We start from the raw sequence: 57,671 nt of genomic DNA, 5'->3' as shown, positions 1-57,671 counted from the left end.
TTCAATTGCACAAAAAACCGCAATTGTATCCGACAGTAACTACCAGATGGGATATATTTACCTTAAAGGAGCATTTAAGCCAAAAGTACTTGCCGAAAACGACTTAAATTTTAATCTGTTAACTTATTTGACTAATTATTTGAATAAAAAAAATGTTGAAAATAAGGAATTAGAAAATTTTGATTTTAAAGAGCTGGAGTATTTTTCTCAGCGATATAAATACAAAAAAATGGTTGCTTATGCTGAAGATTTCTGTATTAAAAATAACCTGGATCAGATTATAATTATCAGAACAAAAAATGCCTACACCTTAGCAGATCCTATGCGAATGTTTTTTGGTTTCGATCATGATTTTGGCATTGCAACATTGAGTATGTATGATAAACGACCGATGTTGTTTTATAATTTTTCACTGATCAGGTATTTAAAAGGAAGCAATGATTTTAAAGTACTCCTTGAGCCCGGCTATAAAAATCATAAATTCGATGAGGTAGTTTTTGATAAAGAAAATTACAAACTAATAAATGATAAAGTTTTAACGTATTTCCAGCCAGTTTTTGAAACGGTATTAAATAAGGCACTTGATAAATAAATTTATAAAACGCTTAAGCCCTATTTCTGATTCTGAACCACGCATAAGCGTTAACCTATTTTAGTAATAATATTTAAATATTCCGCTACGGTTCGTGTCGTCTTGGTTCATGTCTCCACGAATCAAAACTTAATAAATCATCAAAACAAATGAACAAAACCCCGAAAGCATTCCTCATTTCCGATCTTTTCTGTATTGCCTTGCTTTTGGGATTTCTTTTTTCATTACCCTCAAAACTTTTCAAAACACCAACCTCCTACGTTATCGAGGCCAGTAATGGAAATTTATTAAGTGCTGCAATTGCCAGCGATGGACAATGGCGCTTCCCGGTGGCCGATAGCGTTCCCGTAAAATTTAAAGATTGTATTATAGCATTTGAGGATAAGCGGTTTTATAATCACTTCGGCGTTGATATTCTGGCCATGAGCCGGGCCATGCGCCAGAACTGGCGGGCTAAAAGTGTGGTAAGTGGTGGAAGTACCTTAACCATGCAGGTCATCCGGCTCTCGCGGAAGCAAGACCGCACCGTTTGGCAAAAGCTACTCGAAGTAATTTTAGCCTTGCGCTTAGAGCTAAAGCATTCAAAAGAAGAAATTTTAGGTTTATATGCTACCAATGCGCCTTTCGGCAGCAATGTTATTGGTTTAGAAGCAGCCAGCTGGCGCTATTATGGCCGCGATGCCAAAACACTTTCATGGGGCGAAATGGCAACGCTCGCGGTTCTTCCCAATAGTCCGTCTTTGGTTCATCCGGGTAAAAATTCGACCAGACTGATTAAAAAGAGAAACGATTTGTTGGATAAACTCGCTCAGCTTAAATACATCGATCAGGCTACTGCTAATTTATCAAAACTAGAACCGGTTCCAGGCAAACCTATGCCCCTGCCGCAAAATGCGCCGCACTTATTAAACCGTTTTAAAGCAGAAAGAGCAAGTCTTAAAATCAATTCTACGAGGATAACTTCTACATTAGATGAAAACATTCAGTTAAAAGTAAATACGATTTTAAAACGTTATAACAATCGCTACAGGGCCAACGACATTAATAATATTTCGGCTTTGGTGCTTAATGCCAGAACCGGCCAGGTAGTAAGTTACGTGGGCAATATTTATCAACCTGAAAATGCCGATCTGCAAAGTCATGTGGATATGATTAAAGCACCACGCAGTCCTGGCAGCACCTTAAAACCCTTGCTTTACGCCAGTATGATGAATGATGGTTTCATTTTACCACATACCTTAATTCCGGATATTCCTACACAAATAGCGGGTTATTCGCCACAAAATTACGATTTAGGCTATGATGGTGCCATCGCTGCAGATAAAGCGCTGAGCCGTTCGCTAAACATCCCGGCAGTAAAAATGCTGCAGCAATATAAATACGAACGTTTTTACGATAAGCTTAAAAAATTAGGAATCGGCACATTAAACCAACCGGCTGATCATTATGGCCTCTCGCTGATTTTAGGCGGTAGCGAGGTAACCATGTGGGATCTGGCCAATACCTACATGGGCATGGTGCGTACATTAAACCATTTCAATACCTATAAAGGGCTTTACAATCCTGACGATTACAAACCTGCAACTTATTTTAATACCAACAGTAAAGATGAAAAAGATTACCAGCGCAATTCATTTTTAGATCACGGTTCGATCTGGGCCACTTTTAATGCCATGGAAGAAGTTATGAGGCCCGGCGATGAAGGTTTATGGGAACAGTTTTCATCATCACAGAGAGTCGCCTGGAAAACAGGCACCAGTTTTGGCTTCCGCGATGCCTGGGCAGTGGGTTTAACCCCTGATTATGTTGTATGCGTTTGGGTGGGCAATGCCGATGGTGAAGGAAGGCCTGGCCTTGTGGGTATCGAAGCAGCAGCCCCGGTTTTATTCGATATTTTTAGGCTATTGCCCAATGGAAAATGGTTCGAAACACCAGCTACTAAACTCAAAAAGCTGAAAATATGTAAGCAGAGCGGCTACAAAGCCGGAGAATACTGCACAAGTGTAGTAGAAGAATTTATGCCTGTCTCTGGAGAGAAAACTGCCGTTTGCCCCTACCACAAATTGGTACATCTGGATCAAACAGGAGCTTACCGCGTAACCGACCAATGCGAAAGTGTAACCAATATGCAGCACAAAAGCTGGTTTATCTTGCCACCGGCAATGGAATATTATTATAAAATAAAAAATAGCGATTATAAAAACCTTCCTCCTTTTAAAGAGGGTTGTAATCCTTCAGGTGGGAATAGTGTAATGGAAGTAATTTATCCTAAAAATAACGCCATAGTGTACATTCCGTTAGAGTTAGATGGCACGAGGGGTAAAATTGTAATTAACGCGGCACACCGGAATTCGGGTTCAAAAATATACTGGCATATTGATAATGAATATGTTGCCACCACCACTAATTTTCATCAATTGGCCATTAGTCCGCCGCCAGGTAAGCATACTTTAACACTTGTTGATGAGAATGGCGAACGCCTGGTGCAGGTTTTTACGGTTTTGGATAAAGAGAAGAAAGGTGGAAAGTAGGGGGTAATGTTGAAGGTTCAGGTAATGTTGTATATTTTTATTTCCTCTCCTGCCTGGAGTTTTATAAACCTGATAAAGTGGAAATCCTTTTTAATTTGCACAACCATACATAACTATAGTGCTGAGGCATGAAGCACCTGTAACCGATATACTCCCTCCGTATTCAATGCACTGACAATACCCGATTAAAAAGATTGGAACGATAGCAGGACTACAGCAACCAATTAGCACAGAACCTTGCTTTTCAAGAAAAAAAAACTATACTTCAGTCCTTGTTACCACCAGCTTGCGTTCTATGGTACCATAAACGATCAGATATTGTGCAATCATATAGCTAGCCATAATCAGCGCACCGCCTTGCTGAATGGGTTGTGCAAATTTATTCACAGCTAAAACACTGTCAGACAGCAGGAAAAAAAGCGCCCCATAAAGTATTAGTTTAAAACTGAAAATATTCACCTTTCCGTAACGGTTAACCGCCATAAGCACCATTACACAGATTATAATGGCATACATTAAAACAGGAAACTGCATTACGCCAAGATGCGGCTGCAAATAGAAAAACAAACCTGAACAGAAAATAGCAAAGGTCCCTACTGCCCACAGAAAATATGGCGTTTTATGACCTGGATTGGATTTATGATCGAGCGTAAAAGCCCTGATGTAAAAAATATGGCAAACTAAAAAGGCAACCAAACCGAAAATAAAAAAACTTGTCCTCCCATTTTGCAACATGAGTAACAAATCTCCTGCCCATGCAAAAATTAAACCCGTAAAAATCCTTTTATGGAAACGGCCTTTTAAGTTTGTACCAGCGTAGAGCCATACCAAAAGTACCATCACAATTAACGGTTTAGAAAAGGTACGCAAGCCGGCATTATTGGTATATTCAGCGTAAAGTTGAATTACAAATACCAGAAAAAAAATAAATGAAAATAGCTTAGTCTTCATCAGGATTAGGATTTGCCTTTTGCAAATTAAAGAACCAAATTACGGATATTAACTGGATCGCCACAAATATAACCTGATATCCGATAGCGAATTTAAAAACCAGCACCAATAAAATGCCAAACATTAACCTGAAATATTCGAACCTAATTTGCCATGCTTTCTGCTCTAATAACGCCCCACAGGTAATTAAAATAAATATCGTAAAAAAAGATCCTGATACTACAGCCATGGTTTCCATTTTATGGTAGGAAAACAATATGGCCGAGCCTGCAGCCAAAGCCACTAAAAATTGTACGAGTACGTAGCCGGTTAATTTAGATTGATATGCCGGATTGTATTTTTGATAAGTGAGGGGATTGATTTCTGGTGCAGACTGAAACCCGCCCAGATGTGAAGGGAACCAGCCCGGAGGTTTTATAAAAACTTTAATCTTATCGCTGATTTTTGGCGATTGTTTAGCCGTTTTAACCAGATCATCCCAGTAATGAAGGTTTGCCCAAACGGGGTTCCAGCTGGCCAAAGGTTTGGTGATGCCATAATAAACTTCTTCTTCCTCCTTTTGAAAAGTACCGAAAATACGGTCCCAGATGATTAAGGTGCCTGCATGATTCTTATCGATGTATTTAGGATTAGAGCCATGATGCACCCGGTGATGCGATGGCGTATTTAAAATATATTCCAGAAAACCCATATTTTTAATTGCCCGGGTATGGATCCAGAACTGATACAGCGTATTAAAGGAACTCAGCGTTAAAAACATAACCGGATCGAAACCAACAAAGGCCAGCGGCAGGTAAAACACCCAGCTAAACCAGCCCTGAAACCAGCTTTGGCGCAAAGCAACGGTGAGGTTGTATTCTTCTGACTGATGGTGCACAATGTGCGCTGCCCATAAAGCATTTACCTGGTGACTCATCCGGTGAAACCAATAATAGAAAAAATCGACACCGATAAACAAAAGGATCCAGATCCAGATGGTTTTTGGCAATTCGAACAGGCGCCAATGCTCAAAAATGTATTTATACCCAAAAAACAGGGCTGTCTTCATAAAAATGCCGGTAAGCTGCTGCCCTATCCCCTGGCTTAAGTTGGCAATACTATCGTTTAGCCGGTAGTAGTTTAGCTTCTTATAAAAATTATAGGCCAGTTCGATCCCGATAAGGATAAAAAATACTGGCACAGATAACGCAATGTAATCCACTTTCATACAGGCTAAAATATTTGGCTGGTGATCTTAATCTTACAATTTAGAAAATATCCACGTGAAGAAAAAATCCTGTTCATGTAAAATTTATGCTTGTTTGAAATTTGCTATTGATTTCTGTCAAATTCAGCTTAACTTTGACTTGCTAAAAACGGTATTGGCACTTTGGCCATTTTCGTTTATTCATCCCGTCAATATGAAAAAATTATCTCTCCTTCTGTTATTATCGGCCGGTGCATTTTATGCCAAAAGTCAAACTTTAGTATTGGCTAAAGATGCCGCTCAGTACGTAGGTAAAAATGTGACCATCTGCGATTCGGTTTACAGCACAAAGGGATTGGAAAAGTTAACTTTGATTAATTTAGGTGGTGCTTATCCAAAAGAACTCATTACCGTGGTTATCAATAAAGAAGACGAAGGTAAATTTCCTTCAGAACCTTCAAGCATGTTTATGGGTAATAAAATCTGCGTAACCGGCATTGTAACCGAATTTAAAGGCAAAAAACAGATTGTTGTTACCGATCCAAAGCAGATTGTTGTAAAATAACCTTCCAACATATTTTATTATAGTTGAGTGATTTGTAACCTCTATATAAAGTAACACTGCAAACTATTAACTTCGAATTGTATTAATTGTTTAACCTGGTTAACTGGTGCAGCTTAATAGCTTTGATCGTTATACATAGCAAAAAACAACCTAAGCACCTCCTCATTTAAAGGAGGTGGCTTCGGCTGGAGCGTTAACACTAAATTATTATTTATGGAATAAATGTAGAGTGGTGTGCTTCTTCAGTCGGCAGGAAATTAATCCTGCCAACCTCGTAAGCATAGATATCCTTATTATCTGGTTCGAAGATTCAAAATCATTTTAACATATCATAACGGTTTATACATATAGGCTTATTTCCTTGATGAATCGTTTTATTTCCTTGATGAATTTTTCTCACTACTGTAGTTTTGTTGCACCAAAAATCAAATATTTTATATCGTACCAGATTTTAGAAATATGGTTGATTTCCTAAAAACCATCAAAATTTTATTTCTATTGACATAAAATCCATAGTTTTGATTTTTGATCAGCCTATGTCCATCCTTTTGAAACGAAATACTTTAATTTTTATCCTGCTGGTACTGATTGTAGCATTTACAGGATTAAGCATTTTTATAGCCCAACATCCGATATTCGATGCTGATATTAAAATTTCGCTGTTTATTCAGCAATTCCATGCCGATTGGTTAGATAAAGTAATGCTGGCCATCAGCTTTTTTGGCGAACTGCCCTATTCGTTACTTTCGGTTGTAGTGGTAGCCGCCATTTTCTATTGGAAAAAATACAAGCGTGAAGGAATCTTCATTTCGACCGTTTTATTATCCGGACTGATAATTTTAGGCATAAAAAATGTAATTAACCGCCCAAGGCCAACAGCATTTTACGTTCGTTTGGTAGAAGTAAACCGTTTTCAAAGCTACCCAAGCGGGCACGTATTATCTTATACGCTATTTTTTGGCTTTCTGATTATCCTCATGTATAATCTGGAGAACATCCCGAAACGCACTAAAAATACCGTTACTTATCTGTCTGCCTTTCTGATTGTTACCATTGCCCCTTCAAGAATCTATTTAGGAGCACACTGGTTTACCGATACCGTTGGCGGATTTTTACTGGGACTGATCTGCCTTTTCCCCTTATGTTACTTCTACTTTAAAAAGGAACGGGTTAATCCTTAAGTTTTTCCTTTTTTCTGATTCTGCTTAAAGTTTCAATGCGGATGCCGAGATAACTGGCTAAAAACTTTAACGGAACCCTGAACTTTATGTTCGGGTGGCCATCTTTAAATTGCCTGTAACGTGCTTCTGCAGAAGGTATTCTGGATAAAATAGAACGCTCCTGCGACAGGTGATAATGAATGGCCAGAAGTTTCCGAGCCAACACATTAGTTTCGGGGAACTGCGCATACATCTCATCGATAAAGCGGTATGGAAGAATAAGCAGGTCTGAATCTTCCAGGGCCTGAAACTGCTCCTGGTAAGTAGGTTTAAGCGTACCAGGGTTTCTGATGCTTCCAATTAAATGATTTTCATCAATCAACCATGAAGTAATGTCTTTGCCTTCATCCACAATAAAGCCGCGGACTAAACCTTTGATAATAAAATATAAACAATCTCCATGTAATTCGCTAAAACAAGGTAAAATATTGTTTTTACGTACAGAAACCATAAATGTTTCGGCCCTTGCCTGCTCGATTATTTTTTCGCACAGCGGTTCCAGATCATTTAAATATTTAATAAGCGGTTCACTTTCATGCCTGGCAGCATCCATAACATTATCCCGGTTTTTAAAACAATGCAAGCTATTACTTGTATGCCGGATTTCCAAATACGCAAACGGGTGCAGGCGTTAAAAATTATATTTATGCAGATTTATTTACCAACATGTTCCGATTTATAGATACAGGAATAATCTAAATGTTAAATTTTGGATTGATGTCCCTATTTTAACTTAATCATCAAAAAATCTGATAATTTTGCCGCCATGATAATTCCTAAACCTAAAGCCTTTCTCTTCGATTTAAACGGTACCATGATTAACGACATGGCTTTTCATAATGAGGCATGGCATAGTATCCTTACGCAGGATTTAGGTGCTAGCATCAGCTTCGATGCGGTAAAAAAACAGATGTACGGTAAAAACCAGGACCTTTTAGAACGTGTTTTTGGTGTTGGCCATTTTTCTCAGGAGCAGATTGATCAGATCTCCATTGAAAAAGAACACCGGTACCAGGCCGCGTATAAAAAACATTTAACGCTGATTGCCGGATTAAAGGAGTTTATGGAAAAGGCAAAACAATCAGGTATTCAAATGGCCATCGGTTCGGCTGCAATTCCTTTTAATATCAATTTTGTACTCGATAATTTAAATATCCGTTCCTACTTTAAAACAATAGTGAGTGCCGAAGATGTGGTAAACAGCAAGCCTGATCCAGAAACTTTTACCAAAGGTGCTCAGATTTTAGGCATTGATGCCAGCGAATGTATTGTTTTTGAAGATGCACCAAAAGGTGTTGAAGCGGCACAAAATGCGGGGATGAAATGTATAGCGCTTACTACCATGCATACCAAAGAGGAGTTTTCGGCTTATAATAACATCATTGCTTTTATAGAAGATTATACCGATCCGGTTTTACAGGATCTTTTCTAAACAAATACGGCCTGTGTTTCCACAGACCGTATATCATGTTATCATTATTGAGATGTAGGGATTACCAAAAATTATTTGGTAAATTTATAGATTGAACTTGATTTATAAACCTGGCCAGGCTTCAATACTGTCGATGGAAATGCAGGCTGGTTAGGAGAATCGGGGAAATGCTGGGTTTCCATTGCTATTGCCGTTCTGAAATCATCTTTTGCACCCGATTTAAAGGTATTTTTACTTTGCATAAAATTACCACTATAAAACTGTAAACCAGGTTCTTGCGTATAAATATCCATTACAATTCCTGATTTATCTCCTTTAACAGTAGCTGCATGAAACATACCCATCGCTTTGGTTTTACTGAGCACGTAATTATGATCGTAACCTTTCCCGAAAGTTAATTGTTCGTTTTTGTCGTTTATGCGTGCACCTATCGTTGTTGCTTTGTTAAAATCGAAAGGTGTTCCTGCAACTTTTTCAATTTTCCCTGTTGGGATCAGGGTCGAATCTACTGGAGTATATCCATCAGCATAAATTTGCACTTCATGGTTTAAAATCGTTCCGCTTCCATCGCCATTTAAATTAAAAAACGCATGGTTGGTTAAATTTACCACCGTTGTCTTATCTGTTTTGGCTTCATAATCCATTTTTAATTCATTATCATCGGTTAAAGTATAAGTAACCTTAACATCTAAATTGCCCGGAAAATTTTCATCGCCATCTTTTGATAAATAACGTAATACTAAAGTATTAGCTGCTGGTTGGGTAGCATCCCAAACCACGTATTGATAACCTTTTTTCCCTCCATGGAGCGTATTTTGACCATTATTGGTAAATAATGAATAGGTTTTACCTTCAAGTGTAAATTTTCCTTTGGCAATTCGGTTGCCGTAGCGGCCAATGGTTGCACCAAAATACGGCTCTGTCGATTTTTCATAGTCGCTTACACTTTTAAAACCCACCACAACATCAACCAGTTTACCATCTTTATCGGGTACCAATAAACTCACCAAACGCCCGCCGTAATTGGTAAAAATAGCTTCCGCATTGTTCTTATTTTTCAAAGTGTATAAAGCGGTTTGTTTGCCGTCAATTTCTTTTTTAAAAGAATCGGGAAATAATTTTACAATCGCTGCAGAGTCGCTTTTTAAACTATCTGTTGAGGAAGATTTGTTGGTTTCAGATTGGCAGGATGCAAATCCGATTGCAGCCAGAACGCCGAGGCCCGCTAATGATTTTAATTTCATAAAATGGAATACTTGGTTTAGATTTTATTTATTTTTTAAATATAAGTATATCACTTAACAATACAAATAAAACGATTTAGATGATTGTAAAGCCATATAGTAAAGAATTATTTACTTTAAGCAGCACCAATGAGATGATTTGTAGAAATGATGATGACAAAATGTAGAAATACTATAAAAGAGATGAAACCGCCTTTACAAAGCATCTTCGTACCGTCATTGCTGAGAAGTCTTTTTCAATTGGATGGCCCCGGCTTTCCGGAAGTATAATATTTAATAGCTAAAATCTAAGTCAGCATTCCTTAAAATCCATTGAAACTGATTATTATTGCGTTCTAATCATAAAATATGAATCAGCCTATATCTGCAGAACGCTACGATAAAATGTTATACCGCCGTTGTGGCAAGAGCGGCATTAAATTACCAGCCATTTCATTGGGTTTATGGCATAATTTCGGACATGTTAATGTTTTTGAGAACAGCAAGAACTTAATTTACACCGTTTTTAATAATGGCATTACCCACTTCGATTTAGCCAACAACTATGGTCCGCCTCCGGGTTCGGCAGAAGAAGTTTTTGGTAAAATCCTTCACGAAGATTTTAAAGGCTACCGCGATGAAATGATTATTTCGAGCAAAGCCGGATATACCATGTGGGATGGCCCATACGGAGACTGGGGATCGAAAAAATATCTGGTATCGAGTCTAGATCAAAGTTTAAAACGCATGAAACTGGATTATGTTGATATTTTTTATCATCACCGCCCCGATCCGGAAACCCCACTCGAAGAAACCATGGGTGCTTTAAGTTTAATGGTGCAGCAAGGAAAGGCTTTGTATGCAGGTATCTCAAACTATCAGGCGAAAGAAGCTGAAAAGGCCATTAAAATTTTAAAAGACAATGGTACACCTTGTTTAATACACCAGCCAAAATATTCGATGTTTGAGCGTTGGGTTGAAGGTGGCTTACTTGATGTTTTAGAAAACAATGGTGTAGGCTGTATTCCATTTTCACCTTTAGCGCAAGGATTGCTTACCGATAAATATTTGCACGGTATTCCGGCTGACTCGAGGGTGGCCACCAGCGGCATTTTCTTAAAAGAAAGCAACATAACCCCTGAAAAAATTGAAGTAATTGGTAAATTAAATGAAGTAGCAAAAGCCCGCGGACAAAAACTGGCACACATGGCTTTATCATGGATTTTAAAAGACAATAGAATTACAACAGTATTAATAGGTGCCAGTAAACCAGAACAGATTACAGATTCAATTAAAGCTTTAGATAATATAACATTTAGTGAAGAAGAGATTAAATTAATTGATGAAATTTTAGGTTAAAATTCCAAAATAGTCGTCATCCAGACTAGAGCATCGCAAAATGGAGAAATCTTTGAACTTATCAAAGATTTCTTCGACGCGATAGAAATGACGATCCTGTTCGTTTGTACTTTTCAAAACCAAATCAGATTAAAACCGTTTAAGAAATGAATCCTTTTCGTTTCTTAAACTATGGCAAGAGCCAACAATTCTATTTACAGCGCATTAGCGGCCAATTTATTAATTGCAGTAACCAAATTTATTGCAGGGGCTTTTACCAACAGCTCGTCAATGATTGCCGAAGGCATCCACTCTACAGTTGATACCAGTAACCAACTTTTATTACTTTATGGATTAAAAAGAAGTGTAAAACCACCAGACAAATCGCGGCCTTTTGGCTATGGTAAAGAGCTGTATTTCTGGTCATTTATTGTATCGATCATGATTTTTGGTTTAGGTGGTGTGGTCTCTATTTCACAAGGCATTGCACACATCCGTCACCCTGAAATTTTGGGAAACCCCACATGGAATTATGTGGTACTGGGTTTATCATTCCTATTCGAAGGCGCCTCTTTAATCATCGCGATGAAAGAGTTTAATAAAACACGCAAAGGTTTGCCCTGGTGGAAAGCGATTATTAAAAGTAAAGATCCATCAGGCTTTTTAGTGCTTTTTGAAGATGGAGCAGCTGTTTTAGGATTGCTGATCGTATTTATATTTATGGTACTGAGCCATAACTTAAATCTGCCGTTTTTAGACGGACTGGCTTCTGTTCTGGTAGGTACACTGTTAATTTTTGTATCTTTTATACTGGCGAGGGAAAGTCGTAGTTTATTAATGGGTGAAGGTTTAACTTCCGAAACCCAGCAAAAAATTAAGGAACTGGCAGAAAATGATCAGGATGTGATTACAGTAACGAGTATTTTATCTCAATATCAATCGCCAAAGGAAGTATTGCTGGTACTGATCCTGACATTTAAAGCAGAATTAAATACCACCGATTTAACCAATGCCATTGACAGGCTTAGGGACAAAATAAAATCAGAATATAATGTAATTAAGTTTGTAATTATCCAGCCACAATCAGCTGATGTTGCGGAGAACGATTTTAGCAGGGATATTTATCTGGAGTAAACTTGTTTTTAAGCATAGAGATAGGCGCAAAGAGCAGAGAGTTTATTTTTTATTGTCCTCCTGAAAAATTCAGGAGGACTTGATCTTCTAAATTACCTGCAATACAATTTTCCCTCTTGTGTGCCCTTGCTCACTTTCGGTTTGAGCCTGTTTTGCACTGGTAAAAGGTAAAACTTTTTCGATAACAGGCTTAACCTTACCCGAATCGATAAGCGTAGCAATTTCAGTCAATTGCCCTGGAATTGATTGAGCGGTAAAACCAATAATGTGAACGTTTTTCGCTTTTGCTTCTGTTATAAACTCTGGCATTAATGTGGTAATTATCCTTCCTCCTGCTTTTAGTACGTTTAGTGATTTTAGCTGGGTTTCTCCGCCTATCGTATCTAAAACCAGGTCAACATCGCTTAAAACTTTCTCAAAGTCTTCCATTTTATAATCGATTACTTCATCCACGCCCAAGCGTTTCAAAAAATCGGCATTGGCGTTTGATGCGGTACCAATTACATGTGCGCCCTTCCATTTCGCAAATTGTACGGCATAGGTTCCTACTCCACCTGCTGCTGCATGGATCAATACCTTTTGTCCGGCTTTTAACAAACCATGATCGAATAATCCTTGCCAGGCCGTTAAACCTGCCAAAGGTACGGCCGCTGCTTCAGTATGCCCAATGCTGGCAGGTTTAATACTAATGATGTTTGCTTTTACCACAATGTACTCGGCATAAGCGCCATTTTTTGTCGGATCTGGCCTGCCATACACTTCATCTCCCTTCCTAAAGGCACTTACTTTTTCACCTAAATCTTCAATTGTACCAGAAACATCCCACCCGAGGGTTAAAGGTAATTTTGCCGGGAATTTCTCTTTCCTTTGTCCTTCTCTGATTTTCCAGTCAACCGGATTTACGCTGGTGGCATGCACTTTAATTAATACTTCATCGGGTGCTGGCTGAGGTACAGGAATTTCATCTATAGATAATACTTCCGATCCGCCAAACTCATGGATTCTAACTGCTTTCATATAGGTTATTATTATTTGATGTAGACGGTTTTAATATTCACAAATTCGTGGATACCGAACATGCCTAATTCGCGGCCATAGCCAGATTGATTGATACCTCCAAAAGGCAATGCGGGATCTGATTTAACACCCTCGTTTACAAAACAAGAGCCTGCTGCGAGTTTATTTCGGGCAATATCTTCTGCCAGTGCTGCATTTTCGGTAAAAACGGCTGCACCTAATCCAAAATTGGTATCGTTAGCCATGCGGATGGCATCTTTGGTATCTTTTGCGATTATAATGGCAGCAACAGGACCGAATATTTCCTCATCGTATGCCAGTATGCCTTTTTTAACGTCAGTTAGTATAGTGGGCTGATAATAGGCATGTGCACCTTCCATGTCCGGAATTTCGCCACCCAGAATACATTTGGCGCCCTGTCCGATACTTTTCAAAACCTGCTGATGCAATTCGTCACGGAGCTCTGCCCTGGCCATCGGGCCCAGGTCTGTATCATCCTGCAATGGATCGCCAGTTTTTTTATTTTCCATTTCGGCTTTAAAAAGTCTGGTAAACTGCTCTTCTACCGATTTTACCACGATAAAACGTTTTGCAGCAATACAACTTTGTCCGTTATTGATTAACCTGGCTTCAGCGCATATTTTTGCGGCTTTCTCTAAATCGGCATCTTCCAGAACCACATAAGGATCGCTTCCACCAAGTTCCAAAACCGTTTTTTTAATCAAATTACCTGCCTGTCCGGCTACTTTTTTACCTGCCTCAGTACTACCGGTGAGGGTTACGGCTTTGATGTAAGGATTTTCGATTACTTTCGAAATGGCGTTACTGCTGCAAATCAGCGTTTTAAAAACATTAGACGGAAAACCAGCATCTTCAATTATTTTTTCGATTTCGATGGCGCAGCCTGTAACACCAGATGAATGTTTTAACACACCGCAATTACCCGCCATTAATGCAGGAGCCAGAAAGCGAAATACCTGCCAGAAAGGAAAATTCCACGGCATGATAGCCAATACTACACCGATTGGCTGAAAACTCACATAGCTCTTAGACGCACTTGTTTTTATGGTTTGATCTGCTAAAAATTCTGCGCCGTTTTTAGCATAATATTCGCAAACTGAGGCGCATTTAAGAACTTCGGCAACTCCGGCTTTTAAGGGTTTACCCATTTCTAAAGCCATCAGTTCAGCCAGTTGATCTTTACGTTCGGTTAAAAGTTTCGAAACTTCTGTTAAGAGCCTGGCACGGCTATCAAAATCCGTCTCTTTGTAATTTAACCATGCCTGATGTACCAGATCAATTTTCTGATTGATCAGGTCTTCCGAATCTTCCTGATAGTTTTTTATGATTGCCCCGTTTACAGGGTTTATAGATAAAATGCTCATTTATCAATAACAATTGAGCATTTAAGATTGTGTTTATTATTTGAATATTAATCAGGCTGGAGATACCAGGGGGATATCAAAATGGAAGGTTGATCCTTTGGAGTACTCACTTTCTACCCAAATTTTGCCGTTATGGCGGTTAATAATTTCTGCGCTGAGGTATAAACCGATACCAAAGCCTGAAATGCTTTTGGTCTGTTGATTTTCTACCCGGTAAAAACGATCGAAAAGCCTTGCTAAATCCTGCTTCTGAATCCCGATCCCATTATCGGTTACACGTACATTTACCCGGTTTTCTATAACTTCTGATTCGACCTGAATGGTGCTGCCCTGCGCCGAGTATTTCATTGCATTGCTGATTAGATTTGCAATAACAGAACTCATTTTTTCCTTATCCGCATGAACCATTTTAGACTCACCTTCAATAAAATTGATCTCATAGGAAGAATCGATCAAACGGGCGTCTTCCACAACATCACAAATGAGTTTATCAAGGTCAAAATCAGATTTGATGAGTTGAATTTTTCCTGATTCAAGACGTGATACGTTTAAAAACGAACCAATCATGGTGGTCATCTTGCGAATCTGCTTTTGAACCTTATCAAGCGTGGTGATTAAAAAGCCATCTGATAACGGCTTATTCTGCATCAGTTGAACGTAAGCGCTAATGGAAGTGAGTGGTGTTTTTAACTCATGACTCACCATACTGATAAAATCGTGTTTCTGCTGGTCTTCTTTAATACTGATCATTAACTGCTCTTCTTCCAGTGCTTCGCGCTGCAGCTCATTTTCTTTAATAATTTTTCGGGCGAGAACCATATCGCTGACATCGCTTGCTGTATGTAAAATGCAGTATGGCAAACCTGATTCGTCTTTTATCGCCTTGTATTCGTAACTATAATAAGCAGTATGTAACTGACCGTCTTTCATGGTTTCGGCCGCAATGGCATCTCCCTGATCGGTGATTCCTGTTAACAGCACATTTTTGAGCATATTGATAAAAGGCTGTCCTTTTAGTTCCGGCACAGCTTCTTCCAAAGGTTTTCCGATAACAGAGCGGTCTTTGCCCCAAAAGGCAATCATGGCGTCGTTGGCCATTTCAATTACAATATCTTCAGAGGTATAAATGGCTGTTGCATCTTTTGATAAAGCAAGAACATTTAACAATTGATCGCTACTTAAAGCTCTGGAAGAATGACGGCCCATGGATATTTGAAGATTAAAATGCTTATCGTGATTTACCTTTTGTAATATTTTAGGTATATAAGATACAAGTGGCTGCCCTAAATGTTTGGGTGGTGGTTAAATGTTATCAGTATTTTTCATTTTTTCGCGTATTTTTTGCTTCAGAATTCCGGCGGCCTGGGTGTAACCTCCTTCTGCCCCATCAACAAAATGAATATGATCGTCATCCAAATCCCTTACGTAACAAGACATAATCGATTCGCCGCTTACATAAAGTGCATATAGAATTTCATCTTTGCCCTCCAGTACGTTTAATGCTTTTTGCAAGGTTAAACGCTGTTTTTCTGTTCCGGTAATTACGGTATTGATGCGGCCGTCCATCACCAGGGTATCAGACATGGCTACGAGCTGTTTAAGGTAATTTTTTCCGCTCTCCGTCCGGAAATAGATATATCCATAAATGTTGATGAACCATGATTTAATGAGTTCAACAAATTTAATTTTACCTAAGCGGTGTTTCATTTCTTTGCCCAGGCTGTTAAAACTCGTCCTGAAAATCAGTTTAGAAACCGAAATCGGCTGACGCTTTTCGGGTGTGCCATAAATCTGATCGAGGTGACGAATCACTTTACTAAATACCTCTGCCTGCTGCCTGTAATCGCGGGCAATTACAATCAGGGTTACAATTTCTTCGCTATTCTCTGGCGGTTCAATTTTATCCCAGCGGCATTGCATTCCACTTAAATCTATTTCATCGTTGGCGGTATCATGACCTGATAACAGATAATCATCGCCTTTGATCATTTTCTCAGCATAAGCTAAGCCATCACCTAAAATAATGGGGATTGAAAATGTTTCAGAACTGCTAAACCTGCTGATCTGCAGGCTATGGTTGCGGGCGTAAATCTCCTCAACCGGTATAATGCCTACCCTCAAATCGAGACTGAAATTTTCGAGGGTATTATCTTTGTATTTTAACAGGGATTTCATTACCTCATCTACAATACCCGGAGGAATGATAAAGGTTGCCCCGTCTCCTCCAAAGAAAAATGGCACCGTAATATTGGCCTTAAATGCGATATTAAGCACGGCTACAATACTGCCGGTTGCAATAAGGTTTACATTTTCATGTAAACCAGCATTAACGGCGGCTGTAGAACTTTTAATATCAGTGATGATTACATGCCAATCTGCAGGTATTCCTTTAAATAAATGATTTTTAACCAATAACTGATGTAAAGGAATTTTATTTACGGGCAGGTTAGCATAGAAATGATCGTTGTTATCTGGCATAATGATATTGAGAATGGAACATCCTAATATACGTATTCGAAGATAAACTGTATTTCAAATTGTTAAACCGGTAATCCTGAGTTTTTATCTACATGGTTGGTGCCTGTCCGTATATCGTCCATTGCTGCTCCCTGGTTTTTATTTTTTTGGCCAGGATAATGGCAGAATTGGTAGTTCCTTTTTTATCTTCTGGTGTAATGTAAAGATCGGTTCCTTTAAGTTTAATGAGGTAAATGTCTTTTCCAACAGATTCAAATTCGTATTGCTGGTTGGCACCGCCCAGGGTTAAAGGTTGTTCTTCTAAAACTCCCTCAGCAGGTTTAGGTTGAAAAGTTTTCCCAGTAAAGAGGTTCTTTAACTGATAGGTGTTTCCCTCAACAGCAATAAAATTCCAGGTCATGCATTTCCAGTTCTGCGGATTGTAAGCTACCAAAGGTGTTCCATTTTTACCACTGGCATCTTTAACCCGCAACAACATGCCTGTAAGCACATTTTTAATGGCGTAATTTCCTTTTATGGCCTGAGCCAAAACAACCTGATTAATTAACAATGCACAGCCAAGCGTTAAAAGATATTTTCTCATCACACTAATATAGCCAATTTGTTAACCTCAGAAAAGAATTAAAGAATAATCAGTATAGTGCCCGATTTGAGTAATTTAAAGTAATAATGGTATTCGCCGTGACGGTTTACTTTTTCAATTTCACAAACCTTACCTGATTTACCATATTCATCAGCCAATAAATCGCCGATTTTAATGCTATCTAAAACATTCACATTAATAGATGCCCTTTTAATGATTGTAGCGTTTTTTTCCATGAGATTGCGGTTTAACTGATTTACGCAATCTGAAACATTTTGGTTTTGTAGTATCATAAATTACTTATAAATAAGTATCAAAGATACACAATTGTAGTTTTAATTAGCAATACATCAATTCGTAAACACGTTTCATGTATAAAGCTTCGTCAATCTTTGCAAAAAACTCGTTCCATTCTTCTCTGGTAAATACCAAACTGATATCAGGAAAGGGTGTAGATAAAATAACCACCTGTCTTCCATCTGGCCTGTTTTCCAGATAATCGTCAAAATCGAGTTTTTTGGTGGCCACATAAAAAGCATCAAATTGCTCAAAAGAAAAGTTCATTAGCACGCCTGAACGCCAAATATTTAAAACTTTGCAATTATTGCACTGAGCAATAGTGATGTTTGCATTTTGAGCAAGAACTGTTGTTTTACACATGAGACTGAATTTTATAATCAACGATAGTTTTAGCAAATATCATATTATTTAGAATAATTCCAAATAATAAAATTAATTATATAAACCCATAAAAAAAATGCCCCCATTTTAATGGAGGTATTTGGTATTATTCTGCGTCGTAAATCACCACTTTATCAAAATAAACCCTGAATTCATCTAAAAATGCTTTATGCAACGGATGAACCTGGTAAACATCATGTGCAGCCAGGTCTTGAAAGAATAAAATCAGGCTAAAAGTATAAGTGGTATCTACCACAGCACGCTCAATCGGTGCCGGTACGCCAATATGAAAAGTTTTAACAACTTCAATGTTTTCTAATGTTTGTAAGCTATTGCGAAAAGCAACTTTTTGCTCTTCGGTGGTATCGGCTTTAAGCCAGAATAAAACGTGGTGTGCTATCATTTTTTAATTTTTTTCAAATATAATGAAAGCGCGAAAAGATCATTCATCTTTATCCAAAAACACTTTTTGCTTTATTTATGGCTTTTTTTAAGTCTATACCCTTGCCCAGCACCCCTTTAAATAAATCACCTTCCACTTTTAAGCGTTCAATGGCATTAAAAATATTAAAGTCTTTCATTTTTAACCCTGGTTTTACTTCATCCCAATGCAAAGGCATGGAAACAGTAGCTCCTGGTTTCGGTCTCAAAGAGTAAGGACCGGCGATGGTTGCCCCGGGCCTGTTCTGTAAAAAATCGAGGTACATTTTTCCTTTTCTGGCGGCTATCATCCGTTCTAAAGAAGTGTAATCAGGAATTTGTTTATGTACCAGATTTACAATTATTTTAGCAAACATCTGGCTCTGATCGTAATCGTATTTGGCATTTAAGGGAATGTAAATGTGCATACCCGTTGAGCCCGACGTTTTACAATAACTGGGCACATCAATGGCATCCAACACTTTTTTGGTTTCAAGCGCAGCTTCAACCACCTGATCGAAAGAATGTTTATCGGGATCAAGGTCGATTACGCAATAATCGGGATTGTCTGGATGTTGCACACGGCTAAACCAGGGATTTATTTCGATACAACCCAGGCTGGCCATCCACAATAAGGAAGCTTCATCAGTACCCACCAAATATTCCTTTTTTTCTCCATCGCCGTTTTCATAAGGGAAAGTCTCAGCCCAGTCCGGTGCCTTTCCTTTTACGTCTTTCTGGTAAAAACTTGGTCCGTGGATGCCTCCCGGAAAACGGTTAAGCGATTGCGGACGGTCTTTAAGATAAGGCAAAATATATTCGGCAACCTGGTAATAATAATTAAACATATCCCTTTTGGTTACCTTATCTTCAGGCCAGTACACTTTACTGAGGTTGGTAAATTTCAGTTCATGGCCTTTTATTTTTCTTACCTGCGTTTCATCTTTTGGATTTAATAAGGTTTTAGGTTGTTTTCCCTTTGGTGGTTTTATGGCATCGGTATGCTCTTCTTTTTCTTTAACCTCATCAATAATCTTTTCTGTAGAGGTTTCTTCTTCGCGGACTACTTCTTTGGCTTTTTTATCCTCCCGCATGCCCTGAAAAGACGGATGGCGAAAAACACCATCTTCAGTAACTTCGGTAAAAGCTACTTCGCATACCAGCTCGGGTTTTAACCAGGTGGCTTTTGCCTTTGGCGGATTTGGCCTGAAACGCGAAGGTTTATTGACATCAGGAATGCTTTCGAACGGGCTTTTATCAACAATAATCGGCTTAAACTGTTCCATCATTGTTTTTTGAAGCTTATCAGAAAAACCGGTTCCAACTTTACCCACATATTGCAGTTTTTCTTTTTCATATACACCCAGCAAGAGCGAACTGAAAGATTTTGAGGTGTCTTCATTTTTGGTAAAACCCGCAATTACCACCTCCTGGCGTTTGTGCACTTTAATTTTTAACCACTCTTTCGATCTCCGGTCGGTAGCATAGGTACTATCGGTTTTCTTGGCGATGATTCCTTCCAAACCCATTCTCTGCGCCGCATCAAAAAAATCGACACCACTGGCTTTGAAAACTTTTCCTAAACGCACACGATCATCGTTAGTAGGCAACACATCATTTAAAATGGCCTGGCGTTCATCAAGGGGAAGTTCCATCAGGTTTTTACCTTCATACCAAAGGATATCGAATACATAAAAAACAAGTTCCCCATCTGCCTCACTTCTCCAGTTTTGTAAGGATCCAAAATTAGAAATCCCTTTATCATTCAACACTAAAATTTCTCCATCCAAAACGGCATTAATTTTCCATTCATTAAGCAAGTCGTAAATGGGATAAAATTTTTCGTTAAATGATTTATTGTTCCTCGAAAAGAGTTCTGCTTTTCCTTTATTGATAAAAGCCAGCGCACGGTACCCGTCCCATTTTACTTCATATTGCCAGCCCGGATCATCAAAAGGCTCATCCACCAGGGTAGCCAGCATAGGTTTGATGTTTTTTGGAATGGCCGATTTTGGCGCTTTTTTTAAGATGGCTTTAACATCTATCTTTTTATCATCTCCTACAGGTTTTGTTTCTTTTTTAACTTTTGGTTCAGGATTTTTTTTTTCGGGCTTTATTTTTTGCTCTTTTCCTTCTTTCCAGACTTTGTCGGGTATTTTTTCCATCTTTTCGATGGTTTTTCCAGAAAGTACCGATTTATCTTCCTTAGTAATATCTTTGGTTGAAGCGTAATCATCTTTATGTTTGATCAGCAACCAGCCATTTTCGCCCATGCCATGAGTTTTAACCAAAGCAAATTCGCCATGAAGTTTTTCCCCGTTCAGTTTAATTTTTAAAGACCCTTCTTTTAGCTGCTTTAACAGGTGTTTTTCCTGTGCCTTTTTCCCTTTAATGGTTTCAATCGGCTCATAAGTGCCTTCATCCCAAACAATTACAGTTCCGCCGCCATATTCTCCTTTCGGGATAATCCCTTCAAAATCTTTGTAATCATAAGGATGATCTTCAACCATCATGGCCAAACGCTTGGTTTTCGGATCGGTAGAAGGACCTTTGGGTACAGCCCAGCTTTTCAAAACACCTTCCATTTCGAGTCTGAAATCGTAGTGCAGACGCGACGCATCGTGCTTTTGAATCACAAAGTGTAACTTATTCCGATCGCTGCTTTTGCCTGATTTAGGTTCTGCTGTTTTTGAGAAGTCGCGCTTGGCAACGTATTTTTCCAGACTCATAATTGATATTTTACTTTTTTAAAAAATCTTCTACTTTGTTGACCGATGTGCCAACTGTTTGCACTGCTGCCTTTAATTTATCTTTACTCACACCAAATTTGTCAGACCAATAATCAAGCTCATAACCCTCGTTAATGTTGATCCTACCGCGATCAGCAATGCCGTTTTTTTGTTTATTATCCATAATTATTTTTGATTAGATTGCTATAAAACAGCCTGATAACAAAAAAGGTTTTAACATCCGATTTTACAAGCGGACATTAAAACCTTAAAAAAATAAAAATTTAAACTTAATCTATTAACGCAGTAACCATTTCGGGCTCTGTTTCTTCTGCGTAGGCGAACCTACTTTTTGTAGCATTATAAATAACCCTGAGCCAAACCAGAAAATAAGGAAAACTGATGATGGCAAGTGACAGCGGATGCGATTTGGCAAAGGCCGGGAATAACAATAAGGGAAAATTACAGGTGATGAAAAGTAAAACAGGCAACAATACCTTTTTCATGGCTTTATTACTTTCTTTTACATACCATAAGCCTACTCCAACAATTGAGATAATAAAAGTACAATCTTCAGCACCTGTACTAAACAACACCGGAAATAATAATACCGAAGATAAAATCATCAGCTGGAATTTTTGTTTTTCAAAATTAGCAATGCGCTTAAAAGGCAGCATAAATACCAGGGAGCCAAGTGCAATAAAAAGAGAATTTGATATTGCGGGCTCATCTAAAAGCTGCCTGAAAAAGCCCATAATAGAAATATCGATTCCCCCGCCCAAAACGTTTAGCATATTTTTCCCAACCAGCGAGTTTTTCCAATCTACATAACAATGGGCCACAAAATGAGGTGAGGCAAACAACATGGGCAATAAGAATATGATTAGCGACCACATGATTAGCCATAATATAAACTGAGGCTTTTTCTTTGCGAAAAAGAAAAAAACCAGGCCAACCACACCATACAGTTTGATAAATGTGCCGAGTAAAATGCAAAGCGCAGACCATATGCCCTTATCTTTATGCAGAAGCGTATAACTTAATATGATTAAGGCACCTGCGCCGGCATTAAATTGCTGGTTAAGCATCGATTCTATTAAACAGGGGATTGCAATATACCCGATCAGCACTTTTTTATCTTCAGTTAAGGGCAGCGTTTGTATGGCTTTAAAGAGTAAAAAACAATTGAATAAATTCCATAACAACAGGCCTACCCAATTGTGAAACAGTGCAAACGGAGCAATTAACACACTAAAAACCGGTCCGTAATGATTGGTATCTTCATGGTAACTTGGGTAATGGGCATATAATGATCTTTCGTGAAGGAGGTTTCTAAATGTATTTTCAAAAATGAGGTAATTATTATATCGATGCGTTATCCACGAGTCGATTACAAAAATCAGGGTAATAAATACCCAGATAGATAATACAAAACGATTATCCTGATAAAATTTTCGACGCGGGGATAGACTCGGAGCGCCGGTTAGGGAATGATTTAGCATTGTAAAAATTATATTACATTACAATAATAAACAGACTCCACCAGAAAAGCAAATGTTTTGTAAAGGAAATGTTACTATTTTTGGCGCTAGCTAAACCGTTGAAAACAGACAATCTAAAATACGATTTTAACAGATTTAAATGCCAACCAGCCCTGCTTCTTCGACTTGGTTTTTAATATTTAAGAATCATGTTCAATTATCTGAGAATTTACTGACAAAACTGCAAAACCAAATCTGATTTACTGATGTTTCCTCAATATTACTAACCAAAAATTCATAAAAATGGAATATCAACTAAATTCGATGAATGCGAGGAAAGAATTTATCGAAATCGCAGACGAACAAGACCGTAATTATTGGGCCGCACGATTGGGTGTTACAGGTGAAAAACTGAAATCTGTTGTTAAAGCTATTCAAAGTATGGAATTTTCCATCCTGAAAGAATATTTAATGATGGAAAAAATTAAATCCGGAAGTACCTACCAAAGGTTTGTGAATCAATAATCAGAAATATGGACTACAAAATTAATAAAAACGAAAAATCGGAAGCAGTTAATGAGATCATTACCGATTGTACACATTTAATTGATTTACCACCGGTTGAAAATGTTTTTGACCAAAAGGTGAAGGGAAATAGTGTAAATCATCCAAAAGCAGGTATTAAAACCTTAACTGTCTTCTTCCATAAGAATGGCCTGGCAAATTTGCTGTAATTATTATTTAAAAAACGACTGGTATAAGCTGTTGATTGCTGCCCGGCTAAAATCGGGAAAACCATCAGTATAAGTAGCATTTATGCCGTTGGTAATGATCACAAATCCCAATTTTTCTTTCGGATTAAAAAACATGGTGCTATATAAGCCATAAGCAGAACCGGTATGGCCCTTTAGCTTAACACCCGGAATAAAGTTATCGGCCGTTCTAATGGCGAAACCATAACCTTCATCATCCGTTAAAGCGGTTTGCATTTGCTTAGCGCTTTTTTTGCTTATAATTTTTACGCCATTTGCAGTGCCGTAATTCATGTGCATAATCATGTATTTTGCAAGATCGGTTGCAGAGATTTTCATTCCCCCTGTTGGTGAAAAAATTGGCGTGCTGTAACCCATTACGTAGTTTGCAATTTCTGTGCGCCGCGGTGCGTAAGCCATTGGTGCAGGCGTATAAGATTTCGTGTCGGCATGATATTCGTATAAATTTACGAAACGCGTACTATCCAGCGAATCCACACAATATCCCGCATAAAGTCCTAAAGGTTTAATTACATGGTTTTTTACATAATTATCGAAACGCTCACCTGATTTTTTTTCTATGATGGTACCAATCAGGTTAAAATTGAGGTTACAGTAATCAAATTTGCTTCCCGGCAGGTAATCGTTATAACATTTGGCCCAATCTGGGTTTTTATCCGGATTGATCACATCCAGATTTAAATATCCCTGCGAATCGTTTAAGCTGGAAGTATGCGACAAGGCCATTTTTAAGGTGATTTTCTGATCGGGAAATTTGGGGTTCCTGATTTTAAAACCCACCAGGTCTCCGAAATCATCATCCAAATGAATTTTACCTGCTTCTACCAATTGCATGATGGATGTAGCAGAAAAAGATTTCGAGATAGAGGCAATCCTGAAAATGTCGCGATCGCTTAAAGGCTGCTTGTTTTCAAGATTTTTTAAGCCAAACGAATGAGTATAAATAATCTTTCCCTGTTTTACTACAGCCACTGAGGCACCAACAGCACTGTATTTTTCCATTACGATTTTAAAATCTGCCTCAGCCTTTTCATTCTGGGCATTTGATTGCCGCGCTAATCCAATAACTAAAAGAAGGGTAAAAAAATGCTTAAAGCTAGAGATTTTCATAGGTGTACAGGGCTAAAACACTAAAGATAAGTGATGAAAACAAACAAAGTTAAGAAGTACTAAAAAATTTACTTCGCATCGTTTACTTCAAGCCAATGACCGTCGGGGTCTTTAAAGTAAATTTGCTTTACGCCATCAACACGTAGGGTAACGCCTTTTTCCTTGCCGGCCCAGTCTTCAAAGCTGATATTTTTTGCATTGAGTTTTTTCACAAACTCATCAACCGATGGCACGCTGAAACATAAATGACCATTTTTATCGAAAGTTTCGTTGCCTTTTGCGCCCTGGATTAAGTGTAATTGTCCGGCAGGGCCTAAAGTAAACCAGGTATGGCGGTTATCTTTAAAAGGTTCAGGAATAATTTTAAGGTTGAAAACACTTTCGTAAAAGGTTGTGGCTTTGTTTAAATCGGCAACGTAAACAGCGATATGGTTTAAAACAGCAGGTACATTTTCGGATTTATTCTGTGCCATGGCTTTTTGAAAAATAATGGAAAATAAAATGATGGTGGTTAGGAAAACTTTTTTCATGATTAAATATCCTACAATATTTTTAATAAATGATTAAAATATGTGATTTATGTATGAATATCAGGAACTAATTGAATTTCATCATTTTAATAGACAAGTTGCCCCTATTTTTGTGACAAGCAATTTTGTCATCGTCGGTAGAGATCGTTTTAAGATTGCCCGCGGTATATCTTTCCGCCAGAAATAACGATTGAGTGGAATTTTCGGTTTTCTCCGTGCATCTGTGGCAAAAAATTAATTGCAGCAAAAGAAGGTCTTAGCGAGATGCCAAGACCAGAAAAGGGCGAAGCGAAATGGAGAGATCTAGACAGATTTTTCGCCTGCGTTGCACTTCGCTCGAAATGACGGCAACTAAATGGCAAATTCTTATTTCGCTAAACTTTCAAATTCTTCTTCAGTTAATTCTATTTCTGTGGCTTTTAAGTTTTCTTTTAAATGGTCAACAGATTTTGTTCCGGGGATTAAAAGAATATTCGGTGATCTTTTTAACAACCAGGCCAAAGCAATCTGTGCGGTTGTAGCCTTATGCTTTTCGGCAATGGCTTTAATTTTATCTTCGAGTTTATGAGGACCCGATGCCAATGGAAACCATGGGATAAAAGCCAGACCTTGTTCGGCAGTAAAATCTAAAACACTTTCCCACTGTCTATTGCCCAGATTATAAAGATTTTGAACAGAAACAACCGGCAGAATATCCTGCACCTGCTTAATCTGATCGATGGTCACTTCTGACAAACCCACGCTTTTTATTTTTCCTTCTTTTACAGCCTCTATTACAGGTGCCAGGGTTTTAGCTACTTCCACATTAGGATCAATGCGGTGCAGCTGCCATAAATCGATGCTATCTACTTTTAAACGCTGCAAACTTCCTTCAATATCCTGTCTGATTTTTTCAGGCGCTCCGTTAGGTACCCAGTTGTTTGGTCCTGGCCGGTCAAAACCACCTTTGGTGGCAATAAAAAGATCCTTTTGAAAAGGCGATAAGGCATCAGCAATAAGCGATTCGTTAAATTTAGGTCCGTAAGCTTCGGCAGTGTCGATAAAGTTAACGCCATTTGCAACAGCTTCGCGTAAAACAGTTATAGCATTTTCGCGGTCTTCTACTTCACCAAAAACGCCATTACCAGTTAATTGCATTGCGCCATAACCTAAACGTTTCACCTCTAATTCGCCAAATTTAAATGTTGTTTTTCCCATTTTATTTCAGATATGATGATAAATTCTATGGTAAAGATAACCGCAGCCGGAAAGCATTGTTTGTAAAATGAATTTTATGATAAATAAATGAACAAAGGGTAAAGGGCTATTGTAAGGTGTGTGCTGGTTGTATTGCTTAGTCGGCTGAAAAATCCTTCTCAGCAACGATACCGCGGGGTACTCATCACCTATTAGAAACGAGCGTTGGTAGCTATAAAGATTCTTAGCTGCGTACAGAATGACAAAAACAAAAAAGCTGCCCCAGTGGAGCAGCCTGATTGAATATAAGGATAATATGACTTAAAAGGTTTTATAGCACCACATTAACTAATTCCATCCGCCACCGAGGGCGTGATAAATATCGACTACAGCATTTAACTGTTGTTTTTTGGTTTCTATAAGTTCTAATTTTGATTGTAGTGCATCGCGCTGGGTCATCAACACCTCAAAATAATCAGCCCTTGCCGATTTAAACAAATCATTCGAAATATCAATTGATTGCGTAAGCGCAGTAACCTGTTTTGATTTCAGATCGTAACTTTTTTGCAGGTTGCTGATTTTCGACATTTGATTGGCCACTTCGATATAACCATTTAAAATGGTTTTTTCATAATCAAAAACCGCTTGTAACTGTTTCGCATTTGCGGTTAAATATTCTGCTTTTATGGCGTTTCTGTTGATCAGTGGTCCGGCTAAATCTCCGGCCAACGAATAGATCAAAGATTCCGGCGTTCTTAATAAATAAGAAGGATTAAAGGCCTGATAACCAATAGTTGCTGAAATACCCAAAGATGGATAAAACTGTGCTTTGGCTACTTTAACGTCTAATTTAGCTGCTGCCAGTTCGAGTTCGGCTTGTTTAATATCCGGACGGTTCGCTAATAACTGTGAAGGTAAGCCTGTTTGCACTGTTGGCGGAACCAGGTCGGTAAAATTAGATTTATCTCTGATAATTGGCTGAGGGAAACGACCCAGCAGGAAATTAATTTTATTTTCTGTTTCGGTAATGTTTTGCTGAATATCAAATTCTAAACTCTTTGAACTTAATACCTCTGCTTCAAATTTACGCACGGCAAGTTCGTTAACCCTTGAAGCCTGCTTTTGGATTTTCATCAGTTCCAGGGCATTGCTTTGCAGCTCGATGTTCTTTTTTACCGTTTCTAACTGATTATCAGCAGCAAGCAACTCATAATATGAATTGGCTACCTCAGCAATTAAATTGGTAATGACGAAGTTTTTACCTTCTACAGTCGACAGGTAATGGCTAATGGCTGCTTTTTTAGAGTTGCGCAATTTATGCCAGATATCGGCTTCCCAATTGGCTTGTAAACCAAAATGGTAATCAGGCAATACTTCTGGCACTTCTTTGCCAGGGGTGATCTCTGTTGAAGCATCGCCGGCACCAGAACTGGTGTAACGTCCAACTTTATCAAAACCTGCACCAACACCATAAGTTACACTTGGTAAAAGTTCTCCTTTTCTGGCTTTGATTTCATTTTTGGCAATTTCAATATCCTGAAGCGTGATGTTTAACTCCTGGTTGTTTTTTAATGCCGTATCAATCAGGTTTACCAGGTTTGGATCGGTAAAAAAATTACGCCATTTAATGCTGGCGGTGTTTACTGTATCCTGCGAGCCGTTAAAGGCTGCAGGAACGTTTTTATTTTCGGAGCGTTGGGCCACTTCGGGCAATTTACAGGCGGTATATGCAGCGCATATCAACACCAGTCCAAGGCTTTTATAAAGATTTTGCTTAAACATTATTCTCAATTTCTTCAGTTAATGGATGTTCTTCTTCAATTTTAATCAGCTTGTGTTTGGCTGCAATGGTTCCGAATATGAAATACAGTCCGGGAATTACAATTACCCCGAAAATGGTACCGAAAAGCATACCGCCTGCCGCAGCCGATCCAATGGTACGGTTACCGATTTTACCTGGTCCGCTTGCAATCATCAAAGGAATTAAACCTGCGATGAAGGCAAAAGAGGTCATTAAAATCGGGCGGAAACGTACGCTTGCACCTTCAAGTGCTGCCTTGAATACGGTTGCTCCCTGTGCATGGCGCTGTGTGGCAAACTCCACAATCAGCACGGCATTTTTACCGAGTAAACCGATGAGCATCACCATAGCTACCTGTGCATAAATGTTGTTTTCCAATCCTAATAATTTAAGGAACAGGAAGGCACCAAAAATACCTGCGGGTAAAGAAAGAATTACGGAAAGCGGCAAGATGAAACTTTCATACTGAGCGGCCAGAACCAGGTACACAAAACCTAAACAAATCAGGAAAATATAAATGGCTTCATTCCCTCTCGATACCTCATCTTTAGAAATACCTGCCCAATCGATACCAAATCCCCTTGGCAATGTTTTCTTGGCAACTTCTGTAATGGCTTTAATCGCCTCACCCGAGCTATAACCCGGAGCCGATTGACCACTAATCTCAGAAGCATTATACATATTGTGACGGGTAATTTCCGATAAACCGTAAACTTTACGCATTTTAATGAAAGCTGAGAAAGGTACCATCTCATCGCGGTCGTTTTTAACCGAAAGCTTTAAGATATCTTCTGGCAAGGCCCTGTATTGAGGCAATGCCTGTACGATAACCTTATACTGACGATCGTATTTAATAAAACTGGTTTCATAATTACTACCCACAAAAGTAGATAAGGTGTTCATCGCATTATCAATACTCACCCCTTTTTGTTGCGCAATATCGTTATCCACATCCAGCATGTACTGAGGGAAACTCGCACTATAGAAAGTAAATACCGATGAAAGTTCTTTACGTTTGTTCAGTTCGCGTACAAAATCGTTGGCAACGGTTTCCATTTTTTTGTAATCGCCACTACCTGCTTTATCCAGTAAACGGAGCTCGAAACCGCCCGCTGCACCATAACCTGGCACCGCCGGTGGCTGGAAAAACTCGATGGTTGCACCCGGAATAGATTTTGATTTTTCTTCAAGCTCTTCAATAATTTCGGCTGCCGAATGTTTACGTTCACTCCAGTCTTTCAGGTTAATTAAACAGGTACCAGAGTTCGATCCCGTACCTTCGGTCAGGATTTCGTATCCGGCCAAAGATGAAACCGATTTTACACCATCAATGTCTTCGCACATTTTTTGCAGTTTCTCTGCAATCTGGTCGGTACGCTCTAAAGTAGAGCCCGGAGGTGTTTGGATAATAGCATAAACCATTCCCTGATCTTCGTTAGGGATAAATCCTGATGGTACACTTCCACTTAACGCCCAAACACCTAAACAGAAAGCAACCAATACACCAAAAGTTAAAATCCTGCGGCTTACTACCTTGCTTAATACCAACTCGTACTTGCCAGAAAGTTTGGCAAAACCATTGTTGAAACCATCCAGGAAACGATCAATCAAAGTTTTCTTTTTCGGTGAACCATGATTGTTCTTCAACATAATGGCACACAGTGCAGGCGTAAGCGTTAAAGCCACAATACCAGAAAGGATAATAGCCGTTGCCATGGTAATGGAGAACTGACGGTAGAAAATACCTACCGGACCAGACATAAATGCTACCGGGATAAATACCGATGCCATTAAGAAAGTGATGGCGATAATTGCCCCACCGATTTCTTTCATGGCTTGTTGTGTGGCCTTTAATACCGATAGATGCCTGTCGTGCTCCATCTTGGCGTGAACGGCCTCAATTACTACAATCGCATCATCTACTACTACCCCAATGGCCAAAACCAATGCAAATAAAGTAATTAAGTTAAGTGTGATGCCAAAGAACTGCATGAACACAAATGTTCCGATCAGTGATACCGGTACGGCGATGGCCGGAATGAGCGTTGAACGCCAGTCGCCAAGGAATAAGAACACCACTAAACCCACCAGGATAAAAGCTTCTACTAAGGTGTGGATTACTTTTTCGATAGATGCATCAAGGAATTTTGAAACGTCGTAACTGATTTCGTAATCTAAACCTTTTGGAAAGGAAGCCGATTTAATCTCAGCCATTTTAGCTTTAACATCTTTAATAACCTGACTGGCGTTACTGCCATAAGATTGCTTCAAAACGATTGCTGCAGAAGCTTTTCCGTTTAAGGTAGAGTACAAATTGTAAGCGGAAGCACTAAAATCTACGTCGGCAATATCTTTTAAGCGAAGCAATTCGCCATTTGGTGTTGCCCTTACCACGATGTTTTCATATCCCTCTTTGGTATTAAAACGTCCTGAATATTTTAACACATATTCGAAAGCCTGCGAACGTTTACCCGAGCTCTCCCCAGTTTTACCCGGCGAGGCTTCTAAACTTTGCTCATCAAGAGCTTTCATTACCTCATCAACAGAGATTTTATAAGCCTGCATACGATCCGGTTTTAGCCAGATACGCATGGCGTAATCCCTGTCGCCCAAAATATCTGCAAAACCCACACCATCAACCCTTTTCAGCTCCGAAAGCAGGTTAATATCTGCATAGTTGTACAGGAAATTCTGATTCATTTTGGGGTCCTTGCTATACAAGTTGATGTACATCAACATGTTAGATTCTTCGCGGGTGATTTTAACCCCTTCACGAACCACCAGAGGAGGAAGTTTATTGGTAACAGCGGCTACACGGTTTTGCACGTTAAGAGAAGCCTGGTTAGGATCGGTACCCAGGTTAAATACCACCTGGATGGATGCTTCACCATCGTTACCGGCATCAGATGCGATATATTTCATGCCCGGTACACCATTAAGTGCACGTTCGAGCGGAATAACCACCGATTTAATCAACAATTCGTTGTTCGCTCCAGGATACTCTGCCGTGATATTTACTTTAGGCGGAGAAATGGATGGGAATTGCGTAACCGGAAGGTAGCTGATGGCCAGCACCCCAAGAAACACAATAATAAGCGATATTACGATAGAAAGGACGGGCCTTTGTATGAATTTACTAAACATAAAATAAGTATGGAGGGTTTAGATTATTCTGTTTTCAATCTCAATTGTTTCATCACGTCCTGAGGCTGCTGGAATTTAAAAGCGATTTTATCGTCGTCTTTAACTTTTTGCACACCTTCGAGCAAGATTTTATCTTCTACCGTGATGCCATCGCCGATAATGTATAAATCAGGCAGTTCGCCCGCAATGGTGATGGCCCTCGAGTGTACTTTATTGTTTTTATCGATTACGAAAACATAGGTTTTATCCTGAATATCATAAGTGGCCTTCTGCGGAATAACAATGGCATTTTTTAAAGGAACAACCATCTGGATTTTACCGGTTTCGCCGTTTCTAAGCAAATTATCCGAATTATTGAACCTGGCCCTGAACGCGATATTTCCCGTCTCATTATCAAATTCACTTTCGATTACTTCAACTTTACCTTTCGATTTTAGCAATTCGTTGTTAGCCAGTAATAAGCTTACCTCCTGCTGTCCTTTTGCTTTTGTAGCACTCTGATAGTTTAAGTATTCAGGCTCTGATACGTTGAAGTAAGCAAAAACCTGACTGTTATCTGAAAGGCTGGTTAATAAAGCGCCTTCATCAACCAAACTACCTAATTTTAAAGGAATGCGGTCGATGGTACCATCAAATGGCGCCCTGATTTCAGTATTGGATAAATGGAATTTAGCCAGAGAGGTTTCGGCATTTGCAGACTGCAGTTTTGCCTTGGCCATGGCCAGTTCATTTTTGGAAACAATGTTTTTATCAGACAGCATTTTGGTGTTTTCCAGTTCAATTTGCGCCGATTTGGTTTCTGCCTGTGCTTTAAGCAATTCAGACTGAGCCGCTTTAGGCATAATTTTAAACAACAACTGGCCTGCTTTTACATGCTGGCCTTCATCTACATAAATATTCTGGAGGTAGCCCTTCTCCTGGGCCCTAACTTCGATATTCCTGACAGATTTAATCTGCGAAACATATTCCTTGGTAAACGAAGTATCCATTCTTAACGGCGTGGTTACCGCATAAGTAGCTACTTCTTCTTTTTCTTCTTTCTTCGAGGTACAACCCGTTACGTAAAGCAAAGTACACAAGCCTAAGCATATGACAACTCTTTTCATTTTTTTTTGTTGAATGGTTAAATCTGATTTATTTTTTTTCTCTAATTAGTTTAGCTGAGCAGCACTTTATGATAAAAGCAATTTTCAACCGCGTTGCGGAGGCTAAATGATTTCAATAAATGATGGTTACTCAACGATTTAATTCGATAGCGAAATAAATACAGATTTATGAAGTTTAAATGAAGTTGAAATTCATGTTTACTTTCTGAAAATCGCGATTTAAAGGATGATGAGATGATTTATAGCAACAAACAGAATATTACGGATATTTTTTCGCCTGTTTATAAAATTAATGGCTCTTTTTCCATGAAGAAACAATAAAATTAACAAAATTGGATTGTTTTTGGATGATCGGAATATTTTAACAATAATGATAAAACTGTACGCGCAGGTTTGAAAACCTGCGCTATGAGGGAGAATAATCAACAGATTTTTGTCAGTCTGAGCGTAGTCGAAGACTTCGAAGCGCATATTTTCTTTTCTGTAGATTAAATAATGTATCTGGTTTTTCATGGCGCAGGTTTGAAAACCTGCGCCATGAAGGAGAATTTTTATGGAATCCCGCCCATAAAAACATCGTATCATAAAACCTTAAACCGCTCCATGAAAAAAATTTATCTTGCTTTAATTTACTCTTTTATAGCCCTTATGGCTACAAGCTGCAGCTCCACAGATAACACGAAACAATGGAATAATGCACACCTTGACCCCGGATTGCCTAAAAACCTGATTTATAATGAAATGAATAAAAAAGAAGAAATTTATTCCTTTTTTGAAAAGCATGATGGGTCCAAACGGACCAGTGATGTCGCTTATTTCCGTTTCGGCAAACATGAAAAGCAGGATGCCGTTTTTGCAAAACTAAACAACTGTCGCGCTTATTATTATTCAAAATCTGATACTTTGTCGATCAGGATCGGCATTAGTGATGGGTTTGCAGGACAAGGACTAAACATCAAATACAGAAATAAAAAGTTTAGTGCCGAAGCATATCAATTTACTGATTTTATTATTGAAGGGGAAACTAAACCGATACAAAAAGTAATTAACCAGAAGCTTATCTTAAATAAGTTAAATTATAGTGTTGGAGATAGTTTATTTGGAAGAATTGAATTTAAATCTATCGAAATCAATAATCAGGGTGATACTGTTTTAAACGTGGGTAATGGAAATTTCAGGACTAAAGTAAAGAGAATGATTATTGAAGAATGATTTAATGGGTTAATTTTTGTATTCTAAAATTATTGACCTGGCCATATTTCATTATTTAACAATTGATTATATTCGTTTTAAAAATGATGCATAAATGCCGTTTTTATCAGAGATAACCCTACCTCGCATTGCGGGGGGAAGTTTTATATCGCAGATTCCCACGGCATATCGGAAACCAATTATGAGGATACCGAACATTTTAGGTTAACAAAATCTTTTTTAGATCATCCGGCACTTTACCTGCGGCATTTAGTAAGAAAAATAAATTGAGATTTTAAAAATAACATACTGTAAATAAAATACTTATCATAAAAATATGTATTTATTTAGATTATAATTACAGAGCTCCGCAGGCAAGCGTTACCTTTGCAAAAAAATACCATAATGAACAGTACCCAATCAAAAGCGCTCGAACTTGTTGTAGGCATCATTAAAGATACCATTAGCGATATTAAAATCGAAAACACTTCTGCAAACACCGTTACATTAAAAGACGGCAATGCCACAATACAATTAACGCAACAGGCAGGCGAAAGCGCAGATAAGGAAACCGTTGTAATCTCAGATCCAAAAGATATTATTTATAGTGAAGATCTTCTTCCGGAACTGAACGACCTTACATCGGTTACCGTGATTATAAATGGTTTGGATATAGAAACACACCTGGTTTTTCAGGCCGTGAGAGATTGTTTTGACCAGATCAGCAACAGTTACGAGTTTTTAAAAATCTTTGAAAAAGATGTGATCAGAATAAAGAGCGGGTTTAAGTTTGGAAGCAATGCCTTTGTACTTAATGTGTTGAATGAAAAAGACGAGATTTTTGTTACCGCAGAATTTGCAGCTTCATTCGATGCCGCGGTTAGAAAAACAGTAGAAACAGATGTAATTAAAGTACAAAAAGCAATTAATAAAATGGTTAAAGAAGATGGAGCCATTTAGCTTACCCTGATATACCAGATATTAAATACCCCTGCGCAAAAAACGCAGGGGTATTTTAATATGCGCTCCAACAGCCTCAGCACGCTAAACCTGATCAGCTGTTTAACAGGAATAAAGGATTATTAAAATATTTTTATTTTTTTTCAAAAACCAAAAACCCCTTTTAGGAATACTTCGTATATGCGGATAAACCATCCAAATTCTCATTACGAATGTCTCAGTTTACCGCATACAACAATATATTACCGCTTATCAAATATTTTGAGAAGTTTCATCCATTATCAAAGGGCTTTATTGCCGACCACATACTGCATTGCAGGCAGATACAGGTAAAAAAGAATAAATTTATACTCTCTCCCATTGATCATAATGCTTCGCTTTATTTTGTAATAAGTGGCCTGGTAAGGGGATTTATTAAGGATAATGATAAAGATATTACCACCAGGTTCAGTTTTGAAAATGAAACCATTGGCGCTATCCACCATCCCGATCATACTTCCCAGCACTCTGTTGAGTACCTGCAGGCGCTGGAAGACTCCGAACTGATCATTATTCCTTTTGCCCTGATTGATTCGGTGTATTCGCTTTATCCGGAAGCCAATGTGATTGGTAGAAAGATACTGGCTTTACAATATTATGCCGCTTCCGAGCGGTCTATTTTGGCCAGAATTACAAATGCTGCCAGTCGTTACAAGCGATTTGCAGATACTAAATCTATGGCGATTGAAAGAATTCCGTTACGCCACCTGGCGAGTTACCTGGGCATGCGAAGCGAAACTTTAAGCAGGATCAGGGCGGCAAAGTAAAAACCATTTACCAATATTATAGCAAATTACAGCCAATGTACAGGTCTGTTTTCTCTACGAAGACATTGGCTGTAACTTTACATTTACTTAACTTTTGCTAATATTGTTACTCTTTGTAATATTAAACATCAGCCTGTATTTTTTGTATTAATCATTGTACGCAAACGTTTGTTTAAGATCAGGCAGAAATGCTTATTGCTTCGATAAAAATCACACCAATACATAATATAACACTGTATAACAATCAGTTACAAAACATCATAACCTATATGTTACCCAAATAAGCATTGAAATTATCTCCCTGTAAATATTCTCTTTACAATAGGCCCTGCCGTAACACCGATAATACTATTTCCTTAATCTATTTTAACCTTGTCTTAATGTCGGCTTTATCTGGCTAAATGAAATTTGCCACAACTAATTCATTAACATATAAGATCAACATGAAAAAAATCTTTACCATTTTGTCCTTATTGTTTGCTGTGATTTCCCTGCATGCGCAGGTCACAACGGGTAATCTATCCGGAACAATAAAAGATGCAAAAACTACTCTTCCGGGAGTAACGATTAAAGCCACACACATGCCATCAGGAACCAGTTATGTGGTAAGTACCAATGATGATGGCCGCTTTACCATTTCTAACATGCGCCCGGGTGGCCCTTACAAAGTTGTGGTTACCTATGTAGGTATGGACCCAAAAACCATCGAAAACATTAGCCTGCCATTGGGCGATACTTATATCTTAAACCTGAACATGGCTTCAGGCGGAAAAGATCTGAGTGAGGTAAACATTAAAGGTGCTTCAAAAAATTCGCCCCTTAATGCAAGCAGAACCGGTACATCGACCAGTTTGGGCAAAAAAGAGATCAATGCGCTTCCAACTTTGAGCAGGAGTTTGAGCGACCTGACCAGAATGGCCCCGCAAGCTAATGGTGCAGCCATTGGTGGAGGTAACTCACGCCAGAACAATGTAACGGTAGATGGTGCCGATTTTAACAATAACTTCGGGATCGGGAATAACCTGCCAGGCAACGGAAACCCGGTTTCTATCGATGCATTGGAAGAAATTTCAGTAAATGTTACACCTTATGATGTAAAGCAGACCGGTTTTATCGGTGCCTCAATCAATGCGGTTACCCGTTCGGGTACAAACGAGTTTTCGGGTTCGGCATATACGTATTTCAGAAACCAGAACCAGATTGGTAAGAGAGTAAGCAATTACCCTGAACTGGCCGACCCAACAGACCAAACGTATAAAACTTTTGGTGCCAGAATCGGTGGACCGATCATCAAGAACAAATTATTTTTCTTTTTAAATGCTGAAAGAGAAAATGAAGTAAGGCCTGGTCAAACACGTTTAGCGGCAACTCCCGAGGCACCTTATGGTTCAGGTATCCCGAATGTAGTGCGCCCAACCGTTGCAGAACTTGATGAGATCAGCAATTACTTAAAAACCACCTATGGTTACGACCCGGGGATTTATCAGGGTTATCCTTCTGAAACGGAAAGAACAAATTTACTGGGAAGATTAGACTGGAACATTAACCAGAATAACCACTTTAACATTCGTGGTAGTTATGTTAAAACCAAATCACCTTCGTTTGTAAGTACCTCCAGAAGTCCGTTGGGTGCATTTCCGGGTGGAGGATCGAGAACAGGCAATACTGCACTGGCTTTTAAAAATTCCAACTACTACCAGGAAAGTAATTTATATTCGATTACTGCCGAATTAAACAGCAAAGTATTTAACCGTTTTGCCAATACCTTACGTTTATCGTACACTAACCAGAACGATCCAAGAAGTTCCGACAGTCAGGTTTTTCCATTGGTTGATATCTTAAAAGCAGATGGAAATTCGGCACCTACACCATTTACTACATTTGGTTATGAGCCCTTTACTTATGGAAACCTGAGAGATGTACAGGTATATTCGTTAAACGATTACGTTACCTGGGCGGTAGGTAAACACAATATTACTGCCGGTTTACAGGGCGATTATAGCATCACTAAAAATGGTTTCCAACGTTTCGGAACCAGTTATTATACTTTTAACTCATGGGATGATTTTAAAAATGGTGCCAAACCAATTGAATTTGCCCAAACCTATTCTTTATCTCCAAATTATGAGCAGGCCTTCCCTACTTACAAATTCTGGCAGTTTTCGGGTTATGTACAGGATGAGATTTCGGTTACAGAACGCTTAAGGGTAACCGGTGGTATCCGTGCAGAGTTGGCAACATACCCTAAAATTTTAAAGGAACACCCATTGGTATCGGCGTTGACTTTCCATGATGGAGAACGTTTAAACACAGGCAATCTTCCAAAATCGAAAATATCAATTTCGCCGCGTATCGGTTTTAACTGGGATGTTATCGGCGACCGATCAATCCAGGTGAGAGGCGGTGCAGGTTTATTTGTGGGCCGCATCCCGAATGTATGGATCGTGGCACAGGCGGGCGATGCCGGAATGTTGCAGATTACTGAAACTTATTCAGGACAAAACAATACTCCTGGTCCGTTTAATCCGAATATCGGCGCCTATCGTCCAACAACCGTACCTGTTGCCGGAACGGTATTGCCTAACCCGATTACGGTGATGGACAAAAACCTGAAAATGCCTGCTGCGTTTAAGACCAGTTTAGCAGTTGATGTGAAACTTCCTTATGGCATTGTTGGTTCGGTGGAAGGAATTTTTAACAGGGACATCAGGACCATCCTTTTCCGCAATGCCAACCTGGTTGACCCTAAACCTTTAAATGTTGCCGGATATCCGGATAACAGGCTGATTTATCCAAATGCAGCTACTGATAAGTTTATCAATCCGATTTTAAACGGACAGGCTGTTCCAAATGGCACGGTAATTCCGGGAACGGGCGCCAGACAGCCAGATGCATTTAACGTAATTGTGCTCGGAAATGCAAATAAAGGATATTACTATTCACTTACAGGTACATTGAGCAAACGTTTTGATAATGGTTTTGGTGCTACAGTTTCGTACATCAGAAGTTCGGCAAAAAGCCTGTACGAAGGCAGCGGCGATCAAACCCTTTCTGCATGGCAGGCCACAAGCAGTGTAAACGGCGCAAATAACCCAACTTTAGGTTATTCAGGTTTTGTATCTCCTGACCGTATTATTGCTTCTGTTTATTACCGTAAAGAATTTATAAAACACCTCGGAACACAATTCACTTTGGTTTATGACGGATCGAACGGCCGTACTTCTTATACTTACTCTACCGATATTAACAGAGATGGTGTAAACGGCGATTTAATTTATGTACCGAAAGATGCTTCAGAAATCAACTTTGTGGCGTTAACTGTTGGTACAGGTGCTGATATGGTAACTTACACACCAAAACAGCAAAGCGATCTGTTTTTCCGCTACATTGATCAGGATAAATACCTCCGTGGCAGAAAAGGACAATATACTGAGCGTAATGCAGTTATAACCCCATTTAACGGCCAGTGGGATTTTAAATTCTTACAGGATATTTTCACCAATGTGGGTGGCAAACGCAATACCATCCAGTTTAGTATCGATATTAAAAACTTTGGTAACCTTTTGAACAAAAACTGGGGTATGCAATCTAACTTTGGAACAACTTCTATCCTGGTGCCAACAAACGTTGCTAATTTGACACCGGGCGGAACAACCAAACCTACTTTCCGTATCGCTACAGACAGGAACTTCCCTATTGTTAATGGCAACAGAGATGTAGTGGGTTACGCCTCTACTTACGAGATGCAGTTCGGTTTTCGTTACCTTTTTAATTAATTCTATTCAAATATGTCACATTGAGCCTGTCGAAATGCATTTAAGCTAATCCTTCGGCAGGCTCAGAGTGACAATTTTATCTTTCATATAACCCATATAAATTATCCCATGTTTAAAAAAATACTTTTCCCAACACTACTGGTTACCATCAGCTTCGCACTCATTTCATGGGGCGTAATTGGTCACCGGGCCATTGGTAAGATTGCCGAAAACCACCTGAGCAAGAAAGCAAAAAAAGCCGTTCAGGATATTCTGGGCAGCGAAAGCCTTGCCATGGTAAGCACTTATCCTGATGAAGTGAGATCCTATCAGCAATATGCCTACACTGCACCCTGGCACTACGTAAACCTGCCTGAAGGTTTAAATTATGATGATTTCAACGCTCAACTGAAATCAATGGAAAAACCGAACATTTATAAAGCGCTTCTGCAATGTATAAGTGACTTAAAAGATGCTTCGAAAACAAAAGAAGAACATATTTTTGCGCTTAAATTCCTGGTTCACCTGGTTGGCGACATTCACCAACCAATGCATACCGGACATTCGGAAGATTCGGGTGGTAACGGAATTAAAGTAAAACTGATGCGTAAAGAAAGTAACCTTCATGGCCTTTGGGACAGTGGTTTGATCGATTATGCGGGTTTGAGTTACCGTGAACTTGCGGCCGACTGTGATGTAGTAGAAAAAAATGAAGCAAAAACATGGGAAAAAGATGACGTGGCAAAATGGGCTTTCGAATCATACGAAATCAGCAAACAACTCTATGCAGAAGCAGCAAAAAATCCTGAATTTGATTACAACTATTATCCTGCCCATGCCGATATCGTTAAAAAACGCCTTGCACAGGCAGGCATCCGCTTAGCCGCCATCATGAATGAAATTTATAAATAATACAAAATGAAAAAAATTAATTATGGCTTCGGTTTTATAATGACCGCTTTTCTGGCCTTAACAGGAAACCAGGTACAGGCACAAACGGATACCATTCAACATATAGCCCAGGGCCGAAAAAATGATGCTGCCCAAATTAAAAAACCTTATGTTATTTTGATTTCTGCTGATGGCTTCCGACAAGATTATGCCGGGCGCTACAAAGCAAATCACCTGCTCGAACTGAGCCAAAACGGTGTACAGGCGGCATCCATGATCCCGAGTTATCCGTCGGTGACCTTCCCTAATCACTACACCCTGGTAACCGGAATGTATCCTTCGCACCATGGTTTAGTAAACAATAGCTTTTTAGATGAAAAAGCGGGCGAAAGGTATTCTATGGGTGCAAAAGCAAAAGTAAGGGATGGTAAATGGTATGGTGGCACTCCGCTATGGGTATTGGCCGAACAGCAGCATATGATTGCAGCAAGTATGTTCTGGGTAGGATCTGAAGCCGAAATTAAAGGCCTGCGCCCTACTTATTATTACGATTATACCGAACAGATTACCGTTGACAAAAGAATCAGCATTGTGAAAAACTGGTTAAGCCTGCCGGAAGAAAAAAGACCGCACCTGATTACTTTTTACCTGTCAGAACCTGATCACGCCGGACACAGTTTTGGTCCGGATGCGCCAGAGACAGAAAAAGCGGTTAAAATGGTCGATTCGGTGATTTATGAGTTAACAAAGGCCATCGAACCGCTTCATCTTCCGGTAAATTATGTATTTGTTTCTGATCATGGAATGACCGCTGTAGACCGTGAACACCCGATTGCGACACCAAAGGAAATTGATACGGCCAAATACATCATTGCTGCATCTAGTACTTTAATGGATATCCACGCTAAAAACAAAGCTGATATACAGCCACTTTACGAGGCCTTAAAAAGCAATGAAAAGGATTATAAAGTGTACCTGAAAAGCAATATGCCGGAGCATTTCCATTACAGTGCAACAGATGACCGTATGAACCGGATCGGCGATATTTTGCTGGTACCCGAATGGCCAAAAGTATTCTCCAGCCGTAAACCGGGCATTGGCCACCACGGTTTCGATCCTTCGGTGGTAAAAGATATGCATGCAACCTTTTTGGCCTGGGGACCTGCCTTTAAAAAACAGGTAAAAATACCTTCTTTTGAAAACGTAAATGTATATCCATTAATTGCAAATATTCTTGGTTTAAGTTACCAGGAGCCAATCGACGGAAAATCAGAGGTTTTAAAACCCATCTTAAAATAACAACAATGAAAAAATTATTATTGGCCGTTGTCGCCCTCCTCAGTTTTAATTCAGTTTACAGTCAGCAATATGCCTTAAAATTTAAAACTCAGGAAGAGTTTCAAAAATTTATGCAGTGGAGCCCTTCTCGTTACCCGTTGATTAGCTGTCACCGTGGCGGTCCGGTTGCCGGATTTCCTGAAAACGCCATTGAAACTTTTGCCAACAGTGTAAAGCTTCACCCAACCATTATTGAATGTGATGCCGCTTTAACAAAAGATTCGGCACTGGTAATGATGCATGATGACCGTTTGGAGCGGACAACAAACGGTACCGGCCCTATCGGCGAAAAAACATTAGCGGAATTAAAAGACATTCGTTTAAAAGACAATGAAGGCACTGTTACGGCTTTCCATATTCCAACGCTTGATGAGGTTTTAAAGTGGGGAAAGGATAAGGTAATTTATACCCTGGATGTAAAAAGAGGCGTTCCCTACAAAAAAATGATTGAGGCGGTTAGAAGGAATAAAGCCGAAGCTTACAGCATCATTATTACCTATAGTGCCACACAAGCAGCCGAGGTGTACCGCCTTGCCCCTGACCTGATGATTTCTGCTTCGATCAGAAGTATTGCAGATTTGGAAAGACTTAACCAGATGGGAATCCCGAATAACCGCATAGTAGCCTTTGTGGGTACTTCTGCTCCAGATAAAACGGTTTACGATTACCTCCACAATAAAGGGATCTGGTGTATTTTAGGCACCATGGGCAACCTAGATAAAAGTGCTAAGGCTCAGGGTGATGGTGTATATTCTAAACTGGTTGAAAACGGTGCAGATATTTTATCTAGCGACAGGAGTATAGAGAGCGCAAACGAACTGTTAAAGTATGCAAAAGAAAAAGGATTGACAACAAAATACCTTGCTCCGTTAAAAAAATAAAAATTTCTAAAACAAAGTAGAAGTTAGCTGGTTTATATTGCACACCTACTTATTTAAAACATTGATCTGCTGCTTTGGTTAGTTGACAGATCAAACAAAGGTTATCATCCACGATGGTAACCTTTCCTATTTTATAAACAGCTATAAGAATAATATCCGGCTTATAAAAACACGAATAAATACGATTTTTATAGGCTAATGGATTAAAAAACGATAAAAGCCCTAAATTCGCCCAAAACTATCCTTAATGAAAACTTCTTTTTTTAACCGCCCAGTAGCAGGATTTGTCCTTTCGATAATTTTTACTGTTGCCACTTCTGCCCTATCCTATTTTTCAGTAGAAAAATTTTACAATAGCGAACGATGGGTTGACCACACCAATACGGTACGCGGTAAACTCGAATTGATTATTTCATCAATGAAAGATGCTGAAACCGGTCAGCGTGGTTACCTGCTTACAGGCAACGAAAAATTTCTTGAGCCTTATAACGGTGCAGAAAAGGTAACCCGCGCAGCATTCGATACCGTTAAATACCTCACCAGCGATAATGGTGCACAGCAAAACGAGTTTAAAGGTTTAAAGGAAATGATAGACTCCAAATATGATCTTTTAGAGAATACCATCAGCCAGAAACGCTTAGGGGGAACCATCAGCCAGGACATCCTTTTAATGGGAAAATCGTATATGGACAGGGCCAGAATTATTGTTACAAGAATGGAAAACCGTGAAGAAATATTACTATCAACCCGGTTATCAACCCTAAACCTGTATGGCACTATTTCTCTGGTTTCGATCATCATTGCTTTTTTGGTTTCACTAACCAGCACCATTTATTTTTACAGGCGCACCATGAGTGATTTTGAAGACAGGATCCGTTTGGAAGAACAGGTAAAATACGAAACATCAGCAATGGAGAAAAAAATTGCCAGGCTGAAAGATGTTTCGGAGAGGATTGGAAACGGAGAATATGGCATCCAGGTTAATCCTGAAGATATAAAATAACAGTATCGCCTGTAGCATTATCTGGTTTAATATCGTTTTACCCATAAATAAAAACGCTTAAAACCATGAAAAAACTAACCGTACTCTTTTTAGCCATCAGTTTCCTTTCCTGTAAAAAAGAAGAAGTTTATGGCCCGCTAAAACTTAAAAACGGGCAGGAAGTAGAACTTCTCGTTGATCACCGATATGGTGCTGATCAGGACCTGTTGCTAAAATTACCGGAAAAAGAACTTGCAGGATCATCACTTGCAGGTTTTGATCAAAGAGAAGCCGGCTATACCTATCGAGTTAAAGCGAAGTTTTATCATGATGATAATCCGCCTCAGGATGCTTCCTCCGACTCCTTTATCTTTACCAAAATTGTAAGTAAAGAACAATATAAAGGAACTGAATCTTTCGATATTCAGCTCATCACCTCATATGTTCCCGGAGGCCCGGTGATCAAGCTGAGCAAAACCGGAAATGATTACTATTTTGTTCCTGATAAGCTTCAGTTAACCTATGCAAATAGTACCGTTCAGGCACAGCTTGAAGAAATTTATCAAAATGCACTGGAAGTACGTAATAACTGGAAAACCGGCCAGCTTCCAAAATGGAAAGCCATAAAAGCTACGGTAACGCACGACCCACAGAAATTTGGCAAAGCCTACCTGGTACAGCAGATACAGTTCACCCCATAAACACAGCTGCATTAAGCAATAAAAATACCCTGCAAAAAATAAATTTTGATTAAACCCTGTCCACCGGTTAAGGTCAATATGGTATGATCAGAAAAATTAATCGCAGGGTATTTAAATTCTTTTTCCTGCTCTTTATATTCATTTATCTACAGGTTTCAGCGGTTGTTGCACAAACCTCATCCGAAATAAAACGGATGCAATGGACGGTTGGCGATACGAAACGTGAGGCTTTGGTGTATATTCCAGCCACTGCAAAAACCAAAACGAGTCCGCTTATTTTTGTTTTTCATGGTCATGGCGGAACGATGGAAAGTGCTTACCGCAGCCACCAGTTCGATAAACTCTGGCCCGAAGCCATTGTTGTATATCCGCAGGGATTAAACACGCCGGGTCAGCTTACCGATCCACAGGGTAAATTGCCCGGATGGCAAAAAGAAAACGCCGATATGAATAACCGCGACCTGAATTTCTTTGATCAGATGCTGAAAACATTTAAGGCAGATTACAAAATAGACGATAAACGGATTTATGGTACCGGACATTCTAACGGTGGTGGATTTACTTACCTGCTCTGGGCTACCCGGGCTGATGTATTTGCAGCTTTTGCACCATCATCGGCTATTGCCCGAAAAGTAGCTGGCCAGCTTAAACCTAAACCGGCCATGCACATTATGGGAGAAAAAGATCCGTTGGTGAAACCAGCCTGGCAAAAACTGATGTGCAATTTAATATTGAAATTAAACAGCTGCGATGCAGAGGGAAAACCTTATGGAGCATATGCCACATACTATCCGTCAGAAAGCGGAAACCCGGTTATTTTATACGTTCATCCCGGCGGGCATGTGTACCCAACAGCAGCCGATGAGGTGGTGATTAAATTTTTTAAAAGGATTGAAAAGCAGTAATCACGGTCGCTAATGTTTAGGTTCTGCGGTTATGTTAATAAGGCCAGTTAACGTGAAGGGGCTTATCCATCCATGGATATTTGATAATAGAGAATGAGAATAGCGACCTTTGGATTAAAAGATCGTAGGGCCGTTTTTCTACCGTTAACTCCCAGCTATCCCCTCCGTCAGTAAGTAAGCCATCCCTTATCAGCCAGTTGCTTCTAAAACCATCTACAGAAGTGTTGCCAATAGCCTGCCAGGCTCCAATTGCAGCTTTTATTAATCCCTCCAGAAATAGTTTATTTTCTTGTGAGATACTCATACTTTCCGTTACCGGCTGGGTAAGTTGCATTCCACATAACAATTTATTAAGGGGTAAAAGTGACTCTTCGGTCTGCTCCTGCCCCGTTACTATAAATTGCAGGTAATGCACAGCTGCCTGCTGGCTTTCTATACTGTTAAATTTTTGATTATCTGTTAAACCCAGGCGACTGAAAAGTAGAGGGATGTAAGCATTAATGATAACCAGGCCGGCATTTTTTGCGCCTATTTCCTGTTTTAAAATATCTTTATTGTGTGGCATTATAGTAAAATGATGTGGCAGGTAAGATTTTTTGTTGTATCAACTGTTTCTTTTTAAGGTATAAATAATTTAACCGCCTATCAATACGTTAAATGCACCAAGTATAATTTTACCTCCGTGTGCAGTTGGGTCGCCCATTCTGGCTGCTGGTTTTCCACCGATCATAACGGTTGCAGAACCTTTTATAATACTATCGGGCGGGCCAACACAAACCAGCATATCGCCTACTGTGGCGGCAGGTAAATTACCTATAAGTACTGTAGGCTCGCCGGGCCCGATAACCGGACCGCCAACATGGGGTATAGGTGGGATTCCGGGTGTTTGCATCGGACATTCGTGAAAATCTGTTATTCTGGCTGCTGGTGGCATATTCGTTTGGTTTAAAATTAATTAATCATAATCATGGCACTTTTCAGGCTCAGTTGCATCCCGCTTTTAATTTCTGCGGTCGCTGCTCCTTCTGCCAAAAACTGGCTGTCGGCTACTTGTTTAATATTTAGGCCCTTTAAGGCAACATCTCCTGCCGGAGCTTTTACGGTTACACCTTGGTTACCCATAATATTTACCTTCTGTGCGGCCTCAATATTGACATCGGTGGCACTTTTGATGGTAATCCCGCCTGCTGACATTACAAGGCTGTTATTGTGTTCATCCTGGATGGTAATCTTTTTATCCTGATCGCTAAATATCATAGTGTTTTTATCAGGCGTAGCAATGGTTAACATTTTATTTTCATCATCGAATTCGATCTTGATATTCGATTTAGAAACAATTGCCTTGATGGCATTTTTCTCATTCGGGTTAAGGTTCTGATGTGGTTTTATTTTAGAACTGCTGTACATGCTCCCCAAAATCACCGGGCTGCGTGGATCTTCATTTAGAAAGCCTAAAACCACTTCATCTCCTGCTTCCGGAAGAAAAAATGCCCCGGCACCACTGGTTGAATAAAAGTTGGCAAGCCTTGCCCACACGCCCTGACCGCTTTGACCGAAGAGCGGTAAATCAACCAGAATACGGTATTGAGAATCCGGATCGCCGTATGTTTTTTTAACGATACCATTAAATAAGCCGCGTACGCCGGGCAACATCCCTGTGGCAGAAGGAGCCGCCAGATCTGAATTTCCTGTAAACCATTGTGGCGAAAGTCCTAACGAAACTTCGGTTATCCAGTTTCCATCAGAAATATCATGAACAACGCCAGAAATAAGGTAATCGCCGTTGAACCTGTCGCCTAAGCCATTAAAAGCAACAAATTTACCTGGTTCAGCCAAAGCATTCCCCTGAAACTTAGCTTCACCCTGTATTTTAGCAAATTCACTTTTTACCATCTGCGCCCGGGCCCAATTATTAAGTGCTGCAGTATCTATTGCGGCTGTTGTTTGCAAATCATATTCTGCCAGGCCAACTACCTCTGCCAGTTTTTTGGAAGACATATTACCTGGTCCCACATAACTATTTGTCGCACATACACTTACTACTGCCTGCTGCTGATAATCCCACGAGTTCGACTTTACATTCCCATACTGATTTATGGCATTTATACCGGCATTAAATTCTAATAAATTAACTCCATAACCGATGCTAAGAACCGGGCTGGCATTGGCAACTGGCGATTTTACAGCTACGTTACCATTAATGGTGGTCACTATTAGTCCGTTTGTTTCAGCAAGTGAAAGTATAAAATCCCAATCACTCACATAAAACTGAACCTGCTCAGGCCAAATGGCATTGGTATCGCTGATATCGGCAGTGAGCGAAGAATAATTACTGATAAGAGAAGCAATCAGTTCACTGTCTTTTTTTCCGGAAAAGATTAAATTCTTCTTCCCTACCGTCATTTTTATGGCTTCATCCTTACATTCTACTTCGAGCACTGAGCCTACCATGTCATTAATACGGATCGATTGACCCGTAATGATGCCTTTAAAAATCAAGGCATTGGTGCCATCGTAACCGGCCTCAATACTCACCAGGTTACCGGGTACAAAAAGTGATGAGGAGCTGGCTTCGAATGCTCCGGAACTTGCTTCGCCATCAATGATAATAATTTTAGCACTGGTAATTTGGTTTACTTTCTTTTCTACGCGTATAGATTTTATCTGTATGTTTTCAGGCATGGTAATACCTGCAACCTTAATTGTATAAGAGGCATTACCGCTACTTGTAATATTTGTTGATGATGTCATTTTTTTGCTAAAAATTAAAAATTACCGACCATTTACCACCCTTAATTGCTCATGCACCAGCTCCAGGGTATCAATGGAGATTTCACTTCCATCTGATTTCAGATCGGTGCTGCTCATTTTGGCTGGCCAGGCCTTATCCAACTGCCATTGCATCGTGCTATTGCCGTTTTCATCTAGCAGCTTAACCAGTACTGTCATTGTTTTAATCGTATTCATTCTCACTTCCTCATGCCATTTCCAAAAGGCATGATCATTCAAAAAAATACCCCGTTTCATAATTACATTGCCGAATTTTACCAAGCCGGGCATTTTTTGGACAGAAAATGCAGCATTATTGCCTTGTCTATAATCGATAACCTCAGTTTCAACTTCCAGACCGGATACCTCCTGAAATGCCACACCTGTTAATATCGTTCCGAAATCCACTTCAAATCTGAATTTGGGCATTGGCCATGTGTTATCCTGAGCACTTCCTTTAGCTGCCATAATATTTATTTCTAAATTTAAATTAATACGCTGTTAACTGGTAACTGCCATTTCCTGCTGGAAAGTAATTACAATAAACTCAGCCGGGTGTACTACGGCAACTTGCACCGTAACATTCATAAATCCGTTCAAAATATCGTTAGCAGTCATGGTTGTGCCCAAACCGCATTCTACCGAAAAGGCATCTGCAGCGGTTGCGCCCATTAAACCACCTTCTTTCCAAACGTTGGTTAGAAAACTGCTGATCATCGCTTTAACCGCTTCCCAGGTATTTTTGTTATTAGGTTGAAAAGTGTAAGCCTGTGCAGCCAGTTTACACGATTGCTCAATCATGATCATGGTTCTTCTTACCGAAATGTACCTCCAGTCCTGGCTGTTGCCATCCAGAGTTCTGGCACCCCAAACTAAAATACCGATCCCATTAAAATAACGGATGGCATTGATGGATTTACCCGAAACAGCATCAACATTAAGGTTACCTTGCTGACTATCTGAAAGGTTGATGGGTAATGATACCGCGCCAACAATAGCAGTATTTGCCGGAGCCTGCCATACACCCGCCTGGTTATCGATAGTGGTCATTACACCTGCCATGCCTGCGCTTGCCGGCAGAATATTGGCCTGTGCAAGTACATTTTTAACAATGTCGGCATATACCTTACTCGCATTCATTAACGCATTATGGTATTGGGTTACTGTTAATGGTATTCCCTGAGGGTTTTCGATGTTATGAATTATAGTTGCGGCTGCCAGGTTAGGGTTTGATGGTGGATTTAACAGTGGTTCGAGCTGTTTAACATCGCCGCCAAAAAGGTTGGTATAGTTGATATCGGTACTTTCCATAATGGTGGTACCCACAAAAGGATAATAAGCAGCGCCATAGCTTAAACCATTTGCACCCGTACGTGCCCTGAAAGTTTCAATATCTGCAGAATAGGTTACAGGATCAGGATTCCGGCCGCCAATCAGATCAAACACACAGATTGCGGTTTGCATGTTTTTGCTTTGCTGCAACATACTTTCCATCAGTGTACCATTGTCTTCTACCGATAACAAAGTGGCCTCCGGACAAATGTACATGGTAGGCTCTTGTTCATTAAGTAAAAGCTGAAGGCCTGCTGTTAAAGCTTCAAGGGATACATTTGGGTTAACAAGCTGTTGATTAATATCCATTGGCTTGCCGGATGGTGGTCCGTAGGTGCCTACCGATACGATATATGCCTCACTGCCACCATTTTGATAAAACAGTTTAATGCTGTTATACATATAATAAACGGTATTGGGATCGGGCAAAATAGAATAGTATGAGCCATTAATGATCATATAATCCTGACCATTAGGTTCGCTTTTTTGCTGTACCAGATAATATTCAGGGCTATACTGCTCAGCAGCACTTGCTGGCTGCGGCGGATCAGGGTAACCAAAAATAGCCTGAAAATCGGCAAAAGAAGTAATTTTACACGGTATATTAGTGTAAGATTTGCCGCTGTATTGGGCCTGGGGCGTATAGCCTATAAATGCCGGAACCGCGGTAGCCACTGAGACTATGGTATTGGGAAAGGCATTTTGCTCATTAATGTAAACACCGGGAGATTTAATGTTAGATGCAATCATATCTTATTTCTAATAATTATTAAATAGCAGGCACAGCCGCCATAAATTGGGTCAATGTGTTTTTGATTAGCCTGCTTTCGTTACTTCGAAATTGATTCGGGATATCACAGGTAAATTGGAGCGTTTCATTAATCATATTTAATTTGAGATTAAATAAAATGGTTTGTATTGGATATTTGTATTGAAGGGGATGATAGCATAAAATTAAACATCTTACATCAAATAACCGAAACATATATCTACTTTTCTAAACTGAACATCGACCGTAAATAATGCGCAAATAAATCGCAGACGTTAAAAACACGCGCATCTTCATTCTTAATCTGTACGCAGGTACCTGCTAAAATGTGATGTTCTATGCAAATCCAAATTATAATTTAATTAATTTTGGTGTAATCAACCTACATCACTATCCCTTCACTATGAAAATTAAATTTATTATTTGCCTCCTTCTTTTTCCGCTCTTTTTACTTGCACAAAATGTACAGGAACCCCATGATACGCCAAAAGAATGGTCGGCTCCTTATGCCCCGTTCCGCATTGCAGGCAATGTATATTATGTTGGCACTTACGACCTGGCCTGTTACCTCATTACCACTTCGAAAGGAAATATCTTAATCAATACCGGACTAAGTTCATCAGCAGCGCAGATTAAAAAAAACGTAGGTCTTTTGGGTTTTAACTTTAAGGATATCAAAATTTTGCTCACCACACAGGCACATTACGATCATCTGGGTGCCATGGCAGAAATTAAAAAGCTTACCGGTGCGAAAATGATGGTTGACGAAAAAGATGCAGCAGTGATGAAAGATGGTGGTCAGTCTGACTATGCGCTGGGCAACGGAAAAACCACCTACGCCCCCATTACGCCAGATCGTTTGTTAAAAGACGGAGATCGGATCCAATTGGGAAATACCAGTATTGTGATGCTCCACCACCCCGGGCACACAAAGGGTTCGTGCAGTTTTATGCTTCACACCAAAGATGAAAAACGGGCATATTCGGTACTGATTGCCAATATGCCAAGTATCGTTACCGAAAAAAAGTTTTCGGATATACCGGCCTATCCTCAAATTGAAAAAGATTATGCCTATACTTTAAATTCGCTTAAAAATTTATCGTTTGATATCTGGCTATCTTCACATGCGAGTCAGTTTGGCCTGCATGAGAAACACAAGCCTGGCGACCAATATAATCCAGCTGCGTTTTTTGACCGTAAGGGATATGATCAGGTACTAAATGGCCTTCAGCTTGAATTTGACAAAAAGACTGGTAAGAAGTAATTCACTATATCATTAAAACATTTATCGATCTGGGACTTATTGATGTCTACAAAATATCGGTACACCCCACCGTGCTGGGCAAGGGAAAACCTTTGTTCGAAGATTTAAAGGAGCGGATTGGCCTGAAATTAACTGGCACCAGGGTTTTCAGATCAGGCGTGGTAGAGCTTACTTACGAAGCAGAAAAAAATAACGTTCAATAAAAAATCTGGTTTAAGGCCAGCGACAATACCTGTGTTTTTTCAGGCGTTTTATTGATCTGATTATTTTATAGGTGGCATGATAATTTATAAGTTTTATGAGGAAATCATCCGGAATATTTTATAAATCGCGCCAAAAATGATAATTGTGAATCACTAACGCCTGAATAAAACCAAAATAATCAGTATTACACTCAACAGGATGATAAAAAGTACCATTTTTCCGGGAAATCCATCTCCACTATCCGCTTCCTCTTTATCATCCTGTGGTTTTAAAGTTTTTTTCTGGTTTTTCATTAATATCAAACGTTCATAAAAGCTGTTTGACTAAGCCCGAACGAAAAAGATTAAAAAAGACGAAATTAATTTTGATTAAAATCAATTAGAATCAGTTTACAGGTGTATTTGCGCTTCTTTATGGGTATAAAACCTCCTGATTAAAACAGGCAACGCAATCAGCAAAAGCGGTAATGCCACAATAAATCCGCCGATAACTGCAATGGCCAGTGGTTGATGCAGTTGCGCACCTGCCCCTATACCGAGGGCCAAAGGCATTAAGGCTATTATTGCGCCAAGTGCTGTCATTAGTTTTGGCCTTAACCGGGTTGAAATGGCAAAAGTAATCGCATCGTCTATATTTTTTTCCTGCAGCGATTCTTTAAACTGTAAAAAGGTAAACACGGCATTTTCTCCAATAATCCCCACAATCATAATCAATCCGGTATAACTGCCCACATTTAAAGGTGTACCAGTAAGCAGCAGAGCCAGGTAACTTCCTGAAATGCCCAGCACCGAAATCAACAGAATCAGGAAAGCCACCTTAAAATCCCTGAAAAGGAAAAGAATTACGCTGAACACCAGCAAACTTGAGGCGATTAAAATGGTAAGGAGTTCGGAAAACGACTGCTGCTGTTCTTTGTAAGCCCCGCCATATTCGATATGGTAACCAGATGGCAGACTAACCTTGCTGTTCACTGCCGTCCGGATATCTTTCATTACACTTCCAAGATCCCGGTTGTCTAACCTTGCGGTAATGGCGCCAATGGTCTGAAGGTTTTCGCGTTCTACTTCGGCACTACCCGCCTGGAGATCTACTTTGGCCAGGCTCTGAATTGGAATTGCCGTTCCGTCAGGTAGAAATATTTTAAGGGCAGTAATATCTGATACCCCAAAATTCCGGCTTCCGGGATAAACCATTCTGATGGGCGAAAGCTGTTGTTTATCATACAAATTGCCGATTACGTTGCCCTGCATGGCCGTTTGAACCTGCGACTGAAAAGAAAGCGGCGTAATTCCATACTGTGCGAGCATGGCAAAATTGGGCTGAATATTTACTGTTGGGCCAGAAAGGATAATCCCATCAAATACATCGGCTGTTCCACCTACCTTAGAAACCAGAGCGGCAACCTGTTTAGATAATACCTGCAGTTTTTGCTGGTCGTTTCCAAAAATTTTGACTTCAATGGGTTGTGTGGAGCTCATCAGATCGCCCAGCATATCGCCTATTACCTGGCCAAAATCAACAACCAATGCAGGCTGGGTATGTTCTATATGATTCCTGATTTCAGAAATGACCTCTTCTGTACTTTTTTTATGGTTAGGTTTCAGCTGGATCAGGTAATCTCCGGTATTCGGCTCGGTAATAAAAAATCCCATTTGGGTACCTGTTCTTCTCGAATAAGCTTGTACATCCGGAATTTTTACAATTTCCTTTTCCACCTCTTTTAGCATCCTGTCGGTTTCTTCAAGTGAGGTTCCCGGGGGGGATGCATAATCCAGTACAATACTGCCTTCATCCATTTCGGGCAAAAAACCGGTTTGGAGCCTTGGGAATATCAAAACGATTGACGCGATGAGCACCAGGATAAAGGCATAAGAAATATAGGGCCGTTTAATGAAAAAACGCACCCAGTTCTGCGATTTTACCTCGTGTACAACTACCTCTTTTCCTGATGCATTGCCATGCGCATTTTTTGTGAGTAGCAGGTACACTACCGGCAAACCAATCCAGGTTACAAAGAACGAGCACACCAGCGTAATAATCATGGTATTGGTCATCACCTGAAAATAGGATCCTGCAACGCCTGTCATCAGTACAAAGGGAACAAAAATTACTATGGTACTGATGGATGAACCCAGCATGGCGGGAAAAAGGTAACTGAAGGCCTTGCTGATTAAAGGTGCTGTAGGCTTGTCGGGATGCTCTTCGTGCGTACGGTGGATTTGTTCTACCACCACAATCGCATCATCGATAATCAATCCGATGGCAGCTGCAATGGCACCAAGTGTCATGATGTTTAACGAGTATCCGATAAAATAAAGCACAATTACCGTTAAACAGAGCGTAACCGGAATCGTAATCAATATGGTTGCACTGGCTTTTAGCGACCTTAAAAAAATAACGGCAACAATAATGGCCAGCACAAGCCCGATCAATAAACTATCGCGCACGCTTTTAACCGATTCGTTAACAAAATCGGCCTGTACATAATAGGGTTTAATGCGCACGCCTGCCGGAAGGAGATGCGCTAACTCCTTAACCTTTGCGGCCATTTCTGCAGAAAGATCAACCAGATTTGCGTTTGGCTGCTTAATTACGGCGATTAATATTCCATCTTTCCCGTTGGCATTGATGCGGGTATATTCTACACTCTGCTGAATATTTACCTTAGCCACATCGGCTATCCGCACCGTTCTGTTACCTTTCCTGGCGATTACCAGCTCTTCCAGATCACTTTTTGTTTTTACCGTTGCATCGGTTACCGAGAGGTAAAGAAAATTGTTATCAGATAAGTACCCGTTCGATTTTATAAAATTGGTTTGCGAAAGCGGAGCGGAGATCTGATCGGGCGAAATGCCAAGCGACTGCATTTTCTGTACATCGAGTTCCAGCCAGTATTCTTTAGTTTTACCCCCAATTACACGAATTTCTGAAACGCCATCAACCTGCGATAAAAAGGGTTTTACGGTATAGGTAGCTATTTTTTTGAGTTCGGCAGGAGAATAATGATGGCTTTCCAAACTATATCCGCTAACGGGTAGTATAGAAGGATTCATTTTTTCTACCGAAATATTTACGCCGGCAGGAAGCGAAGCCGAAATCTTTGCAATCTGCGATTCTATCCGCTGCTGGCTCAGGTCGATATCTGCTCCCGGGTTCATATAGGCAGAAAGCTCACAGCTGCCGCGGCTGGTGGTACTTCTCACAAGCTGTAAATCGGGCACCTGCTTTACTGCATTTTCCAAAGGGCGGGTAACGGTAACCACCATCTTATCAACCGGTTGGAGTTCTGCATCGGCAATGATCTTGATTTTAGGAAAGGTAATCTCCGGAAAAAGACCTGTTTTAAGTTGCATGAAAGAGTAAACCCCACCTATTAAAATAATAATCAGGACCGCCAGAATCGGGTTTTTATGCGATATAAAGAATCTGTTCATGGCTATTTCTGTATTTTAACCCTGGCGGTATCGGCAATGCCATAATTCCCGGTTCTGATGATGCGATCGGTTTTTGAAAATTTAGGTTCCAGTACTTCAATCAGCGAATTGCTTTCAATTCCTTTTTTCACATTCACTTTTATGGCAGTTGAATCGTTGATCATTTTCATTACCCAAAATTCATCTTCAGTTTCATTTGATAACACGGCCGATTTAGGCAGTACCTGTGCCTCTGCATGGCTCAGTTTGGTTAACCTCACCTTAGCGATAAGTCCGGACGGAATATCTTTGCCTGTGGGTGTTTTGATGATGTAACGTTGCGTTTGGGCAAGCGAATCTACCGATGGCATGGTTCCTGAAACCGATCCCGGCAATCTGGTGCCATCGGGCAACAATACCTCTAAGGCTTTGTTCCGGGCGATAATCTGGTTGAGTTCGTAAGGCAAATCGAGCAGAAAAATCAGGCTGTTTCGGTTACTGATGGTTGCAAGTGCTTCTCCATCCTGCACATAATCTCCGTTCTGGTGGTTCACCTCTAAAATGGTACCGGCCTGCCCCGAGCGGATATTGGAAACACCCGAAAATTTAAAACCCGGATCGAGTTTATTTACGGTATTGCCTATGGCGCGGGCCTCTTTGGTAATCAGCGTAAAAAGTAAAGTTCCGCTTGCTACCTGTTGACCGGTTTTTGCATTTACCCGCTCTACATAACCATTGATGCTGGCCTTTACAAAACTTTTTTCGAGGTAGGCAGATACCGCAGATAGTTCTACATATTCGGCTAAAGAACTGTCTTTAGGATAAGTAATCTGTACAGGGGTAACCGGTGAAGGTGTTTCTTCCACTGCTGTTGAATCTGCATTGCTACATGCCAACAAGCAGGAAATTATGGTCATGGCGCCCAGAGTTAATTTTAAATATTTTTGCATGGTTATCTGTTCCAGTAGTTAAATTGGTTAATCAGTTTCAGCCGGTTAATATTGGTCTGCCTCAACAGGTTTTGCGCAGAAAGGTAATTATTGATGGCAATAATAAAATCAGATACCCTTAAGTCGCCCGTATGGAGCAATTTGCTGTCTACATCAATAAGTCCCTTGCTAAAACGGATCTGCTCATTGATCTTACCAAAAAGGGCATCGGTCTGCTTAATCTGCTGGCGGATCAGGTTAATCTGCTGTGTTTGTTGACGGGTGAAAAAATCCCTGTAACCGGCAACTGTATTTGATGAAAGGGCCAGTTTATCGTACTGCATTTTTCGCTGGTGACCATCATATATCGGAACTGAAAAAGTGAAACCAACACTGGCGCCGAAATTTTTATAAGGCTGTAGTACCAGTGATGAATTATAACCGCCATTGGCATAAACACCCAGTTTTGGTTTATAATTCAGATCTATCGCGTTTTTGAGGTTGGTATTTTTTAAACTATCCAGTTCGAAACGCCTGGTAAAGAAACTTTTTTCACCGGCAAATACCGCATTCTGCAATTCAGGTTCAGCAAGTTTAGCCTGAGCAGTATCGGCTACACCAGCCAGATAATTAAGTGTTGCATAATCGTTTTTAAACTGAAGTTCTGCCTGTTTCAGGCTGAGCTGCTGTTGTTGCAGCGTAACCAGAAAGGTGAGGTATTCTGATTGTTTATAGATATTGCTGCGTGTGAGGGTTTTTAACAGTTTTTCCTCCCGGTCCAGAAGGCTAACCACTTCACGGTTAAAATCTACCTGTTGCTGACTGGCAAAGGCGGTGATGTATTGGTCAATAACCGATCTGTTCAGGTCGAATAGCGAAAGCTGTGAGGCATACTTTACCGAATCGCTCTGGATCTTAATTCCTTCCAACTGGTTATTGATCCGTTTTTTGTTCAGCAAATCATAATTTACGTTTAGCATGGCCTCCAGTGCCTGGCCGTTGGTAAGCACCTCGTCGTAACCATAGCCGCGTATAACCGGCGCGTATAAACCTGTACCCGACCCAGTTACCTGCGGTTTTGCGGTTGCACGAACAATCAGGCTGTCAATTCCGGCTGTTCTGCGCTGGTTTTCAAAATCTTTAAGCACCGGACTTGATGATTTAGCCTGCCCCAGATAATAATCAAGGTTTTTTACAGGGGCCTGTGCCCGGGCCATGATACCCGAAATAATCAGTAAAGTAGTAAGGAGCGGTTTATAGATCATGTTCTTTTAATATTGCCTTAATCTTTTGCAGATCAGGCTTCAACTGTTATACAGGCTAAGTTAACACTGAATTATGAAGTAATTCTGTAGTTATCTTTTTGGTGGCAGATATCCCCTGCAACTATAAATATAAAATTTTCGCACAGGATTTCCATGATGATAAATGATGACGGGGCAGAGCTGCTTAACTGCTTTAAAATGAGCCAGTATGGCCGATGGCGGAACAGTATTCATTCGGTTTGTTTTGAATTGAGGATCAGAATCCACAAAAATGGCATCTTTACCTTTCAAAACATTCAGATCAGTGCCGAGGAAATCGAACTGCAGCGCCCTTTCGCCAATCACATTCTGTCCGTAAACGAAATCGTCGGTATAAAGGTTAAGTTCTGCTGATGTTTTATAATTATCTGCCGAAAATACAAAATCGGCATGCTCTTGTTTTCTGATCTTTTCAACCTGACCAGAAAGCGGCTTCCATCCTACCCAGGTATCGTCTGATTTAACAGGAAAAGGATAAAACAGTATCTCTGTAAAAAGGCCAAGGTGAACGATAAAAGAAATGGCAATCTGGATGTGGAGCCATTTTTTGCTAATGAAACTTCCTGCTAAAATGGTCCCGGTAACATAAGCAGGCATCATCCAGTTGATTTTGATCCAGTATATTGGCGACAGGAGCAGAAAAGTGAGAAAAACGGGCAGAAAAAAACAAAGCAGAAACACCCCTGTTGCG

52 protein-coding genes (2 of these 52 cut by a window edge) are annotated in these 57,671 nt (G+C 39.8%); 21 read left to right on the top strand and 31 right to left on the bottom strand.

Translation table 11 applies throughout. The features are described from left to right. Together ACTJKC_RS20075 and pbpC are read left to right on the top strand one after the other, a co-directional pair. On the top strand, positions 1-592 hold the 3' portion of the coding sequence (locus tag ACTJKC_RS20075) for a hypothetical protein (RefSeq protein ID WP_440794716.1). Its footprint begins 44 nt before the window's first position; only the last 592 of its 636 coding nucleotides appear in the window; the start codon falls outside the window, past its left edge; its stop codon occupies positions 590-592. Positions 593-741: 149 nt separating this feature from the next. Beyond that, positions 742-3,123, top strand: coding sequence for a penicillin-binding protein 1C (gene pbpC, locus ACTJKC_RS20070; RefSeq protein WP_440794714.1), 2,382 nt, complete (start codon positions 742-744; stop codon positions 3,121-3,123). A 258-nt stretch (positions 3,124-3,381) separates the two neighbouring features. Here the strand turns inward: pbpC and ACTJKC_RS20065 are convergent, their stop codons facing one another. Continuing rightward, positions 3,382-4,074: a lysoplasmalogenase gene (locus ACTJKC_RS20065; RefSeq protein WP_440794712.1), complete on the bottom strand. Its 693-nt coding sequence runs from the start codon at positions 4,072-4,074 to the stop codon at positions 3,382-3,384. Beyond that, complete coding sequence (locus ACTJKC_RS20060) at positions 4,064-5,281, bottom strand: sterol desaturase family protein (protein WP_440794710.1); 1,218 nt, start codon at positions 5,279-5,281, stop codon at positions 4,064-4,066. The genes ACTJKC_RS20065 and ACTJKC_RS20060 overlap by 11 nt, the downstream gene beginning before the upstream one ends. Positions 5,282-5,474: 193 nt before the next feature. Between ACTJKC_RS20060 and ACTJKC_RS20055 the strand changes: the two genes are divergently transcribed. Together ACTJKC_RS20055 and ACTJKC_RS20050 are read left to right on the top strand one after the other, a co-directional pair. Beyond that, positions 5,475-5,825 carry a hypothetical protein gene (locus ACTJKC_RS20055; protein WP_440794708.1) on the top strand — a complete coding sequence of 117 codons (351 nt, stop codon included), beginning with the start codon at positions 5,475-5,477 and terminating at the stop codon, positions 5,823-5,825. A gap of 548 nt (positions 5,826-6,373) precedes the next feature. Next, positions 6,374-7,006: a phosphatase PAP2 family protein gene (locus ACTJKC_RS20050; RefSeq protein WP_440794706.1), complete on the top strand. Its 633-nt coding sequence runs from the start codon at positions 6,374-6,376 to the stop codon at positions 7,004-7,006. On the opposite strand, the gene ACTJKC_RS20045 is transcribed toward ACTJKC_RS20050, so the two are convergent. Further along, entirely contained in the window at positions 6,996-7,598 is a 603-nt protein-coding gene (locus tag ACTJKC_RS20045; protein ID WP_440794704.1) for a Crp/Fnr family transcriptional regulator, read from the bottom strand. The genes ACTJKC_RS20050 and ACTJKC_RS20045 overlap by 11 nt on opposite strands. A 213-nt stretch (positions 7,599-7,811) precedes the next feature. Here ACTJKC_RS20045 and ACTJKC_RS20040 point away from each other — a divergent pair, with 213 nt between their 5' ends. Beyond that, positions 7,812-8,477, top strand: a complete 666-nt coding sequence (locus tag ACTJKC_RS20040) for an HAD family hydrolase (protein ID WP_440794702.1) — start codon at positions 7,812-7,814, stop codon at positions 8,475-8,477. 71 nt (positions 8,478-8,548) lie between these two features. Here the strand turns inward: ACTJKC_RS20040 and ACTJKC_RS20035 are convergent, their stop codons facing one another. After that, positions 8,549-9,721 carry an aldose epimerase family protein gene (locus ACTJKC_RS20035; RefSeq protein ID WP_440794700.1) on the bottom strand — a complete coding sequence of 391 codons (1,173 nt, stop codon included), beginning with the start codon at positions 9,719-9,721 and terminating at the stop codon, positions 8,549-8,551. A 348-nt stretch (positions 9,722-10,069) separates the two neighbouring features. On the opposite strand from ACTJKC_RS20035, the gene mgrA reads away from it, so the two are divergent. After that, entirely contained in the window at positions 10,070-11,059 is a 990-nt protein-coding gene (gene mgrA / locus ACTJKC_RS20030; protein WP_440794698.1) for an L-glyceraldehyde 3-phosphate reductase, read from the top strand. A 171-nt stretch (positions 11,060-11,230) separates the two neighbouring features. Continuing rightward, entirely contained in the window at positions 11,231-12,172 is a 942-nt protein-coding gene (locus tag ACTJKC_RS20025) for a cation diffusion facilitator family transporter (protein ID WP_440794696.1), read from the top strand. A gap of 87 nt (positions 12,173-12,259) precedes the next feature. Here ACTJKC_RS20025 and ACTJKC_RS20020 read toward each other — a convergent pair whose 3' ends face one another. The 11 genes from ACTJKC_RS20020 to ACTJKC_RS19970 all read right to left on the bottom strand — a co-directional run bounded on the left by ACTJKC_RS20020 (position 12,260) and on the right by ACTJKC_RS19970 (position 22,967). After that, a complete protein-coding gene (locus ACTJKC_RS20020) occupies positions 12,260-13,189 on the bottom strand; it encodes an NADP-dependent oxidoreductase (protein WP_440794694.1) in 930 nt (309 codons plus the stop codon). Positions 13,190-13,200: 11 nt separating this feature from the next. Next, positions 13,201-14,574: an NAD-dependent succinate-semialdehyde dehydrogenase gene (locus tag ACTJKC_RS20015; protein ID WP_440794692.1), complete on the bottom strand. Its 1,374-nt coding sequence runs from the start codon at positions 14,572-14,574 to the stop codon at positions 13,201-13,203. 51 nt (positions 14,575-14,625) lie between these two features. After that, positions 14,626-15,780 carry an ATP-binding protein gene (locus tag ACTJKC_RS20010; RefSeq protein ID WP_440794690.1) on the bottom strand — a complete coding sequence of 385 codons (1,155 nt, stop codon included), beginning with the start codon at positions 15,778-15,780 and terminating at the stop codon, positions 14,626-14,628. 96 nt (positions 15,781-15,876) lie between these two features. Further along, positions 15,877-17,052, bottom strand: coding sequence for a DUF3095 domain-containing protein (locus tag ACTJKC_RS20005; RefSeq protein ID WP_440794688.1), 1,176 nt, complete (start codon positions 17,050-17,052; stop codon positions 15,877-15,879). A gap of 88 nt (positions 17,053-17,140) precedes the next feature. Beyond that, complete coding sequence (locus tag ACTJKC_RS20000; protein WP_440794686.1) at positions 17,141-17,635, bottom strand: RICIN domain-containing protein; 495 nt, start codon at positions 17,633-17,635, stop codon at positions 17,141-17,143. 38 nt (positions 17,636-17,673) lie between these two features. Continuing rightward, positions 17,674-17,871, bottom strand: a complete 198-nt coding sequence (locus ACTJKC_RS19995; RefSeq protein ID WP_344854048.1) for a hypothetical protein — start codon at positions 17,869-17,871, stop codon at positions 17,674-17,676. A gap of 103 nt (positions 17,872-17,974) precedes the next feature. After that, complete coding sequence (locus ACTJKC_RS19990) at positions 17,975-18,295, bottom strand: hypothetical protein (protein WP_440794684.1); 321 nt, start codon at positions 18,293-18,295, stop codon at positions 17,975-17,977. A 127-nt stretch (positions 18,296-18,422) separates the two neighbouring features. Then, positions 18,423-18,719 carry a Dabb family protein gene (locus ACTJKC_RS19985; protein ID WP_440794682.1) on the bottom strand — a complete coding sequence of 99 codons (297 nt, stop codon included), beginning with the start codon at positions 18,717-18,719 and terminating at the stop codon, positions 18,423-18,425. 49 nt (positions 18,720-18,768) lie between these two features. Beyond that, entirely contained in the window at positions 18,769-21,465 is a 2,697-nt protein-coding gene (gene ligD / locus ACTJKC_RS19980; protein ID WP_440794680.1) for a DNA ligase D, read from the bottom strand. Positions 21,466-21,475: 10 nt separating this feature from the next. After that, positions 21,476-21,649: a DUF3606 domain-containing protein gene (locus ACTJKC_RS19975; protein WP_440794678.1), complete on the bottom strand. Its 174-nt coding sequence runs from the start codon at positions 21,647-21,649 to the stop codon at positions 21,476-21,478. A 106-nt stretch (positions 21,650-21,755) separates the two neighbouring features. Further along, positions 21,756-22,967, bottom strand: a complete 1,212-nt coding sequence (locus ACTJKC_RS19970) for a glycosyltransferase family 87 protein (RefSeq protein WP_440794676.1) — start codon at positions 22,965-22,967, stop codon at positions 21,756-21,758. Positions 22,968-23,249: 282 nt separating this feature from the next. Here ACTJKC_RS19970 and ACTJKC_RS19965 point away from each other — a divergent pair, with 282 nt between their 5' ends. Next, on the top strand, positions 23,250-23,471 hold the full coding sequence (locus ACTJKC_RS19965; protein WP_440794674.1) for a DUF3606 domain-containing protein: 222 nt from the start codon (positions 23,250-23,252) through the stop codon (positions 23,469-23,471). A gap of 8 nt (positions 23,472-23,479) precedes the next feature. After that, a complete protein-coding gene (locus tag ACTJKC_RS19960; protein WP_440794672.1) occupies positions 23,480-23,680 on the top strand; it encodes a hypothetical protein in 201 nt (66 codons plus the stop codon). A 3-nt stretch (positions 23,681-23,683) separates the two neighbouring features. On the opposite strand, the gene ACTJKC_RS19955 is transcribed toward ACTJKC_RS19960, so the two are convergent. From ACTJKC_RS19955 to ACTJKC_RS19930, 6 genes are all read right to left on the bottom strand, one after another. Then, a complete protein-coding gene (locus tag ACTJKC_RS19955) occupies positions 23,684-24,721 on the bottom strand; it encodes a serine hydrolase domain-containing protein (protein WP_440794670.1) in 1,038 nt (345 codons plus the stop codon). A gap of 176 nt (positions 24,722-24,897) precedes the next feature. Further along, positions 24,898-25,359 (bottom strand): VOC family protein, encoded by a 462-nt coding sequence (locus ACTJKC_RS19950; RefSeq protein ID WP_440794668.1) that lies wholly within the window; start codon positions 25,357-25,359, stop codon positions 24,898-24,900. A 366-nt stretch (positions 25,360-25,725) separates the two neighbouring features. Continuing rightward, the gene (locus tag ACTJKC_RS19945; RefSeq protein WP_440794666.1) at positions 25,726-26,556 is read right to left on the bottom strand and encodes an aldo/keto reductase; all 831 of its coding nucleotides are present in this window, start codon (positions 26,554-26,556) and stop codon (positions 25,726-25,728) included. A 327-nt stretch (positions 26,557-26,883) separates the two neighbouring features. Next, positions 26,884-28,317: a TolC family protein gene (locus ACTJKC_RS19940; protein WP_344853880.1), complete on the bottom strand. Its 1,434-nt coding sequence runs from the start codon at positions 28,315-28,317 to the stop codon at positions 26,884-26,886. Then, a complete protein-coding gene (locus ACTJKC_RS19935) occupies positions 28,310-31,480 on the bottom strand; it encodes an efflux RND transporter permease subunit (RefSeq protein WP_440794664.1) in 3,171 nt (1,056 codons plus the stop codon). Before ACTJKC_RS19935 ends, ACTJKC_RS19940 begins: the two co-directional genes overlap by 8 nt. A 23-nt stretch (positions 31,481-31,503) precedes the next feature. Next, positions 31,504-32,586 (bottom strand): efflux RND transporter periplasmic adaptor subunit, encoded by a 1,083-nt coding sequence (locus ACTJKC_RS19930; protein ID WP_344853882.1) that lies wholly within the window; start codon positions 32,584-32,586, stop codon positions 31,504-31,506. A gap of 603 nt (positions 32,587-33,189) precedes the next feature. Here ACTJKC_RS19930 and ACTJKC_RS19925 point away from each other — a divergent pair. The 10 genes from ACTJKC_RS19925 (at position 33,190) to ACTJKC_RS19880 (ending at position 44,996) form a co-directional block, all read left to right on the top strand. After that, a complete protein-coding gene (locus tag ACTJKC_RS19925; RefSeq protein WP_440794662.1) occupies positions 33,190-33,798 on the top strand; it encodes a hypothetical protein in 609 nt (202 codons plus the stop codon). A gap of 384 nt (positions 33,799-34,182) precedes the next feature. Beyond that, positions 34,183-34,737: a hypothetical protein gene (locus ACTJKC_RS19920; RefSeq protein ID WP_344853884.1), complete on the top strand. Its 555-nt coding sequence runs from the start codon at positions 34,183-34,185 to the stop codon at positions 34,735-34,737. Between the two features lie 212 nt (positions 34,738-34,949). After that, positions 34,950-35,543 (top strand): Crp/Fnr family transcriptional regulator, encoded by a 594-nt coding sequence (locus ACTJKC_RS19915; RefSeq protein WP_440794660.1) that lies wholly within the window; start codon positions 34,950-34,952, stop codon positions 35,541-35,543. 443 nt (positions 35,544-35,986) lie between these two features. Beyond that, on the top strand, positions 35,987-39,319 hold the full coding sequence (locus ACTJKC_RS19910; protein WP_440794658.1) for a carboxypeptidase regulatory-like domain-containing protein: 3,333 nt from the start codon (positions 35,987-35,989) through the stop codon (positions 39,317-39,319). Between the two features lie 108 nt (positions 39,320-39,427). After that, the gene (locus tag ACTJKC_RS19905; RefSeq protein WP_440794656.1) at positions 39,428-40,210 is read left to right on the top strand and encodes a S1/P1 nuclease; all 783 of its coding nucleotides are present in this window, start codon (positions 39,428-39,430) and stop codon (positions 40,208-40,210) included. A gap of 6 nt (positions 40,211-40,216) precedes the next feature. After that, on the top strand, positions 40,217-41,488 hold the full coding sequence (locus tag ACTJKC_RS19900; RefSeq protein WP_440794654.1) for an alkaline phosphatase family protein: 1,272 nt from the start codon (positions 40,217-40,219) through the stop codon (positions 41,486-41,488). Between the two features lie 5 nt (positions 41,489-41,493). Beyond that, positions 41,494-42,408, top strand: a complete 915-nt coding sequence (locus tag ACTJKC_RS19895) for a glycerophosphodiester phosphodiesterase family protein (RefSeq protein WP_440794652.1) — start codon at positions 41,494-41,496, stop codon at positions 42,406-42,408. A 247-nt stretch (positions 42,409-42,655) separates the two neighbouring features. After that, positions 42,656-43,411 (top strand): CHASE3 domain-containing protein, encoded by a 756-nt coding sequence (locus tag ACTJKC_RS19890; RefSeq protein WP_440794650.1) that lies wholly within the window; start codon positions 42,656-42,658, stop codon positions 43,409-43,411. 65 nt (positions 43,412-43,476) lie between these two features. Then, positions 43,477-44,091: a hypothetical protein gene (locus tag ACTJKC_RS19885; RefSeq protein WP_440794648.1), complete on the top strand. Its 615-nt coding sequence runs from the start codon at positions 43,477-43,479 to the stop codon at positions 44,089-44,091. 83 nt (positions 44,092-44,174) lie between these two features. After that, on the top strand, positions 44,175-44,996 hold the full coding sequence (locus ACTJKC_RS19880) for an alpha/beta hydrolase family esterase (protein ID WP_440794646.1): 822 nt from the start codon (positions 44,175-44,177) through the stop codon (positions 44,994-44,996). Between the two features lie 34 nt (positions 44,997-45,030). Here the strand turns inward: ACTJKC_RS19880 and ACTJKC_RS19875 are convergent, their stop codons facing one another. The 5 genes from ACTJKC_RS19875 to ACTJKC_RS19855 form a co-directional block, all read right to left on the bottom strand. After that, positions 45,031-45,561 (bottom strand): contractile injection system tape measure protein, encoded by a 531-nt coding sequence (locus ACTJKC_RS19875; RefSeq protein WP_440794644.1) that lies wholly within the window; start codon positions 45,559-45,561, stop codon positions 45,031-45,033. 69 nt (positions 45,562-45,630) lie between these two features. After that, entirely contained in the window at positions 45,631-45,930 is a 300-nt protein-coding gene (locus tag ACTJKC_RS19870) for a PAAR domain-containing protein (protein ID WP_344853894.1), read from the bottom strand. Positions 45,931-45,947: 17 nt separating this feature from the next. Next, the gene (gene vgrG / locus ACTJKC_RS19865) at positions 45,948-47,747 is read right to left on the bottom strand and encodes a type VI secretion system tip protein VgrG (protein ID WP_440794642.1); all 1,800 of its coding nucleotides are present in this window, start codon (positions 47,745-47,747) and stop codon (positions 45,948-45,950) included. A 21-nt stretch (positions 47,748-47,768) separates the two neighbouring features. Beyond that, entirely contained in the window at positions 47,769-48,233 is a 465-nt protein-coding gene (locus ACTJKC_RS19860; RefSeq protein WP_440794640.1) for a phage tail protein, read from the bottom strand. Positions 48,234-48,266: 33 nt separating this feature from the next. Then, positions 48,267-49,847, bottom strand: coding sequence for a phage tail sheath family protein (locus tag ACTJKC_RS19855; RefSeq protein ID WP_440794638.1), 1,581 nt, complete (start codon positions 49,845-49,847; stop codon positions 48,267-48,269). 422 nt (positions 49,848-50,269) lie between these two features. Between ACTJKC_RS19855 and blaB3PEDO the strand changes: the two genes are divergently transcribed. Beyond that, complete coding sequence (gene blaB3PEDO / locus ACTJKC_RS19850) at positions 50,270-51,130, top strand: PEDO-1 family subclass B3 metallo-beta-lactamase (RefSeq protein ID WP_440794636.1); 861 nt, start codon at positions 50,270-50,272, stop codon at positions 51,128-51,130. Continuing rightward, entirely contained in the window at positions 51,130-51,333 is a 204-nt protein-coding gene (locus tag ACTJKC_RS19845) for a dihydrofolate reductase family protein (RefSeq protein ID WP_440795000.1), read from the top strand. The genes blaB3PEDO and ACTJKC_RS19845 overlap by 1 nt, the downstream gene beginning before the upstream one ends. 153 nt (positions 51,334-51,486) lie before the next feature. Here ACTJKC_RS19845 and ACTJKC_RS19840 read toward each other — a convergent pair whose 3' ends face one another. The 5 genes from ACTJKC_RS19840 to ACTJKC_RS19820 all read right to left on the bottom strand — a co-directional run. Beyond that, positions 51,487-51,627, bottom strand: a complete 141-nt coding sequence (locus ACTJKC_RS19840) for a hypothetical protein (RefSeq protein WP_440794634.1) — start codon at positions 51,625-51,627, stop codon at positions 51,487-51,489. A 96-nt stretch (positions 51,628-51,723) separates the two neighbouring features. Then, entirely contained in the window at positions 51,724-54,768 is a 3,045-nt protein-coding gene (locus tag ACTJKC_RS19835) for an efflux RND transporter permease subunit (RefSeq protein ID WP_440794632.1), read from the bottom strand. A 2-nt stretch (positions 54,769-54,770) separates the two neighbouring features. Continuing rightward, complete coding sequence (locus ACTJKC_RS19830; RefSeq protein WP_440794630.1) at positions 54,771-55,697, bottom strand: efflux RND transporter periplasmic adaptor subunit; 927 nt, start codon at positions 55,695-55,697, stop codon at positions 54,771-54,773. A gap of 2 nt (positions 55,698-55,699) precedes the next feature. After that, positions 55,700-56,941 (bottom strand): TolC family protein, encoded by a 1,242-nt coding sequence (locus ACTJKC_RS19825; protein ID WP_440794628.1) that lies wholly within the window; start codon positions 56,939-56,941, stop codon positions 55,700-55,702. Positions 56,942-57,031: 90 nt separating this feature from the next. Next, positions 57,032-57,671: the final stretch of a glycosyltransferase family 39 protein gene (locus ACTJKC_RS19820; RefSeq protein WP_440794626.1), read on the bottom strand. 848 nt of this gene lie beyond the right edge of the window; the window shows 640 of its 1,488 coding nt (coding positions 849-1,488); its start codon lies off the right edge, out of view; the stop codon is at positions 57,032-57,034.

This window comes from Pedobacter sp. 22226, assembly GCF_052045455.1.
In the GTDB taxonomy this organism is placed as follows: Bacteria; Bacteroidota; Bacteroidia; order Sphingobacteriales; family Sphingobacteriaceae; genus Pedobacter; species Pedobacter jeongneungensis.
Note: the sequence above shows the minus strand (reverse complement) of the source record. Positions and strands in the feature narration are given on the sequence as shown.

What these genes read in the sequence shown, in the direction of transcription:
- ACTJKC_RS19940 (WP_344853880.1), bottom strand. Translation starts at nt 28,317, where the DNA reads ATGTTTAAGCAAAATCTTTATAAAAGCCTTGGACTGGTGTTGATATGC.
- ACTJKC_RS19955 (WP_440794670.1), bottom strand. Translation starts at nt 24,721, where the DNA reads ATGGAAAAATACAGTGCTGTTGGTGCCTCAGTGGCTGTAGTAAAACAG.
- ACTJKC_RS19825 (WP_440794628.1), bottom strand. Translation starts at nt 56,941, where the DNA reads ATGATCTATAAACCGCTCCTTACTACTTTACTGATTATTTCGGGTATC.
- ACTJKC_RS19970 (WP_440794676.1), bottom strand. Translation starts at nt 22,967, where the DNA reads ATGCTAAATCATTCCCTAACCGGCGCTCCGAGTCTATCCCCGCGTCGA.
- ACTJKC_RS19910 (WP_440794658.1), top strand. Translation starts at nt 35,987, where the DNA reads ATGAAAAAAATCTTTACCATTTTGTCCTTATTGTTTGCTGTGATTTCC.
- ACTJKC_RS19990 (WP_440794684.1), bottom strand. Translation starts at nt 18,295, where the DNA reads ATGTGTAAAACAACAGTTCTTGCTCAAAATGCAAACATCACTATTGCT.
- ACTJKC_RS20000 (WP_440794686.1), bottom strand. Translation starts at nt 17,635, where the DNA reads ATGAGAAAATATCTTTTAACGCTTGGCTGTGCATTGTTAATTAATCAG.
- blaB3PEDO (WP_440794636.1), top strand. Translation starts at nt 50,270, where the DNA reads ATGAAAATTAAATTTATTATTTGCCTCCTTCTTTTTCCGCTCTTTTTA.
- vgrG (WP_440794642.1), bottom strand. Translation starts at nt 47,747, where the DNA reads ATGACATCATCAACAAATATTACAAGTAGCGGTAATGCCTCTTATACA.
- ACTJKC_RS19830 (WP_440794630.1), bottom strand. Translation starts at nt 55,697, where the DNA reads ATGCAAAAATATTTAAAATTAACTCTGGGCGCCATGACCATAATTTCC.
- ACTJKC_RS19925 (WP_440794662.1), top strand. Translation starts at nt 33,190, where the DNA reads ATGAAAAAAATTTATCTTGCTTTAATTTACTCTTTTATAGCCCTTATG.
- ACTJKC_RS19965 (WP_440794674.1), top strand. Translation starts at nt 23,250, where the DNA reads ATGGAATATCAACTAAATTCGATGAATGCGAGGAAAGAATTTATCGAA.
- ACTJKC_RS20055 (WP_440794708.1), top strand. Translation starts at nt 5,475, where the DNA reads ATGAAAAAATTATCTCTCCTTCTGTTATTATCGGCCGGTGCATTTTAT.
- ACTJKC_RS19840 (WP_440794634.1), bottom strand. Translation starts at nt 51,627, where the DNA reads ATGAAAAACCAGAAAAAAACTTTAAAACCACAGGATGATAAAGAGGAA.
- ACTJKC_RS20025 (WP_440794696.1), top strand. Translation starts at nt 11,231, where the DNA reads ATGGCAAGAGCCAACAATTCTATTTACAGCGCATTAGCGGCCAATTTA.
- ACTJKC_RS19855 (WP_440794638.1), bottom strand. Translation starts at nt 49,847, where the DNA reads ATGATTGCATCTAACATTAAATCTCCCGGTGTTTACATTAATGAGCAA.
- ACTJKC_RS19930 (WP_344853882.1), bottom strand. Translation starts at nt 32,586, where the DNA reads ATGAAAAGAGTTGTCATATGCTTAGGCTTGTGTACTTTGCTTTACGTA.
- ACTJKC_RS20035 (WP_440794700.1), bottom strand. Translation starts at nt 9,721, where the DNA reads ATGAAATTAAAATCATTAGCGGGCCTCGGCGTTCTGGCTGCAATCGGA.
- ACTJKC_RS20040 (WP_440794702.1), top strand. Translation starts at nt 7,812, where the DNA reads ATGATAATTCCTAAACCTAAAGCCTTTCTCTTCGATTTAAACGGTACC.
- pbpC (WP_440794714.1), top strand. Translation starts at nt 742, where the DNA reads ATGAACAAAACCCCGAAAGCATTCCTCATTTCCGATCTTTTCTGTATT.
- ACTJKC_RS19900 (WP_440794654.1), top strand. Translation starts at nt 40,217, where the DNA reads ATGAAAAAAATTAATTATGGCTTCGGTTTTATAATGACCGCTTTTCTG.
- ACTJKC_RS20045 (WP_440794704.1), bottom strand. Translation starts at nt 7,598, where the DNA reads ATGGATGCTGCCAGGCATGAAAGTGAACCGCTTATTAAATATTTAAAT.
- ACTJKC_RS20020 (WP_440794694.1), bottom strand. Translation starts at nt 13,189, where the DNA reads ATGAAAGCAGTTAGAATCCATGAGTTTGGCGGATCGGAAGTATTATCT.
- ACTJKC_RS19890 (WP_440794650.1), top strand. Translation starts at nt 42,656, where the DNA reads ATGAAAACTTCTTTTTTTAACCGCCCAGTAGCAGGATTTGTCCTTTCG.
- ACTJKC_RS19945 (WP_440794666.1), bottom strand. Translation starts at nt 26,556, where the DNA reads ATGGGAAAAACAACATTTAAATTTGGCGAATTAGAGGTGAAACGTTTA.
- ACTJKC_RS19880 (WP_440794646.1), top strand. Translation starts at nt 44,175, where the DNA reads ATGATCAGAAAAATTAATCGCAGGGTATTTAAATTCTTTTTCCTGCTC.
- ligD (WP_440794680.1), bottom strand. Translation starts at nt 21,465, where the DNA reads ATGAGTCTGGAAAAATACGTTGCCAAGCGCGACTTCTCAAAAACAGCA.
- ACTJKC_RS19905 (WP_440794656.1), top strand. Translation starts at nt 39,428, where the DNA reads ATGTTTAAAAAAATACTTTTCCCAACACTACTGGTTACCATCAGCTTC.
- ACTJKC_RS20005 (WP_440794688.1), bottom strand. Translation starts at nt 17,052, where the DNA reads ATGCCAGATAACAACGATCATTTCTATGCTAACCTGCCCGTAAATAAA.
- ACTJKC_RS20060 (WP_440794710.1), bottom strand. Translation starts at nt 5,281, where the DNA reads ATGAAAGTGGATTACATTGCGTTATCTGTGCCAGTATTTTTTATCCTT.
- mgrA (WP_440794698.1), top strand. Translation starts at nt 10,070, where the DNA reads ATGAATCAGCCTATATCTGCAGAACGCTACGATAAAATGTTATACCGC.
- ACTJKC_RS19960 (WP_440794672.1), top strand. Translation starts at nt 23,480, where the DNA reads ATGGACTACAAAATTAATAAAAACGAAAAATCGGAAGCAGTTAATGAG.
- ACTJKC_RS19860 (WP_440794640.1), bottom strand. Translation starts at nt 48,233, where the DNA reads ATGGCAGCTAAAGGAAGTGCTCAGGATAACACATGGCCAATGCCCAAA.
- ACTJKC_RS19875 (WP_440794644.1), bottom strand. Translation starts at nt 45,561, where the DNA reads ATGCCACACAATAAAGATATTTTAAAACAGGAAATAGGCGCAAAAAAT.
- ACTJKC_RS19975 (WP_440794678.1), bottom strand. Translation starts at nt 21,649, where the DNA reads ATGGATAATAAACAAAAAAACGGCATTGCTGATCGCGGTAGGATCAAC.
- ACTJKC_RS19995 (WP_344854048.1), bottom strand. Translation starts at nt 17,871, where the DNA reads ATGGAAAAAAACGCTACAATCATTAAAAGGGCATCTATTAATGTGAAT.
- ACTJKC_RS19895 (WP_440794652.1), top strand. Translation starts at nt 41,494, where the DNA reads ATGAAAAAATTATTATTGGCCGTTGTCGCCCTCCTCAGTTTTAATTCA.
- ACTJKC_RS19915 (WP_440794660.1), top strand. Translation starts at nt 34,950, where the DNA reads ATGTCTCAGTTTACCGCATACAACAATATATTACCGCTTATCAAATAT.
- ACTJKC_RS20065 (WP_440794712.1), bottom strand. Translation starts at nt 4,074, where the DNA reads ATGAAGACTAAGCTATTTTCATTTATTTTTTTTCTGGTATTTGTAATT.
- ACTJKC_RS19885 (WP_440794648.1), top strand. Translation starts at nt 43,477, where the DNA reads ATGAAAAAACTAACCGTACTCTTTTTAGCCATCAGTTTCCTTTCCTGT.
- ACTJKC_RS20010 (WP_440794690.1), bottom strand. Translation starts at nt 15,780, where the DNA reads ATGGGCCGTCATTCTTCCAGAGCTTTAAGTAGCGATCAATTGTTAAAT.
- ACTJKC_RS19870 (WP_344853894.1), bottom strand. Translation starts at nt 45,930, where the DNA reads ATGCCACCAGCAGCCAGAATAACAGATTTTCACGAATGTCCGATGCAA.
- ACTJKC_RS19950 (WP_440794668.1), bottom strand. Translation starts at nt 25,359, where the DNA reads ATGAAAAAAGTTTTCCTAACCACCATCATTTTATTTTCCATTATTTTT.
- ACTJKC_RS19835 (WP_440794632.1), bottom strand. Translation starts at nt 54,768, where the DNA reads ATGAACAGATTCTTTATATCGCATAAAAACCCGATTCTGGCGGTCCTG.
- ACTJKC_RS20015 (WP_440794692.1), bottom strand. Translation starts at nt 14,574, where the DNA reads ATGAGCATTTTATCTATAAACCCTGTAAACGGGGCAATCATAAAAAAC.
- ACTJKC_RS19935 (WP_440794664.1), bottom strand. Translation starts at nt 31,480, where the DNA reads ATGTTTAGTAAATTCATACAAAGGCCCGTCCTTTCTATCGTAATATCG.
- ACTJKC_RS19920 (WP_344853884.1), top strand. Translation starts at nt 34,183, where the DNA reads ATGAACAGTACCCAATCAAAAGCGCTCGAACTTGTTGTAGGCATCATT.
- ACTJKC_RS19985 (WP_440794682.1), bottom strand. Translation starts at nt 18,719, where the DNA reads ATGATAGCACACCACGTTTTATTCTGGCTTAAAGCCGATACCACCGAA.